General features: G+C 65.9%; 52 protein-coding genes and 1 pseudogene (1 of these 53 only partly in view). 6 read left to right on the top strand and 47 right to left on the bottom strand.

From position 1 onward, the window contains the following. Both AC3A6Y_RS32815 and AC3A6Y_RS32810 read left to right on the top strand, forming a co-directional pair. A protein-coding gene (locus AC3A6Y_RS32815) for an oxidoreductase (protein ID WP_487872401.1) crosses the window boundary here: on the top strand, window positions 1–215 show its 3' portion. 592 nt of this gene lie to the left of the window's left edge; only the last 215 of its 807 coding nucleotides appear in the window; its start codon lies beyond the left edge, outside the window; it ends in the stop codon at window positions 213–215. Window positions 216–261: 46 nt separating this feature from the next. Further along, window positions 262–723, top strand: a complete 462-nt coding sequence (locus tag AC3A6Y_RS32810; RefSeq protein ID WP_487872400.1) for a methyltransferase family protein — start codon at window positions 262–264, stop codon at window positions 721–723. A 473-nt stretch (window positions 724–1,196) separates the two neighbouring features. On the opposite strand, the gene AC3A6Y_RS32805 is transcribed toward AC3A6Y_RS32810, so the two are convergent. From AC3A6Y_RS32805 to AC3A6Y_RS32695, 23 genes are all read right to left on the bottom strand, one after another. Continuing rightward, window positions 1,197–2,351: an acyl-CoA dehydrogenase family protein gene (locus AC3A6Y_RS32805; protein ID WP_487872399.1), complete on the bottom strand. Its 1,155-nt coding sequence runs from the start codon at window positions 2,349–2,351 to the stop codon at window positions 1,197–1,199. 95 nt (window positions 2,352–2,446) lie between these two features. Continuing rightward, window positions 2,447–4,612 (bottom strand): 3-hydroxyacyl-CoA dehydrogenase NAD-binding domain-containing protein, encoded by a 2,166-nt coding sequence (locus AC3A6Y_RS32800; protein WP_487872398.1) that lies wholly within the window; start codon window positions 4,610–4,612, stop codon window positions 2,447–2,449. 23 nt (window positions 4,613–4,635) lie between these two features. Continuing rightward, window positions 4,636–5,847: an acetyl-CoA C-acetyltransferase gene (locus AC3A6Y_RS32795; protein WP_487872397.1), complete on the bottom strand. Its 1,212-nt coding sequence runs from the start codon at window positions 5,845–5,847 to the stop codon at window positions 4,636–4,638. Between the two features lie 4 nt (window positions 5,848–5,851). Beyond that, on the bottom strand, window positions 5,852–6,274 hold the full coding sequence (locus tag AC3A6Y_RS32790) for an AMP-binding enzyme (protein WP_487872396.1): 423 nt from the start codon (window positions 6,272–6,274) through the stop codon (window positions 5,852–5,854). Next, entirely contained in the window at window positions 6,175–6,774 is a 600-nt protein-coding gene (locus tag AC3A6Y_RS32785) for an SDR family NAD(P)-dependent oxidoreductase (protein ID WP_487872395.1), read from the bottom strand. Before AC3A6Y_RS32785 ends, AC3A6Y_RS32790 begins: the two co-directional genes overlap by 100 nt. A 223-nt stretch (window positions 6,775–6,997) precedes the next feature. Further along, window positions 6,998–9,124 carry a 3-hydroxyacyl-CoA dehydrogenase NAD-binding domain-containing protein gene (locus AC3A6Y_RS32780; RefSeq protein ID WP_487872394.1) on the bottom strand — a complete coding sequence of 709 codons (2,127 nt, stop codon included), beginning with the start codon at window positions 9,122–9,124 and terminating at the stop codon, window positions 6,998–7,000. 19 nt (window positions 9,125–9,143) lie between these two features. Then, window positions 9,144–10,352: an acetyl-CoA C-acetyltransferase gene (locus AC3A6Y_RS32775; RefSeq protein WP_487872393.1), complete on the bottom strand. Its 1,209-nt coding sequence runs from the start codon at window positions 10,350–10,352 to the stop codon at window positions 9,144–9,146. A 52-nt stretch (window positions 10,353–10,404) separates the two neighbouring features. Next, window positions 10,405–11,199 (bottom strand): enoyl-CoA hydratase/isomerase family protein, encoded by a 795-nt coding sequence (locus tag AC3A6Y_RS32770; RefSeq protein WP_487872392.1) that lies wholly within the window; start codon window positions 11,197–11,199, stop codon window positions 10,405–10,407. Window positions 11,200–11,371: 172 nt separating this feature from the next. Next, window positions 11,372–11,707 carry an acyl-CoA dehydrogenase family protein gene (locus tag AC3A6Y_RS32765; protein WP_487872416.1) on the bottom strand — a complete coding sequence of 112 codons (336 nt, stop codon included), beginning with the start codon at window positions 11,705–11,707 and terminating at the stop codon, window positions 11,372–11,374. A 238-nt stretch (window positions 11,708–11,945) separates the two neighbouring features. Next, on the bottom strand, window positions 11,946–14,747 hold the full coding sequence (locus AC3A6Y_RS32760; protein WP_487872391.1) for a winged helix-turn-helix domain-containing protein: 2,802 nt from the start codon (window positions 14,745–14,747) through the stop codon (window positions 11,946–11,948). Window positions 14,748–14,826: 79 nt separating this feature from the next. After that, window positions 14,827–16,011, bottom strand: a complete 1,185-nt coding sequence (locus tag AC3A6Y_RS32755; RefSeq protein WP_487872390.1) for a lipid-transfer protein — start codon at window positions 16,009–16,011, stop codon at window positions 14,827–14,829. Between the two features lie 10 nt (window positions 16,012–16,021). Further along, window positions 16,022–17,200 (bottom strand): ABC transporter substrate-binding protein, encoded by a 1,179-nt coding sequence (locus AC3A6Y_RS32750; RefSeq protein WP_487872389.1) that lies wholly within the window; start codon window positions 17,198–17,200, stop codon window positions 16,022–16,024. A gap of 32 nt (window positions 17,201–17,232) precedes the next feature. Beyond that, complete coding sequence (locus tag AC3A6Y_RS32745; protein ID WP_487872388.1) at window positions 17,233–18,411, bottom strand: ABC transporter substrate-binding protein; 1,179 nt, start codon at window positions 18,409–18,411, stop codon at window positions 17,233–17,235. Window positions 18,412–18,457: 46 nt separating this feature from the next. Beyond that, on the bottom strand, window positions 18,458–20,314 hold the full coding sequence (locus AC3A6Y_RS32740) for an AMP-dependent synthetase/ligase (protein ID WP_487872387.1): 1,857 nt from the start codon (window positions 20,312–20,314) through the stop codon (window positions 18,458–18,460). 14 nt (window positions 20,315–20,328) lie between these two features. After that, window positions 20,329–21,102: an ABC transporter ATP-binding protein gene (locus AC3A6Y_RS32735; protein WP_487872386.1), complete on the bottom strand. Its 774-nt coding sequence runs from the start codon at window positions 21,100–21,102 to the stop codon at window positions 20,329–20,331. After that, window positions 21,099–21,896, bottom strand: a complete 798-nt coding sequence (locus AC3A6Y_RS32730) for an ABC transporter ATP-binding protein (protein ID WP_487872385.1) — start codon at window positions 21,894–21,896, stop codon at window positions 21,099–21,101. Before AC3A6Y_RS32730 ends, AC3A6Y_RS32735 begins: the two co-directional genes overlap by 4 nt. After that, a complete protein-coding gene (locus tag AC3A6Y_RS32725; RefSeq protein ID WP_487872384.1) occupies window positions 21,893–22,969 on the bottom strand; it encodes a branched-chain amino acid ABC transporter permease in 1,077 nt (358 codons plus the stop codon). Before AC3A6Y_RS32725 ends, AC3A6Y_RS32730 begins: the two co-directional genes overlap by 4 nt. Window positions 22,970–22,994: 25 nt before the next feature. Beyond that, the gene (locus AC3A6Y_RS32720) at window positions 22,995–23,870 is read right to left on the bottom strand and encodes a branched-chain amino acid ABC transporter permease (RefSeq protein WP_487872383.1); all 876 of its coding nucleotides are present in this window, start codon (window positions 23,868–23,870) and stop codon (window positions 22,995–22,997) included. Window positions 23,871–24,132: 262 nt separating this feature from the next. Further along, window positions 24,133–24,948, bottom strand: a complete 816-nt coding sequence (locus AC3A6Y_RS32715) for an enoyl-CoA hydratase-related protein (protein WP_487872382.1) — start codon at window positions 24,946–24,948, stop codon at window positions 24,133–24,135. Further along, entirely contained in the window at window positions 24,945–25,502 is a 558-nt protein-coding gene (locus AC3A6Y_RS32710; protein WP_487872381.1) for a DUF2889 domain-containing protein, read from the bottom strand. The genes AC3A6Y_RS32715 and AC3A6Y_RS32710 overlap by 4 nt, the downstream gene beginning before the upstream one ends. Next, a complete protein-coding gene (locus AC3A6Y_RS32705) occupies window positions 25,499–26,671 on the bottom strand; it encodes a CaiB/BaiF CoA transferase family protein (protein WP_487872380.1) in 1,173 nt (390 codons plus the stop codon). The genes AC3A6Y_RS32710 and AC3A6Y_RS32705 overlap by 4 nt, the downstream gene beginning before the upstream one ends. Before the next feature lie 35 nt (window positions 26,672–26,706). After that, the gene (locus tag AC3A6Y_RS32700; RefSeq protein ID WP_487872379.1) at window positions 26,707–26,904 is read right to left on the bottom strand and encodes a hypothetical protein; all 198 of its coding nucleotides are present in this window, start codon (window positions 26,902–26,904) and stop codon (window positions 26,707–26,709) included. Window positions 26,905–26,910: 6 nt separating this feature from the next. Beyond that, a complete protein-coding gene (locus AC3A6Y_RS32695; RefSeq protein ID WP_487872378.1) occupies window positions 26,911–28,074 on the bottom strand; it encodes an acyl-CoA dehydrogenase family protein in 1,164 nt (387 codons plus the stop codon). Between the two features lie 141 nt (window positions 28,075–28,215). On the opposite strand from AC3A6Y_RS32695, the gene AC3A6Y_RS32690 reads away from it, so the two are divergent. After that, complete coding sequence (locus AC3A6Y_RS32690) at window positions 28,216–28,809, top strand: TetR/AcrR family transcriptional regulator (protein WP_487872377.1); 594 nt, start codon at window positions 28,216–28,218, stop codon at window positions 28,807–28,809. 34 nt (window positions 28,810–28,843) lie between these two features. Here the strand turns inward: AC3A6Y_RS32690 and AC3A6Y_RS32685 are convergent, their stop codons facing one another. The 11 genes and pseudogenes from AC3A6Y_RS32685 to AC3A6Y_RS32635 all read right to left on the bottom strand — a co-directional run bounded on the left by AC3A6Y_RS32685 (window position 28,844) and on the right by AC3A6Y_RS32635 (window position 38,501). Then, complete coding sequence (locus AC3A6Y_RS32685) at window positions 28,844–30,004, bottom strand: ABC transporter substrate-binding protein (RefSeq protein WP_487872376.1); 1,161 nt, start codon at window positions 30,002–30,004, stop codon at window positions 28,844–28,846. A 51-nt stretch (window positions 30,005–30,055) separates the two neighbouring features. Continuing rightward, the gene (locus AC3A6Y_RS32680) at window positions 30,056–31,102 is read right to left on the bottom strand and encodes a branched-chain amino acid ABC transporter permease (RefSeq protein ID WP_487872375.1); all 1,047 of its coding nucleotides are present in this window, start codon (window positions 31,100–31,102) and stop codon (window positions 30,056–30,058) included. Further along, entirely contained in the window at window positions 31,102–31,974 is an 873-nt protein-coding gene (locus AC3A6Y_RS32675; protein WP_487872374.1) for a branched-chain amino acid ABC transporter permease, read from the bottom strand. The genes AC3A6Y_RS32680 and AC3A6Y_RS32675 overlap by 1 nt, the downstream gene beginning before the upstream one ends. Beyond that, a complete protein-coding gene (locus AC3A6Y_RS32670) occupies window positions 31,971–32,576 on the bottom strand; it encodes a hypothetical protein (protein WP_487872415.1) in 606 nt (201 codons plus the stop codon). The genes AC3A6Y_RS32675 and AC3A6Y_RS32670 overlap by 4 nt, the downstream gene beginning before the upstream one ends. Beyond that, window positions 32,559–33,476: pseudogene (locus AC3A6Y_RS32665) on the bottom strand (AMP-binding protein); the annotation flags it as partial. The pseudogene AC3A6Y_RS32665 and the gene AC3A6Y_RS32670, both read right to left, overlap by 18 nt. Then, window positions 33,361–33,834 carry an AMP-binding protein gene (locus AC3A6Y_RS32660; RefSeq protein WP_487872373.1) on the bottom strand — a complete coding sequence of 158 codons (474 nt, stop codon included), beginning with the start codon at window positions 33,832–33,834 and terminating at the stop codon, window positions 33,361–33,363. The pseudogene AC3A6Y_RS32665 and the gene AC3A6Y_RS32660, both read right to left, overlap by 116 nt. After that, window positions 33,827–34,618 (bottom strand): ABC transporter ATP-binding protein, encoded by a 792-nt coding sequence (locus AC3A6Y_RS32655; protein ID WP_487872372.1) that lies wholly within the window; start codon window positions 34,616–34,618, stop codon window positions 33,827–33,829. Before AC3A6Y_RS32655 ends, AC3A6Y_RS32660 begins: the two co-directional genes overlap by 8 nt. After that, window positions 34,615–35,445, bottom strand: a complete 831-nt coding sequence (locus AC3A6Y_RS32650; RefSeq protein WP_487872371.1) for an ABC transporter ATP-binding protein — start codon at window positions 35,443–35,445, stop codon at window positions 34,615–34,617. The genes AC3A6Y_RS32655 and AC3A6Y_RS32650 overlap by 4 nt, the downstream gene beginning before the upstream one ends. Before the next feature lie 354 nt (window positions 35,446–35,799). Next, a complete protein-coding gene (locus AC3A6Y_RS32645; RefSeq protein WP_487872370.1) occupies window positions 35,800–36,264 on the bottom strand; it encodes an acyl-CoA thioesterase domain-containing protein in 465 nt (154 codons plus the stop codon). A 124-nt stretch (window positions 36,265–36,388) separates the two neighbouring features. Beyond that, the gene (locus tag AC3A6Y_RS32640; RefSeq protein ID WP_487872369.1) at window positions 36,389–37,141 is read right to left on the bottom strand and encodes an NAD(P)H-dependent oxidoreductase; all 753 of its coding nucleotides are present in this window, start codon (window positions 37,139–37,141) and stop codon (window positions 36,389–36,391) included. Window positions 37,142–37,220: 79 nt separating this feature from the next. Next, entirely contained in the window at window positions 37,221–38,501 is a 1,281-nt protein-coding gene (locus AC3A6Y_RS32635) for an NAD(P)/FAD-dependent oxidoreductase (protein ID WP_487872368.1), read from the bottom strand. Between the two features lie 171 nt (window positions 38,502–38,672). Here AC3A6Y_RS32635 and AC3A6Y_RS32630 point away from each other — a divergent pair, with 171 nt between their 5' ends. Further along, the gene (locus AC3A6Y_RS32630) at window positions 38,673–39,296 is read left to right on the top strand and encodes a TetR/AcrR family transcriptional regulator (protein ID WP_487872367.1); all 624 of its coding nucleotides are present in this window, start codon (window positions 38,673–38,675) and stop codon (window positions 39,294–39,296) included. A 113-nt stretch (window positions 39,297–39,409) separates the two neighbouring features. Here AC3A6Y_RS32630 and AC3A6Y_RS32625 read toward each other — a convergent pair whose 3' ends face one another. The 13 genes from AC3A6Y_RS32625 to AC3A6Y_RS32565 all read right to left on the bottom strand — a co-directional run bounded on the left by AC3A6Y_RS32625 (window position 39,410) and on the right by AC3A6Y_RS32565 (window position 54,141). Beyond that, window positions 39,410–40,624 carry a CoA transferase gene (locus AC3A6Y_RS32625; protein WP_487872366.1) on the bottom strand — a complete coding sequence of 405 codons (1,215 nt, stop codon included), beginning with the start codon at window positions 40,622–40,624 and terminating at the stop codon, window positions 39,410–39,412. Between the two features lie 11 nt (window positions 40,625–40,635). Next, entirely contained in the window at window positions 40,636–42,339 is a 1,704-nt protein-coding gene (locus tag AC3A6Y_RS32620) for an acyl-CoA dehydrogenase family protein (RefSeq protein ID WP_487872365.1), read from the bottom strand. 11 nt (window positions 42,340–42,350) lie between these two features. Continuing rightward, window positions 42,351–43,664, bottom strand: coding sequence for a phytoene desaturase family protein (locus AC3A6Y_RS32615; protein ID WP_487872364.1), 1,314 nt, complete (start codon window positions 43,662–43,664; stop codon window positions 42,351–42,353). A gap of 94 nt (window positions 43,665–43,758) precedes the next feature. Further along, window positions 43,759–45,273 carry a 3-hydroxyacyl-CoA dehydrogenase gene (locus AC3A6Y_RS32610; RefSeq protein ID WP_487872363.1) on the bottom strand — a complete coding sequence of 505 codons (1,515 nt, stop codon included), beginning with the start codon at window positions 45,271–45,273 and terminating at the stop codon, window positions 43,759–43,761. A gap of 2 nt (window positions 45,274–45,275) precedes the next feature. After that, window positions 45,276–46,067, bottom strand: a complete 792-nt coding sequence (locus AC3A6Y_RS32605) for an enoyl-CoA hydratase-related protein (protein WP_487872362.1) — start codon at window positions 46,065–46,067, stop codon at window positions 45,276–45,278. After that, complete coding sequence (locus tag AC3A6Y_RS32600) at window positions 46,064–46,873, bottom strand: enoyl-CoA hydratase/isomerase family protein (protein ID WP_487872361.1); 810 nt, start codon at window positions 46,871–46,873, stop codon at window positions 46,064–46,066. Before AC3A6Y_RS32600 ends, AC3A6Y_RS32605 begins: the two co-directional genes overlap by 4 nt. A gap of 255 nt (window positions 46,874–47,128) precedes the next feature. Continuing rightward, entirely contained in the window at window positions 47,129–48,331 is a 1,203-nt protein-coding gene (locus AC3A6Y_RS32595; protein WP_487872360.1) for an acetyl-CoA acetyltransferase, read from the bottom strand. Window positions 48,332–48,334: 3 nt separating this feature from the next. After that, complete coding sequence (locus AC3A6Y_RS32590; RefSeq protein ID WP_487872359.1) at window positions 48,335–49,810, bottom strand: hydroxymethylglutaryl-CoA synthase family protein; 1,476 nt, start codon at window positions 49,808–49,810, stop codon at window positions 48,335–48,337. A 2-nt stretch (window positions 49,811–49,812) separates the two neighbouring features. After that, complete coding sequence (locus tag AC3A6Y_RS32585) at window positions 49,813–50,751, bottom strand: alpha/beta hydrolase (protein WP_487872358.1); 939 nt, start codon at window positions 50,749–50,751, stop codon at window positions 49,813–49,815. Further along, window positions 50,748–51,467 carry an SDR family oxidoreductase gene (locus AC3A6Y_RS32580; protein ID WP_487872357.1) on the bottom strand — a complete coding sequence of 240 codons (720 nt, stop codon included), beginning with the start codon at window positions 51,465–51,467 and terminating at the stop codon, window positions 50,748–50,750. The genes AC3A6Y_RS32585 and AC3A6Y_RS32580 overlap by 4 nt, the downstream gene beginning before the upstream one ends. A gap of 5 nt (window positions 51,468–51,472) precedes the next feature. Continuing rightward, on the bottom strand, window positions 51,473–52,312 hold the full coding sequence (locus AC3A6Y_RS32575; RefSeq protein WP_487872356.1) for an enoyl-CoA hydratase/isomerase family protein: 840 nt from the start codon (window positions 52,310–52,312) through the stop codon (window positions 51,473–51,475). Between the two features lie 51 nt (window positions 52,313–52,363). Beyond that, window positions 52,364–52,849 (bottom strand): aromatic-ring-hydroxylating dioxygenase subunit beta, encoded by a 486-nt coding sequence (locus AC3A6Y_RS32570; RefSeq protein ID WP_487872355.1) that lies wholly within the window; start codon window positions 52,847–52,849, stop codon window positions 52,364–52,366. Window positions 52,850–52,851: 2 nt separating this feature from the next. Continuing rightward, on the bottom strand, window positions 52,852–54,141 hold the full coding sequence (locus AC3A6Y_RS32565) for an aromatic ring-hydroxylating oxygenase subunit alpha (RefSeq protein WP_487872354.1): 1,290 nt from the start codon (window positions 54,139–54,141) through the stop codon (window positions 52,852–52,854). 175 nt (window positions 54,142–54,316) lie between these two features. On the opposite strand from AC3A6Y_RS32565, the gene AC3A6Y_RS32560 reads away from it, so the two are divergent. Both AC3A6Y_RS32560 and AC3A6Y_RS32555 read left to right on the top strand, forming a co-directional pair. Then, the gene (locus tag AC3A6Y_RS32560; protein ID WP_487872353.1) at window positions 54,317–54,637 is read left to right on the top strand and encodes a 2Fe-2S iron-sulfur cluster-binding protein; all 321 of its coding nucleotides are present in this window, start codon (window positions 54,317–54,319) and stop codon (window positions 54,635–54,637) included. A 607-nt stretch (window positions 54,638–55,244) separates the two neighbouring features. Then, on the top strand, window positions 55,245–55,377 hold a 133-nt coding region (locus tag AC3A6Y_RS32555; protein ID WP_487872414.1), incomplete at its 3' end, for a leucine zipper domain-containing protein.

Here is a 55,377-nt window from a genome sequence, read left to right as displayed (position 1 = left end):
AAGAGCTTGCCATCGTCACCAAAGCCTTCCAGAACAACGTGCAAAAGGCGCCCACGCCTGAAGGCGTTGTGGCGACGATGGTCAGCGCGGCACGTGGTCCGTGGAAGATGCGCCACACGCCCAAGGGCGAAGCGTCCCTCCTGGCCAAGTTGCGCCGCTTCATGCCCGCTGGCCCGGTCGAAAAGGGCCTGCGCAAGACGTTCGGACTGGGCTGAAATCACAGCTGTGTTCACGGCCGGGTGCTAGACCTCATGGAGTGATATGAGCGTGCTTGAACTGAAGGTTCCTCCCCCGATCGTGGCGCTTGTCCTGGCGCTTCTTATGTGGCTGACACCAGCCCTCGCGGGCCTTGTGCAGATTCCCTATCCGGCCCGCGTGCTCTGCGCCGTCGTTTTGGTGTGCGTCGGCCAAGGCATCAGCATCGCCGGAATAATTGCGTTTCGGCGCGCCAAGACCACCGTGAACCCGGTCAAGGCAAGCTTGGCGTCCTCGTTGGTCGTCCAAGGCGTGTACCGCTACACGCGCAATCCCATGTATGTCGGGCTCTTGCTGACCCTGTTGGCGTGGGCAGTGTTTCTGGCGAATCCGTTCGCTGTCCTGTGGGTTGTCATGTACGTGCTCTACATCACCCGGTTCCAAATCATTCCGGAAGAACGTGTGCTGGCATCTCTATTTGGGGCAGAGTACGAGGCCTACAAAGGCAGGGCACGCAGATGGGTATGAGGCCTGACGGGTCTCTGCAAGCACTTCCCCTTAAGTCAACCGCCTGAATTTCTGCCCGCACTTCACCCGCCACCGCCGCCAGGCGGTCGTGCGCCAACTGGTCGAGCAGCGCAATGGTGGTGACATAGAGTGGAGTTCCTGGTTAAGCGACTGCAGACCGGTTGACCGCCGGGTTTCCGGCGGCCTGCTGTCAGTCCTGGCAAGCGAAGTTCGAAGCACCCTCGAGGCCGCCGCTGCTCTTGTAGCGCGGGATCTTCGGGTAGGCCACAGCAGCCGGGGCGGCCGGGCGGCGCCAGGCGAAAAATCGGCGTTCAGCGCGGAGGTGCGCGCAGTGGCCGCGCTGGCGCCAGGGCGAATCACTCGCGGTGAGCTCTGCAAGCGTGGCACGCCACGCCTGAGCACGGCCCTCGAATGACAGCGATGGGCGGCGGCCAAGTGCCGGCGCCGGCATACCGCGCAGGCTGCGATCGGCGCTACAGTCCACGCCCAATCAGATCCTTCATCAGCTCATTGGCCCCCCCGTAAATCGGCTCGATGCGGGCATCGACAAACATGCGACCGATGGGGTATTCCAGCATGTAGCCGTGCCCGCCGAAGATCTGCAGGCAGCGGTTCACCAGTTCGCATTGGCTCTCACTCGTCCACCACTTGGCCATCGAGGCCAACTCGGTGGTCATGGTGCCGTCAAGCATTCGTTCGACCGTGAAGTCGGCAAACAGCCGAGCAATCGTCGCCACTGTCTTGACTTCGGCCAGTTCGAAGCGGGTGTGCTGCATATCGATCAGGCACTTGTTGAACATCGGCCTGTCCTTGGCGTACTCGATCGTCACGCGACAGGCATGCTCCATCACGGCCGCACAGTTGACGCCCACGAGCGCGCGCTCGTAGGTCAGGTCCTGCATCATCTGGTAGAAGCCTTGGCCTTCGATTCCGCCGAGCACCGATTCAAGCGGCACCTCGCAGCCGTCAAAGGACAACTCGCAAGTGTCCGAACCGTGCAAGCCGATCTTGTGAAGCCGGCGGCCAACGCGAAATCCCGCAGTGGCAGTTTCGAACAACAGCAGCGATACGCCTTTGGCCTTCTGCTCGGGATCAGTCTTCACCGCCAGCACCAGCAAGTCAGCGATCGAACCATTGGTGATGAAAGTCTTCGAACCATCGACCACGTAGCGGCCACCCTTGCGGATGGCCCGGGTACGCAGGTTCTGCAGGTCGGTGCCGCCGCCGGGCTCGGTCATGCCCATCCCGGCGATCATCTCGCCGCTGGCCAACTTGGGCAAATAGTGACGCTTTTGCTCGTCAGTGCCGTAGCGCTCGATATAGTGCGCGGCGATCACGTGAATCTGCTTGCCCGCGCGCCAGCTCGTGTCGCCGGCCAGACACAGTTCATGCGCAATGACCGCCTCGTATGCGAACGTGCCACCGCTGCCGCCGTACTCCTCGGCGATGTCCGGGAGCACGATGCCCAGCTTGCCTGCCTCGCGCCACAGGGCACGGTCGGTAGCACCCTCGGCAAAGTAACGCTCCTGATTCGGTGTCACGTGCTCGGCGGTGAATCGCCGCGCCAAGTCACCCAGCGCTTCGATTTCTTCCGTGTACCAACGAGGGCGATAGTTCTCGATGATCATGCCGTGAATTCCTTTGCGGTCTTTCTTCGTTCAAAGGAACCATCGTAGGCAACGTCCGGCATTCCGGTATCGTCGCCTCCGACGAGTTCCCGATCTCAGGTTGCCGCCGCCATCGGTGGGTGATACGTCCGCCCTTCCGCCGCGCGGCGCAACAGGTCCGTGGGTGGCTCGTAACGCGGTCCAAAGCGGTCTGCGAAGTCGCGCGCCTGGTCGACGAAGCGCTGCAGCCCCTCGGTCTCGATGTATGACAGCACGCCACCCGTCCACGCCGGGTAGCCGATGCCGAGAATGGAGCCGATGTCGGCATCGGCCGGATCGCGCACCACGCCCTCATCGATGCAGCGGGCCCCTTCGAGAGCCTGGATGGTCAGGAAGCGGCGCTTGAGCTCCTCCACATCCGGCTGAGAAGCCTGCGGCGGGCACAGTTGCGCCAGGCCTGGCCAAAGGCGCTTCTTGCCGTCCGCCGGGTACTCGTAGAAACCCGCGCCGGCGGCCTTTCCCTTGCGCCCGAGCTCCGCGACCATCTTGCGCATCAGGTTCACCGACAGGGCTGGCTCGTGTGGCGGTTGCACCCCGTCGGCCACCCACTGGTCATAAACCTTCAGGGTGATGTCCAGCGACACCTCGTCAACCACCGCAAGGGGCCCCAGGGGCATACCCGCCTGGCGAGCAGCATTCTCGATCAGCGCCGGCAGCACGCCCTCCTGCAACATCGCCACGCCTTCCTTGACGAAGGTACCAAAGGTCCGGCTGGTGAGGAAGCCACGGCTGTCGTTCACGACAATCGGCGTCTTGCGCAGTTGCTCGGCCAGGTCCAGTGCGCGGGCCAACGTCGCCTGACTGGTTTTTTCCCCCAGAATGATTTCGAGCAGCGGCATGCGCTCAACCGGAGAAAAGAAGTGCACGCCGATGAAGTCGGCAGGTCGCTCAAACGCATCGGCAAGTCCCGTGATCGGCAGCGTCGACGTGTTACTGCCAAACACAGCGTCTGGGGACATCGCAGCGGCCGCCTTGCGCGTGACGTCAGCCTTGACGCCCCGCTGTTCGAACACCGCCTCAATCACGAACTCGCATCCGGCCAGCGCGGAGAAATCAGTGGTGGGCTGAATGCGCGCCAGCACGGCAGCGGTCTTCTCCGGCGTGGACCGGCCGCGCGAAATGGCTTTGTCCAGCACCTTCTGGGCGTACTGCTTACCACGCTCGGCCTGCTCCAGCGTTGCGTCCAGCAGCACCACGTCGATGCCTACGTTGGCAGCGTTGTAGGCAATTCCCGCTCCCATCATGCCCGCGCCCAGTACGCCCAGCCGAGTCACCTTGGCCTTGGGAACACCGGCCGGACGGTTGACCAGCTTGTCGCATCGCTGCTTGTTGATGAACATGGTGCGCATCAGATTGCGCGCGACGTCGCTGGCCAGCAGATGGCCAAAGTACTTTCGTTCGATGCCAAGTGCCTTGTCCATCGGCAGCTGCGCGCCTTCGTACACAGCGGACAGGATGGCCAGCGGTGCAGGCATGTTGCGCTGGGTCTGCGCGGCAGCCAGGGTTGTTGCGGCGGTGACGGTGCGGCTGACATGGGTCGCGGTCGGACCGGCGCCGCCCGGTACGCGGTAGCCCTTGTCGTCCCACGGTTGGGTGGCCTTGGGCGCGGCGAGCAGCCACTGCCGCGCAGCCAGCACCACGCGTGCAGGTTCGGCGAGCGCGTGCACCACACCCATCTTCAGCGCCTCGGCCGGCTTGAGTTGCTGCCCGGTCAGCAGCAACGGCAGCGATTTCTCGATACCGATCAGACGCGGCAGCCGCTGCGTGCCGCCGCCGCCGGGCAGCAAGCCCAGTCCCACCTCTGGAAGGCCCACCACCGCATGGGGTACATCGGCCAACACGCGGAAATGACATGCCAGAGCCAACTCCAACCCTCCGCCCAGTGCCAGTCCGTTGATTGCGGCGGCAAAGGGCTTGCCGCAGGTCTCCATCCGCCGCAACGCCAGACTCAGTGGCTCGGCCAGCCGGGCGCCTGCCGCTGCATCGATGCCATCTTCAAGCAAGGTGGCCATGAAGCCGATGTCGGCCGCGGCGACGAAACCTTCCGTCTTGGCCGATGTGAGTACCGCGCCACGGATGCCGGGCTCGGTCGCCACGCGCTCGACCGCAGCGGCCAGATCCTCCGTGAGACCCGGGGTGATGACATTCATCGAACGGTCAGGCAGATCAATGGCGATAAGAGCGATGCCGTCGCCATCGACAGTGAATTTCAGGTTCTGCATATGTCGGAGTCCTTCGTGATCGGTCAGACGCGTTCGATGACCGAGGCCGTGGCTTGGCCGGCAGCGGCACACAGGGTGATCAAACCGGTGCGCAGATTGCGCCGCTCGAGTTCGTCCAGCACAGTGCCCAGCAGCATGGCGCCGGTGGCTCCCAGCGGATGGCCGAGAGCGATGGCGCCGCCGTTGACGTTGACCCGCTCGGGGTCCAGTTCCATCGTGCGGATGTAACGCAACACCACAGCAGCAAAAGCTTCGTTGACCTCAAAGAGATCAATGTCGCCGGTCGTCAAACCGGCCAGCTTGAGCGCCTTCTGGCTGGCCGCAGCCGGGCCATCGAGCATCAAGAACGGTTCACTGCCCACGCTCGCATGGCTGACCAGCCGGGCCCTTGGCATGAGCCCCGCTTGGCGACCGAACTCAGCCGAACCGATCAGCACAGAGGAAGCCCCATCCACCACACCGCTGGACGTTGCAGCAGTGTGTCGGTGCTCCACGCGTTCGAGCTGAGGATAGCGCTGCAGTGCAACGACATCGAATCCGCCCTGCTCGCCCATGATGGTGAATGCGGGATTCAACTCGGCCAGCCCGGCTGCTGTGACGTCGGGACGGGGAAACTCGTCGCGCGCCAGCAGCACCCGACCGATGATGTCCTTGATGGGTACCAGCGCTCGGTCGAAGCGGCCTTCGGCCACCGCAACGGCGCAGCGGCGCTGACTCTCCAGCCCGTAGGCATCCAGCTGCTCGCGGCTGTAAGCGTCGAGCGTGGCCAGCAGGTCCGCAGAGACGCCGGTCGGTGCAAAGTAGGTATGCCACACGCCCTGCGGGTCGGTGACCCATGCGCCGCCGCCGGACAGTGGCACCACCCTCGACATCATCTCCACGCCGCCTGCCACGATGGCCTGCTTGTGGCCGGCGGCCACCTGTGACGCGGCCAAATTCACCGCTTCCAGACCCGATGCACAGTACCGGTCGATTTGCAGCCCGGGCACGTGTTGACCGTAGTCGGCCAGCAGCGCCGCAGTGCGCGCGATATCCGCGCCCTGCTCGCCGAAGGCATTGGTGCAACCTAGGATGACGTCGTCCACCAGGGCTGTGTCCAGTGCGTTCCGTTCGCGCAGCGCGGCGAGCACCTGGGCGGCCAGCTTGACCGGCGTGATTTCGTGCAGGGCGCCACTGGGGCGGCCTTTGCCACGCGGCGAACGCGCGTGGTCGTAGATGTAGGCAGAAGCTGTCATGGAATCAGGCGTTCGTGGTCGGATTGACGGAAAATTGCTCTTTGAGCCGACGGCGCAGCAGCTTGCCGGTGGCAGTGCGCGGCAGCGGCTGGAACTCCACACGACGCGGGCACTTGAAGTGGGCGATGCGAGAGCGACTGAACTCGATCAGTTCTGCCGCCAAAGCGGCACTCGCGACGAAACCGGGATGCAGTTCGACGACCGCCATCACGTCCTGGCCGAACTCGACATTTGGTACGCCGATGACAGCCACGTCGTATACCGAAGGGTGGGCGAGCAGTGCCTCTTCGGTTTCGCGCGGATAAATATTCACCCCGCCGGAGAGGATCAGGTCGGTGCGGCGGTCTTCGATGAAAAGAAAGCCGTCAGCATCGACGTAGCCGAAGTCGCCAGTGGAGTGGACACGGGTGGCGGGCAGATACAGCAAAACTGGACGCCTCGCCCGAGGTTTTCGTGGTGCAGTACCTCGGTAAAGGCGTTGACCGCCGACTTGGACGCGTCGTAGGCGCCCATGTAGAGCACTGGGATGTGCCCCGCCGACGATGAGAAGCTCACGAACTGACCACGTCCGAGCCGCAGCATGGCCGGTACAGTGGCCTGCGCCACATTCACCAGACCGCCATAGTTGATGGACATGATGCGATGAATCGTTTCATTGGCCTGCTCAGTGAGCAGGCCCAGTGGCATGATGGCCGCGGCGTTGACGACGCGATCGATTGGGCCGAACTCCGATTGCGCGAGCTCAACGGCGCCGTGCGCGACCGGGTTGGTGATGTCTGTTCGCAGGCTCAGCAACCGCTCCGACGCGCCGAGTTGCGCCAAGCCCTGCTCGTTGATGTCGACTGCAACGACCTTGTGTCCTGCCGCGAGCGCGCGCCGCGCCGCTAGCTGGCCGATGCCGCTACCAGCTCCGGTGATGAAGTGCACCTGTTGATTTTTCGAAAGAGAACTGGAGGGAGGCATGAGATTTCCGATCTGAGGGGTCCGGTCGACGCCGACAACGCGGAAAACGCCGGACCGTTGCTGTATTGCTGCTCGAATGGCTCACCCGCTTCTTCATTCTTCCGTCCTTGTTGGGTCGGACGTACTGAACCTTGGGTAAGAGTCGCAGGGGGCGAGCACTCCGTCCGCGCCCCAGCTGCAAGGGCGTTCACACGGGGTGGTAGCGTTCGCCCCTGGCTGCGCGCTCACGCAGATCGGAGGGCACCTCGAACCGCTCCCCATGACGACGCGCAATGATGTCGCAGGCTTCGACAAAGCGGGCAGCGCCCACGGTGTCGATCTGCCCCAGCACGCCACCGAGAACCGCCGGAAATCCCCAACCCAGCAATGAGCCTACATCCGCATCCCGAGTGCCCACAATGCCCTCGGCCAGGCAGCGCGCCGCCTCGAGCGATTGCGAATACATCAGGCGTTGGCGAACCTCTTCGAGCGTCGGCTGCTCCTTGGCAACAGGAAACTGATCCGACAGGCCCGGCCACAGGCTCTTCTTTCCATTGGCCGGGTAGTCGTAGAAGCCTTGATTCGCCTTGCGCCCGAGACGTCCAAGCTTCTCGACCATCGTGATCAAGACTTCGTCCTGGGGCTGCTCGCGGTACGCGTCCCCCTGGTCCTGACGCGCCTGCTTCATCGCCTTGTACAGCAGCTCGGAGGAAACTTCGTCAACAAGGGCCAACGGTGACATTGGCATGCCAGCCATGCGGCCGGCGTTCTCGATCAAGCTCGGATGGACCCCTTCTCCCAGCATCGTCATCGCCTCGTAGGGATACATGGCGAATGCCCGGTTGGCATAGAACGCCGGGCAGTCGTTCACCACAATAGGCGTCTTGCGGATGCGCTTTGCAAAGTCGAGCGCATGGGCGATCGTCTCCTCGCTGGTGCGCTTGCCCCGGATGACCTCCAGCAACGGCATCTTCTCGACCGGCGAGAAAAAATGCAGGCCGACGAACTGCTCCGGCCTTGACGAAAGCTCGGCCAGGCCGGTGATGGGTAGTGTGGATGTGTTGGAAGCAAAGATGGCGTCCGCCCGCATGGCCGCCTCGGCCTTGCGGGTCACCTCAGCCTTCACCGCGCGATCCTCAAACACTGCCTCAATGACTATCTCACAGTCTGCTAGCGCGGCATAGTCGGTGGTCGTGGAGACACGCGCCAGAATCGCGTCGCGCTTGTCTGCCGTCATGCGCCCCTTGGCCATCTGCACGTCCAGAATCTTCGCTCCATGGGCCTTGCCTTTCTCGGCGCCTTCCAGGCTCGTGTCCAGAAGCACCACATCCAGACCAGCGACTGCGCAAACGTGAGCCAGCCCCGCGCCCATCATGCCCGCGCCCAGCACGGCGATTTTTTGGTACTCGCGCACCGAAACGCCTTGCGGCCTTCCGGCAAGCCGGTTCGCATCACCCATGTCGTAGAACAGGGTGCGAATCATGTTCTTGGTCGGCGCGGAGATCGCCAGCCCGGCAAACTGCCGCTGCTCGATTTTCAGCCCGGTATCGAGGTCCACCTGACACCCGTCATAGACGCAGGCCAGAATCGCCTCCGGCGCCGGGTGCAGACCTTGCGTCTTGCCGAGCAGACTGCCGGCGATGCCGAAAAAGAGCAGCGTGGTGCCAGGCGACTGGGGGGTGCCGCCGGGAAACTTGAAGCCCTTCGCGTCCCAGGGTTTCACGACGGCGGACGCACCTTCGCTCAGCAGCCACGCTTTCGCACGCGCAAGCAACTGGTCCGCTAGAACGACTTCGTCGACGATCCCCGCATTCAGAGCGCCGGTGGGATCGGTCTTGCGTCCCTCTAGCAGGAATGGCAAGGCACTCTTGATGCCGATCATGCGCGGCAGGCGCTGGGTTCCGCCGGCAGCGGGCAGCAAGCCCAGCGAAACTTCGGGCACGCCAAGCTGAATCTTCGGATCATCGACGACGATCCGGCGATGGCAGGCTAGGCAAATCTCGAGCCCGCCGCCCAGCGCCGTGCCGTTGATCGCTGCGACAAAAGGCTTGCCAGATGTCTCGAGCGTGCGCAGCGTGCGACTGAAGGGGCCAGAGCTGGCCATCGATTCCTCGGCCGTGTGAATGCGGCGGATCAGGTCGAGGTCGCCGCCCGCCACGAACTCTGGCCGCGACGAGGTGATGATGACGCCCCTCACGGCCTCGTGGGCGATGGCCTTTCGCACCGCGTCGTCAAAGGCGGCGATGGACGCAAGGTTGAGCACATTCATGGGCCGGTCGGCCACGTTCCAGGTCAGGGTGACGATGCCGTCGGCATCCAGCGTGTAGTCGATCATGTGAATTCCTCTTCTTCCTTCAGATGCGTTCGATCACCATCACCGAACCCATGCCGCCGCCCACGCAGAGCGTGACCAGGCCGGTCGAGAGGTTACGGCGCTCCAGTTCGTCGAGCACCGTGCCCAGCAGCATGCCGCCCGTCGCGCCCAGCGGATGGCCCATCGCGATGGCGCCACCGTTGACGTTGACCTTGTCGTGCGGCACGCGCAGCGCCTGCATGAAGCGCAGCACCACCGCGGCAAAGGCCTCGTTGCACTCGAACAGGTCGATGTCGCTCGCGGCCATGCGGGCACGCCTGAGCGCCGCTTCGGCGGCCGGCGCGGGGCCGGTCAGCATGATGGTTGGCTCGCTGCCGATGGTGCCGAAGGACACCACGCGCGCCCGCGGCTTCAGCCCGAGCCGGTCGGCCATCTCGCGCGAGCCAATCAGCACCGCCGAGGCGCCGTCGACGATGCCCGAGGAATTGCCGGCGTGGTGCACATGTTCGATCGCACTCAACTCGGGGTAACGCTGCAACGCCATCGCGTCGAAGCCCATCTTCTCGCCCTGCACGGCGAAGGAAGCCTCCAGCTTGGCCAGCGTGTCCATCGTTGTGTCGACGCGGATGTACTCGTCGCGCGCGAGGATCTCGACGTCGTTCATGTCGCGCACGGGCACCACCGATTTCGCGAAGCGCCCCTCTGCCCAGGCGGCGGCGGCGCGACGCTGACTCTCGGCCGCGTAGCTGTCGACATCGTGGCGGCTGAAGCCGTATTTCGTGGCGATCAGGTCGGCCGACACGCCCTGCGGCACGATGCGGTTCGGTATGGTGATCTGCGGATCGGTGATCCACGGGCCGCCGCCCGCGAACATCGGCACGCGCGACATACTCTCCACACCGCCGCCGATGGCCAGTTCGGCCTGGCCCGACTTGACCAGCGCCGAGGCGAAGTTGCAGGCTTCCAGCCCTGAGCCGCAGAATCGGTTGAGCTGCACGCCCGGCACGGCATGGTCGTAGCCGGCCGCGAACACGGCGGCCTTGCCGATGTTCGACGCCTGCTCCAGCGCCGGCTCGGCGCAGCCGAGGATCACGTCGTTGACGAGCGCCGTGTCCAACCGGTTGCGGTCGCGGATCTGCTGGAGCACCTGAGCGGCAAGGCGAGCGGGTGCGACTTCGTTCAACGCGCCGCTGGCGCGCCCGCGGCCGCGCGGCGTGCGCACGGCGTCGAGAATGTAGGCTTCTGTCATCTGTTGTCCTTGGGGTTCTTGTCGTTGGCTGCGGGCTGCTTCGGTGCGCCGGTCAGCGGCCTTTGAATACAGGGCGACGGCGCTGCTGGAAGGCGGCAATACCCTCCTTCAGGTCGTCGGTGGCGAACACCTTCTGCAGCTGGCGTGCTTCATGGGCGAGCATCAAATCGAAATCGCCGCCTTGCAGCAGCACTTGCTTCGACAGGCGGAAAGCCTCGGTGGGCCCGCTCGCGATGCTCTGTGCCAGCTTCTGCGCCTCTTCTGCCACGGCGCCCTGGGGCACCGCGCGATTGACAAGTCGCAGCACAGCGGCCTCGGTGCCGTTCACGAAGCGGCCGGTGTAGATCAGCTCGCAGGCCAGTGCGAAGCCCGTGCGGCTCAGCAGGATGTGGTGGGCGCCCGTGTCGGGCACCATGCCAATGTGCCGGAATGGACTGCCGAAGAGCGCATCTTCTTCAGCCAGGACCATGTCGCAGCACAGCGCCAACCCGAAGCCGAAGCCCAGCGCCGGCCCCGCCACCGCGGCGATGGTGGGCACCGGCAAGGTCCGCAGCCGCTGGCACAGCGGGCCGACCACCTGGCCAATCATGGCCATCGGGTCGTCGGCAGCGGGGTCGATGGCGCCGATGTCCCAACCCGCCGAGAACACCGCACCGGCGCCGCGCAGCACCACGCAGCGCGCGCCGCCTTCGAGCGCAGCATCGAGCTGGGCGCCGAGCGCTTGCACGTTTTCGACGCGGAAGCTGTTCTTGGGTTGGGGAAGATCGATGCCGATTGTGGCGATCGCGTCCTGGAGTTGCAGTGTGATGCCGGCCCCTGCGATACCGTTGTGCGGTTGATGTCCCATGCCTGGAACTGTCGCCGCTCCGAACCCGCCCGGTATCGTCGCATCCGACGAATTCGGCCCGGTCATACCGGTTTGCATTCAATGCGAGAACAAGGCGCAAAGCCGAGGACAGTGCTGGCGCACGGCAAGGCGAAACAACGCAGTGATCGCTTCGAAGGCGAATCGGTATGTATCAGAGATTGCGCGAGATGAGCTCCTTCATGATCTCGTTGGTGCCGCCATAGATCCGCTGCGCGCGCACGTCCACGTACGCCCGCGCGATCGGCGCTTCCGCCATGAAGCCGTTTCCCCCATGCAGCTGCACGCTGACATCGACCACCTTGCACTGCAGGTCACTGCACCAGTCCTTGGCCATCGAGGCGGCCTCGGCGTCGAGTTCGCCCTGCAGCAGCTGCTGCAGGCAGCAGTCGACAAAGGTCCGGCCGATGCGGTTCTCGGTCTTCAGCTCGGCCAGCACAAAGCGGGTGTTCTGACGGCGCTCATGGGCCGGCCAATAGGATTCGCGCAGCTGGTGCTTGAGCAGCTTGCCGGCGCCGGTCGCCGCAGATGGTAGTCAAGCGGTAGGGATGTTCACGGCGTTCCTTGTGCTGCGCCAGGATGAGGGTCATGAAAGTCTTCGGATTCTTATGGGGCCGCGCAGCAGATGTCTTGGCGACACGGCGCCGAGTGTGCAATCGGCATGGCGCCTCGATATCGGCGCATCCGACAAGATTGCGCCAGCCTTCCCCCCCGCGAATCCGGGACGTTCAGGCGATCAGTCCGGCGCGCCGCGCGAACGCAATCGCTTCCATCCGGTTGCGCGCATCGAGCTTGACGTTGATGTTGCGCAGGTGCGTGCGCACCGTGGTCTCGGCGACGAAAAGACGCTCCGCGATCTGGTCGTTCGACAAGCCCTCGGCCGCCAGCCGCATGACCTGGATCTCCTTGCGGGTGAGCAGCTCGCTGTGCGCTGGCGCGCCCATGCGCTGGCCCGCTTCTGCGAAGGTCGCCTCGCTGCCCGCGACAGCAGCAGCCGGCTCTCGCAGCATCCGATCGATGAAGGCCAGCGGGGCATCGTCGGAGGCGGCGGCGGCCTCGTCCAGCAATGCATTGGGCTGTGTACGCAGGTCGCGCAGCATCGTCAGCACCAGCGGCCCCTCGTCGAGGAAGGCACGCACATACCCTTCGGCGGCCGCAAGGCGGACGGCCTTGGCCAGCACGCGCATCGCCTTGTTGCGCTGTTCGTCCCTGTAGAGCGCCTGGGCCAGCAGGAGCCGCAACGTGAGCGCCCGGCGCTCGCGCTGGGCGCGCTCGGCGGCGTCGAGTTCCTGGCGCAGCGGCGCGACCATCTCCGCGGCATGGCCGCCGGCAATCGACCAGCGCGCCTGCGCCACGTCGTAGGTCTCGACCACATTGGCGCGCAGCGAGAGCCGCGAGACGCGCGCCCACAGCAGCTTGTCGTTGCAGCGATCGAGCTCTGTCCTGGCGCGCGCGAGCCTGCCTTCCACCACCGCCATGCGCACGCGTTCGAGCCGCGCGCTCGCCACCACGCGCGACAGGCCGTCACGGTGGCCGATGTGCTCGAGTTCGGTGAGCAGCTGCTGCGCGCGGTCGACATCACCGTGATCGAGCACGATGCGAGCCATGATCACGTGCGCGCAGATCAACTGGTCCGGAATACCGACCCGGCAGATCAGCGGGATGTAGACCGCCAGCAGGCGCTCGGCCTGCTCGCACTGGTCGGCCTCGTACAAGGCCTCGGCCAGCAGCACGCCGACCATGGCGTTGCCGTTGGTCGCGCGCGAAGGATCGACCGTGCCCGCGCTCACCGCCAGCCGCAGGCGCGCGATGGCCTTGCGCAGGCGGCCCTGCGTCAGATCAACTGCACCCTCCGCCGCCTCGGACAGGGCGAAGTTGAAGCTGCTGCTGTGCTCGGGCTGGCGGCTGCGCGCCGCATCGGCCAGGCGAAGGGCCTCGTGGTAACGCCCGGCGATCATGGCCAGGTTGGCCAGCACCACTTCCAGAAAACCCCGGGCGAAGGTAGCCTCGACAGGCAAGACGACCAGCAACTCGGTGGTCAGCGGCATCGCCTCGTCGATGCGGTCGGTCAGCACCATCAGCAACGGCTTCATCGCGAGCCGGTGGGCGCGCATCTCCACATCGTCGTCGGTGCGCTGCTCCAGCCGCTCGAGCAGCGGAGCCGCAGCCCTCGGGCCGCGCGCCAGGCAGACAGCCCAGGCGTGCAACACCTGAAGCATCGGGCGGTTGGCCAACTGCCCGGCGTCGAGCAACGGATCGAGCCAACGCGACAGCAGCCTGACGCGGCCCTGGTCGAGCAGCGACTGGGCCTCGGCCTCGAGCAACGGGAAGGCCAACGCAAAATCTCCGGCCGCGAGCGCATGCTCGATCGCCGGCACCGGCCGCCCGACGCCCAGGAACCATTGGGCGGCCGCACTGTGCAGCGCCGGAATTTCCGGCGCGTGCTGGCGTGCCAGCTGGGCCCGGAGGAACTCCGCGAACATGCCGTGGTACCGGTACTCGCTGTGGTCGGCTTGCAGCGAGATGAGAAACAGGTGGGCCTGTTCAAGTGCGCGCAGCATGGCCGCACTGTCGTCGCGCTGGCACACGGCATCGCACAGAGACGGATTCAATTGCGCCAGGATGCTGGTGCGCAGCAGGAAGCCGCGTACATCGTCGGACTGCCGCGAGAGCACGTCGTCCACCAGGTAGTCGACCACCGCCGCATTCGACCCAGAGAAGCCGGCGATGAAGCGGCCGGGTTCATCGCGATGCTCCAGCGTCACGGACGCAAGCCACAGCGCCGCGGCCCATCCCTCGGTACTCCGGTGCAGGCGGCGGATGTCCTCCGGCTGCAAGGTAAGGCCGCGCTGCTGGCGAAGGAAGCCATCGACCTCGGCTTCGGAGAAACGCAGCTGCGTCGGCTCGACCTCGAGCAGTCGGCCTCGCGCGCGCAGCCGGCCCAGTCCGAGTTCGGGCACCCCGCGCGAGCCGACGACGAGCTGCGCGCAGCGCGGCAACTGGTCGATCAGTTCCTGCACCAGACCGAGCACCACCGGGCTTTGCAGCACCTCGAAGTCGTCGAGGAACAGCGCCAGCGGCGCAGGATGCGCCGCCACCGTGTCGATCAGGGCAAATGCAAGTTCGTCCGGGCCCTGCCCTTCGAGCGGCTGCAGCTTGCGCAGCGCGGGAATCAGCGGCTCCAGCGAGGCCGTGAGCGCCGCCAGGAAGCGGCCGACATCGTTGTCGGCGCGATCCAGCGTGAGCCAGGCCTGCTGCAGTCCGGTTTCCTCGAAACGCCGGCGCACCTGCAGCATCACGGTGGTTTTGCCGAAGCCCGCTGGTGCACGCAACAGCACCAGCCGTGCGGCGCCGGCATTGAAGATCCGTTCGCAGACTTCGGTGCGCTGCAGCTCGAAGGCGGTGGCAAGCGGCGGGCGGAGCTTGCCCGCGAGCGGAAACGTCCGCAGCGCGGGCTGCGGCGCCGCAACCGCAAGCACGGCACTCTGGCTGGGGGGATCGTCTGTGTGACCGGGGATGCCGGTGGGCATGGCAGGCTCCTCGAGGTTCGTCACGTCTGCGCCGCCGTAGCGGCAGGCCGGGGCAAAGGTTCCATCGCCGAGCACGGCCTCAGTCCCGTTGGTAGAGCGTCACCACGCAGGCGCCGCCGAGCCCCAGATTGTGCTGCAAGGCGACGCGCGCGCCCTCAACCTGCCGGGCGCCAGCTTGCCCGCGCAGTTGCCACACCAGCTCGGCGCATTGGGCCAGCCCGGTCGCCCCCAGCGGATGGCCCTTGGACAGCAGGCCGCCCGAAGGATTGGTCACCACGCGGCCTCCGTAGGTGTTGTCGCCGTCGACCACGAAGCGCTCGGCGCCGCCCTCGGGCGCGAAGCCCAGCGCCTCGTAGCTCAGCAGTTCGTTGGTGGTGAAACAGTCGTGCAGTTCGGCCACCGGCACGTCCGCGGGGCCGATGCCGGCCGCCTCGTACACCTGCTGCGCTGCCCGGCGCGTCATGTCGTAGCCGACCAGCTTGCGCATGTCGTTCTCGTCGAAGCTGCTGTTGCCGTCGGTGCTCATGGCCTGGGCCGCGATGCGGACGCGGGCGTCCAGCCCATGGCCGCGTGCGAAGTCTTCGGAGCACAGCACCGCAGCGGCGCCGCCACAGGTCGGCGGGCAGCACTGCAGCCGGGTCAATGGATAGAACACGGCCGGCGAAGCCAGCACCTCGTCGAGCGTCAGGGGCTGGCGGAAGATAGCATTGGGGTTGTGCTGCGCATGACGCCGCGCCTTGACCGCGATGCGGGCGAAGGTGTCGGCGCGTGTGCCGTACAACTGCATGTGCATGCGCCCGGCACCACCGAATAGCTGCGCGGCAATGGGCGCCTCGGCGTCCGAGCCCTGGATCTGCTGCATGGTGTCGAGCAAGCGCTGCGACGGATCGGGACGGTCCTGGAAGTGCACGCCCAGCGCACCGCGCGCCATCTGTTCGAAACCCAGTGCCAGCACGCACTCGGCCGCGCCGCTGGCCACCGCTTGGCGCGCCAGGAACAGCGCGGTGGAGCCGGTGGCGCAGTTGTTGTTGACGTTGATCACCGGCACGCTGGTAAGCCCCACGTGATAGACCGCCGCCTGCCCGCTGCAGGAGTCGCCATAGACGTAGCCGGCGTAGACCTGGTTCACCGACTGGTAGTCGACCCGCGCATCGTCCAGCGCGGCCTTGGCGGCGCGCGCGCCGAGCATCGGGTAGCTCTCGCTGGCACCTGGCTTGGCGAAGGGCACCATGCCCACGCCAGCAACGATCACCTTCCGGTTCATGGAGATCTCCTCATTGCATCTGGTCGTAGTCCAGCACGACCTTCCAGCGGCCGCCCTGCAGTTGCGAAAGGCGCGACCGGTCCGAGCCCAGGTGCCGCGTGGGCGAGAAGTGCATGGGCGGGTTGCCGAACATGTCGCCCGGCACGTCGCCGAGGCTGTCCATCGCCTTGCCGAAATGATCGGCGTCGAGATCGGCACCGGCCTTGCGCAGGCCCTTGGCCAGCAGTTCGATCATGGTGAAGCCATAGACCGAGAAGACGGTCGGCGCTTCCCTGAACTGCGCCTGGTAGCGTGCCGCCCAGGCGGCGATGGCCGGCGATGCGTCGTCGAGGTAAGGCTGTTGGGCAGTGGTCACCGCGTAGAGACCGTCCATGTCCTTGCCGCCCAGTTTCGGGATCAGGTCCGAATAGGCGGTCGAGGCCGCCACGAAGGTCGGTGCGTACTGCAGCTTGCGCGCCTCGGCGATCGCGCCCACGGTCTCGCGGATCACGGTGCCGAGCACCACGAAGTCGCAGTCGGCCGCCTTCAGTCGTGCGACCTGCGACGAAAAATCGGTAGCGCCACGCTTGTAGCTGGTGCGCTCGCCGAGCACCGCACCGATCGACTGCAACCCGGCCTCGGCGCCCTGCACCACCTCGCGCCCGTAGTCGTCGTCCTGGTACAGGGTGCAGGCCTTGCGCGCCTTGCTGCGCTGGTAGATCCCCGGCACAACGCCGCGGATCTGGTCCACCGACGACGGCAGCATCGCGTACTTGAGCCTGCTCAGCGGCTCGTACATGTCGCGCGACAGCGCCATCGGGAACAGGCTGAAGACGCCCTTGGGCGCCTGCACCTGCATGGCCGCCAGCGCGTGCGGCGTGCCGAAGGTGCCGACGAGCGCAAACACCTTGTCCTGGTTCACCAGCTTTTGCGCCGCCAGCACGGTGCGCTTGGGGTCGTAGCCGTTGTCCTCGACCAGCAGGCGCAGCTTGCGCCCGTGGGCTCCGCCCTGCGCGTTGAACTCGGCCACACCCATGAGCAGGCCGTTGCGCACGTCCTTGCCGTAGCCCGCGACAGGGCCCGAGAGATCCAGAACGCTGCCCAGGGTGATCTCGTCCTTGCCGATGCCCTGGGTCTGGGCCGACGCAGCGGCGCCCGCAAGACCCAATACAGCGGCGGCGCCGAAGCGCGCGATCCGGTTGATGTGCATGGAATGCTCCTGTGTTCGTCAGGTGAGAGAAATCACTTCGCCTGGTCGTAGTCGATCACGACTTTCCAGCGGCCGTCCTGGATCTGCGACAGGCGCGCCTTGTTGGAACCCAGGTGCCTGTCGGGCGCAAAGCTCAGCTCGGGCATGCCGAACATGTCCGACGGCGTCTTGAGCGCCTCGACGGCCTGGGCCAGCGTCTCGGTGGTGAGCTGCGCGCCGGCCTTGTCCATCGCCTGCACCAGCCGGTCGAGAATCACGTAGCCGTAGATCGAGTAGGCCGAAGGCGCTTCGTTGAAGCGGGCGCGATAGCTGGCCATCCAGGGCTTGAGCGCTTCGGGCGCCGTGTCCTCGTAGGGATGCTGCACCGTCATCGTGGAGTAGAAGCCGTCCATCGCCTTACCGCCCAGCTTGTGGATCAGGTCGGTGTAGGTGCCGAAGGCGCCCAGGAAGGTCGGGCTGAAGTCGAGTTTGCGCGCCTCGTTGATCGTGCCCACGGTCTCGCGGATCAGCGTGCCTGTGACCACGAAGTCGCAGCCCGCCGCCTTCAGGCGCGCCACCTGCGAAGAGAAGTCGGTCGCGCCGCGCTTGAAGCTGGTCTTCTCGGCCAGCGCCGCATCGACCGTCTTGAGCCCGGCCTCGACGCCGCGCAGAATCTCCAGGCCGTACTCGTCGTCCTGGTAGATGATGCAGGGCTTGCCCGCTTTCTTCTCCTTGAACAGCCGTGCCGAGGCCGGCGCGATCTGGTCATAGTACGAAGACAGAAAGGCGAACTTGAGCTTGCTGACGGGCTCGTACATGTCGCGCGACAGCGCTGCCGGGAAGAAGTTCATCACGTTCTTCGCGTTCTGCACCGGCAACGCCGCGTTGTTGACGCCGGTGCCCAGCGAGCCGGCCATCACGAAGATCTTTTCCTGGTTGACCAGCTTCTGCGTCGCGAGCACGGCCTTCTTCGGGTCGTAGCCGCTGTCTTCGACCAGCAGCTTGATCTTGCGTCCGTGCACGCCGCCCTTGTCGTTGGCCTCGGCGACGCGCTGCAGCATGCCGTTGCGCAGATCCTTGCCGTAGCCGGCGAGCGGGCCCGACAGGTCCTGCAGCGTGCCGAGCACGATCTCGTCCTTGCCGATGCCCTGGGTCTGGGCCGCCGCGGCTGCGGCAGCAGCGAGGGCGGACACTGCCAGCAGGCAGCGCGCGTGGGAAATGGTCTTCTTCATGGTGCGTGTCTCCTTCGGATGGTTGCAATCGGCGGCGTCGGTGGTGTCAGCGGTACATGGCTTCGATCTGCCCGGCGTACTTCTTCTGCACGAAGCTGCGCTTGAGCTTCATCGTCGGCGTGAGCTCCTCGTCCTCGGCGCTCAGCTGGGTCTCGAGCAGGAAGAACCTCTTGATCTGCTCCACGCGCGCGAACTTCTTGTTGACCTTCTCGATCTCTGCCTGGATGAGGGCCAGTATCTCGGGGGCGCGAGCCAGGCTCGCGTAGTTGGAGAATGGCACGTCGTGGTCCTGCGCGAATTTCTCGACGTTCTCCAGCTCGATCATCACGATTGCGCTGAGATAGGCGCGGCGGTCGCCGATCACCACCGCATCGGTCACATAGGGCGAAAACTTGAGTTCGTTCTCCCATTCGCTGGGCGTGATGTTCTTGCCGCCGGCCGTGATGATGATGTCCTTCATGCGGTCCGTGATCCGGAAGAATCCGTCGCTGTCCGCTGCGCCGACGTCGCCGGTGTGCAGCCAACCTTCGGCATCGATGGTCTCGGCGGTCTTCTCGGGCTGGTTCAGATAGCCCATGAAGACGTTGGGTCCGCGCACAAGCAGCTCGCCCGTGGTAGGGTCGAGGCGTACCTCGTTGTAGGCGCTGGCGGTGCCGATGGTGCCCAGGCGGATCCGGCCCGGCGGCATCGAAGTCGAGATGCCGCCCGACTCGGTCTGCCCCCAGGCCTCGAGCATCGGCAGGCCCAATGCCAGATACCAGCGGATCAGATCGGGCGAGATCGGCGCCGCGCCGGTGACCAGGAAGCGGCAGCGCTGGATGCCGATGAAACGACGCACGTTGTTCAACGCTGCCAACCCGGCCAGGTGGTACTTGAGCTTGAGCCAGCCGCCCACCGGCTGACCGGCGAGCACCCGCTCAGCGACTGCGTGGCCCACCGACAACGCCCAGGCATACAGCGCCTGCTGCAGAGGGCCGGCTTCCTTCACGGCGATGGTCACGGCCGAATAGAACTTCTCCCACAGCCGCGGAACCCCGCCGAAGACCGTGGGCGCGATCTCGCGCACGTTCTCCGGCACGGTGTCGGGGTTCTCGACGAAGTTCATCCGCGTGCCGGTGTAGATCGAGGCGTACAGGCCCACCACGCGCTCGGCCACATGGCACAGCGGCAGGAAGCACATGCGTTCATCGCGCTCGTCCTGCGGCAGGACGACGTTCAGCCCTTGCACCACGACCAGCAGGCCCCGGTGGGAATGCATCGCGCCCTTGGGCTTTCCGGTGGTGCCGGAGGTGTAAATGAGGATGGCCAGCTCGTCCGGGCCGCGCAGCTCGCGCAGCCGATCGAACTCGCCGGGATGGGCCTGGTCGTAGGCGGCGCCTTCGCGGCGCAGCGCATCGAGGGTGGTCACCATCGCGTCGCTGTACCGGGACAGGCCGGTCGGGTCGATCAGCACGATCTTGCGCAGGCGTGGCAAGCGCGCCCGTGCCTCCAGCGCCTTGTCGAGCTGTTCCTCGTCCTCCACCACCAGCACCACGGTGTCCGAGTCCTCGCAGAGGAACTGCACCTGCCCCGCCGAGTCGGTCGGATAGATGCCGTTGGAAACGCCGGCGGCGCTCAGCACCGCCATGTCGAACCAGACCCATTCAACACGCGTGTTCGACAGGATCGATGCGCAGTCACCCGGCTGCAGGCCGGCGGCCGCGAGGCCCATGGCAAGCTCGCGCACGATCACGCCGACATCACGCGCGCTCCAGGCCTGCCACAGCCCGAAGGCCTTCTGGCGCATCATCACGGCGTCGCCGCGCGCGGCGACCGCGTTCCAGAACATGCGCGGCACGGTGTCGCCCGGCATCACGATGTCGTGGTGCGGCGCCAGGTGATCGAGGTTCCAGAGTCTGGGCATGTGCATCGTTCTTGTCATCGCCATGTCTTCTTCTTTTTCCAGCGGCGTTCGCCGCGTGCGCCCTCTTCCTTCATGCCCAGGTAGAACTCCTTGATGTCGTCCTTCTCGCGCAGGCGCTCACAGGTGTCTTCCATGACGATGCGGCCGTTCTCCAGCACATAGCCGTAGTCCGAGGCGTTGAGCGCCATGTTGGCGTTCTGCTCGACTAGCAGGATGGTGGTGCCGCGCTCGCGGTTGATGCGCACCACGATCTCGAAGATTTCCTTGGTGAGCTTGGGACTCAGGCCCAGGCTGGGCTCGTCGAGCAGGATCATCTCGGGGCCGGCCATGATGGCGCGCGAGATCGCGAGCATCTGCTGCTGGCCGCCCGACAGCAGGCCGGCGTCCTGCGCGGCCCGCTCCTTCAGGATCGGGAAGTAGCCGAACACGGTCTCGATGTCGCGCGCCACGCCGTCACGGTCGTGACGGGTGTAGGCGCCCATCAATAGGTTGTCCTTCACCGATAGCAAGGGAAAGACTTCGCGGCCCTCCGGCACGTGGCTCAGGCCTTGCTGCACGATGTGCGCGGGGTCCTTCGCAGTGATGTTCCCGCCCTTGAACTCGATGCTGCCCTTGCGCGGATCGATGATCCCCGAGATGGTCTTGAGGATCGTCGTCTTGCCCGCGCCATTGGAGCCCAGCACGGTGGCGATCTGCCCGGCACGCACCTTGAGGCTCACGCCGCGGATGGCCTTGATGGGGCCGTAGGCGCTCTCGACGTTGAGCAGTTGGAGGACGACGTCGCTCATGCCTTCCTCCGCAAGCTGCTCACATCGTCGACTGTCCCGAGATAGGCTTCGACAACGCCGGGGTCCGCCTGTACCTCGGACGGCGTACCGACGGCGAGCACAGTCCCCTGGTTCATCGCCAGCACGCGGTCCGACACCTTCGACACCAACCCCATGTCGTGCTCCACCATCAGGATGGTCACGCCGAGGTCGCGCCGGATGTCCTCGATCCAGAATGCCATGTCGCCCGTCTCCTCCACGTTCAGGCCGGACGAGGGCTCGTCCAGCAACAGCAGCTTGGGTTCGGTGCACAGCGCGCGCGCCAGCTCCACGACCTTGCGCACGCCGTAGGGCAGGCCCGCCACCAGCGCATCGCGGTAGTGCTGCAGCTCGAGCAGGTCGATCACCTCCTCCACCTTGCGGCGCGTGCGGCGCTCGGCCTCACGCACCGCGGGCGTGAAAAGCATCTCGGCCCACACGCTGGTGCTGCGCCGGATGTGGCGCCCGATCAGCAGGTTTTGCAGCACCGTCGCATGCTCGAAGAGCTCGATGTTCTGGAAGGTGCGCGCAATGCCGAGCGCGGCCACGCCGTGCGGCGGCACCGCGTCGAGCCGCTGGCCATCGAAGCTGAGCGCGCCGCCGGTCGGGGTGTAGATGCGGCTGATCAGGTTGAACACCGTGGTCTTGCCGGCACCGTTGGGTCCGATGAGCGTGAATACCTCGCCCGCGCGGACGTCGAAGCTGACCTTGTTGACCGCCAGCACACCGCCGAATCGCACGCTGAGATCGCGCACCGAAAGCAAGGGGGCGCTCATTTCAACCGCTCCGACTTCTGGAAGGACTTCTGCCGCTTGAACATGCCGCGCCGATAGAAGGGATACAGCTGCAGCCAGGTCCGCACCTTGAGCCACCGACCGTACAGGCCCATCGGCTCGAGCATCACGAAGGCGATCAGCACTGCGCCGTAGACCACGCTCTGCAGGCCGGTGGCCTGCCCGATCGCCGCCGGTAGGTGGTCCTTGCCCAACGAGATCAGCTGAGGCATGCCGATCAGGAAGATCGCGCCGAAGAAGACGCCGTGGATCGATCCCAGCCCGCCGATCACCACCATCAGCACCAGGTCGATCGACTGCACCAGGCTGAACTGCTCGGGCGAGATGAACTGCATCTTGTGGCCGTAGAGCGCTCCGCCCAGACCGGCGAGCGCGGCCGAGATCGCGAACGAGAGCGACTTGTAGCGCGCCAGCTGGATGCCCATGCTCTGTGCCGACACTTCCGAGTCGCGGATCGCCACGAAGGCCCGTCCGGTGGGCGCACGCAAGAGGTTGAGCACCACCAGCGTGCTGCCGACCACGCACACCAGGCACAGGAAATAGAAGCTCTCGGTGCTGTCGAGCGCATAGCCAAGCATCCGCGGCGCCGGCACGGACTTGCCCGCATTCCCGCCAGTCACGCTTTCCCAGCGCGCCAGCGCTTCCTCCACGATGAAACCGAAGGACAGGGTCGCGATAGCCAGGTACATGCCCTTGACGCGCAGGGCTGGCAAGCCGACCACCACGCCGGCTGCCGCGGCCAGCGCCATCGCGCAGGCCAGGCTCGCCGCCAGCGGCCAGCCCCGCGCCGCCAGATAAGCCTCGGCGTAGGCGCCGATGCCCATGAATGCGGCATGGCCGATCGAGAACTGCCCGGTGAAGCCGGCCAGCAGCATCAGGCCGACGGCAACGATGGCATAGATGAACACGAAGCTGAGCTGGGCCAGCCAGTACTCCGGCAGCAGCCAGGGTGCGGCGGCCAGCGCCAGCACGAGCAGTGAATACCAGAACCGGTCGCCGCCGTGGCGGGCGAGCGCGATGTCCTGGTCGTAACGGGTCTTGAATATGAAGCGCATGGGTGGCCTTGGTTTTTTTGCGGTCCTAGACCTTCTTGCGCGCGCGATCGCCGAACAGCCCGGTCGGCTTGATCGCCAGCATCAGCAGCACCACGACGTAGGGCATCACGTCCTTGAAGCCCTCGGGCAGGAAGAAGCCCGAGAGCGACTCCACCACGCCGATGATCAAACCGCCCACGATGGCGCCCGGCAGGCTGCCGAAGCCGCCGACGATGGCCGCCGGAAAGGCCTTGAGTCCGATGAAGCCCATGTTGGCGTGCACGAAGGTGATGGGCGCGAGCAGCAGCCCGGCCACCGTCGCGGCGGCAGCGGCCAGCGCCCACACCAGGCCGTTGAGGCGCTGCACCGGGATGCCCATGTAGTAGGCCGCCAGCTGGTTCTGCGACGCGGCCTGCATCGCGATGCCGACGCGCGTGTAGCGGAACAGCAGCCACAGGCTGGCGCACAGCGCGGCGGTTGCACCGATGATCACCGTCTGCTCGCCGCCGACCACCACTGCCCCCAGGTCGAGCGTGCTGCCCTTGTAGGGCACGGCCAGCGCATGCGTGTCGGTGCCGATGCCCGGCACCATGGTGACGCCGCCGCGGGCGATGTAGCCCAGGCCGAAGGTGAGCATCACGATGGAGAACTGCGGCTGGCCGAGCACCGGGCGGATCACCGCACGCTCGATCAGCATGCCGGCAAGCGCCATCGCTGCGACGGCCGCGAGCGCGGCCAGCCAGAAGGGCCAGCCCAGCACGCTCATGCCGGCCAAGCCGGCGAAGGCCCCGAGCATCATCAGGTCGCCCTGGGCGAAGTTGACGGTCTCGGTCGCCTTGTAGATGAGCACGAAGCCCAGGGCAATGAGGCCGTAGACACAGCCCTGTGCGATGCCCGCGACGATGATCTGCAGTACCAGCAAGCTGTGTCTCCATCGGGGCCCCGTCGTCGGCTCCAGGGGAGCGTGCGGGGCCTGTTGTTCGAATGCCGCGCCCTTCGTTCAGGCGCACCATGGACATTAAGGAGAGGCCTTGCGCGAGGTATCGTCGTATCCGACGATCCCCGCGGCATCGCGTTGGGGGCTTTCCCGCATGCGGTGTCGCAATGAAAAAAGCCCGGTGCGACTGCACTGGGCTTCGGGTCCGCTTCGGGGCATGTGAAGGCCTCGTGCCGCTCCGCGGCTTCTACGCATTTCTGCGTCCTGCAAACACAGGCGCACGCCGCTCGGCGAATGCGCGCACGCCTTCCGCAAAAGAGTCGCCATCGATCAGAGCCTGCTGGCGCTCGCATTCGAGGATCAATTGCTGCTCCAGGCTGTTGCGGACGGCGGCCGACGCGAGTGCGCGTGCCTCCAGGATCGCATGCGATGGCAGACGCGCCAGGCGCAGCGCCAATGCCCGGGCCGCCCCCTGCAGGATCTCGTCATCCATACACGCCCAGATCAAGCCCCACTCCGCAGCCCGTTGCGCATCGAGCTTCTCGCCGGTCAGCGCCAGGCCCAGCGCACGTGCGGGGCTGACGGCGCGCGGCACCAGCCAGCTGGAGCCCATGTCCGGCACCAGCCCGAGCGAAGGCATGAACGGCAGGTAGAAATAGGCGGAGCGCGCAGCGAGCACCATGTCGCCGGACAAGGCCAGCCCTACGCCGCCGCCGGCTGCCACCCCGTTGATCGCGCAGACGACGGGCACCGGCAGTGCGCGCATCGCCAGCATGATCGGGCTGGCCTGCTCGCGCAGCAGTTGGCCGACGTAGTCGCTCAACGTCCCGCTGGCCGGATCAGCAACGCGACGGCCGAATTCCTCCAGATCCGCCCCGACGCAAAAGCCACGGCCGTTGGCGGTCAGCAGCAAGGCGCGAATGTTCGGGTCTTCTCGCACGCGGCGCAGTCCGCCGAGCAGCCCCTGAAGCAGTGGCTGCGTCAGTGGATTGAGCCGAGCGCCTTCATTCAGGGTCATCGTGGCGATGCCGTCCTGGACATCGAAAAGCACAGCGTCATTCATGGCGAAGGTGTCTTTTGGAAATGGGGGAAATAGGTCCGGACGACTTCGCCGTCCAACCGGAGGGCATGGCAACCGCCCAGCGGCGTTTGGCGTTGCTCGCTGGCGCGCGCGTCTTGCTCGGCAAAACTGCCATCGGCCCAGAACAGCTGGAAAGCGGTGCTCGCCATCAGGGGCAGGAGTTCCGTGATGTGGGTACAGCCCGCGATGCCGCGGAACAAGCGCTTTACCTTTTGGGTGAAGCCCGGCTCGATGCGCAGGCCGATCAACTGGCGATAGCCAGATTCCACGCCCGAGCACGTGAGATAGGGTGTGTGTTCGCTGAAGGCGCTGGCATCCACGATCTCGCGCTGCGTGTTGAGCACCAGGCGCACCCGCATCTGGTGAATGGGCTCCTGGGCCGGGACCACCCGGCTCACCAGCTGCAGCGGCATGGGCTTGGTATCGATCAGCGTGGCCTCCAGTTCGAGGAGACCATCTTCGCGCCGGAAACCCTCGCAGTAGATGCGGCGCGAATGCAGCGGCGTTCGTGCGCAGGGCCGTGGTGCAAGGCTCATGCGACAGCTCCGGCCAGATGAATGACGCCGGCCTCGTGCAGCGCGCGGATGTCCTTGGGTGCAAAGCCTGCGTGGGCGAGCAGTTCCCCGGTGTGCGCTCCCAGCGTGGGTGCGGGCTGCGGAAGCCCCGAAGGCGTTCGATCGAATCGCGGCGCCGGCGCGGGCTGGCTGACGCCCTGGGGGGCGACGAAGGTTCCGCGCGCCCGGTTGTGCGGGTGCAGGGGCGCCTCGGCCATCGACAACACCGGCGCGAAGCACGCGTCGGTGCCTTCCAGCAGCGCGCACCATTCATCACGCGTGCGCTGGCGCATCACGGCATCGAGCTTGCGGCGCAACGCAGGCCATTCCCCTTGCGCCCATTGCTGCCGGAACTGCGGATCGTCGATGCCGCACAGCGCTAGCAGTTGGCTGTAGAACTGCGGCTCGATGGCGCCGATCGACACGTAGCGGCCATCCGCGCACTCATAGGTGCCGTAGAAATGTGCCGCACCGTCCAGGAAATTGATTTCCCGCCGGTCTTGCCAAAAGCCTTTGGTCATGAGCCCATACTGCGCAGCCATCAGCAGCGCCGCGCCGTCGGTCATGGCGGCATCGACCACCTGTCCCTTGCCCGAGCGTTGCGCCTCGGCCAGCGCAGCCAGCACGCCCACGACCAGCAGCATGCCGCCGCCGCCATAGTCGCCCACGAGGTTCAGCGGCGGCACGGGGGCGCGATCGGCCTGGCCCATGGCATGCAGCGCGCCCGACAAAGAGATGTAGTTGATGTCGTGGCCGGCCGCATGCGCCAGCGGCCCCGTCTGCCCCCAACCTGTCATGCGGCCGTAGATCAGTCGCGGATTGCGCGCGTGGCACACCGTGGGGGCCAGGCCCAGCTTTTCCGCCACGCCGGGGCGAAATCCTTCCACCAGAATGTCCGCGCGCTCCATCAGCCGGAGCACCGCTTCGACGCCGCGCGGGTCCTTCATGTTCACCGACACCGAGCGCCGGCCGCGGTCGACGATGCTGTCGTTGCGCATCAGGTCTTCCAGTCCGCCCCTGGAAGGAGGCCCGGGCAGGCGATCGACCCGCACGACCGTGGCACCCAGGTCGGCCAGCATCATGCAGGCGAACGGCCCCGGGCCGATGCCGGCCAGTTCAATGACGGTAATGTGAGAAAGGGGACCGGGCATGCACTAGCTTTCGGAGGGAGGGTTGGCAAACAGCTTCACGCATCGGCCTGGCGCTCGTGCCACAGCGTTGCCGGGTAGTAGCCGGTCCAGTCGGCTGCGATGCGCGCATCCTGGACGGTATCGCCCACGAACCGGGCCACCGAAGGAGCGTCGAAGTCCAGGAACTGCGTGGCTGCCAGGTAGCGATCACCCGGTTCGGGCCATCCGTAGGGAGTGAATTCCGTCTCGCTCATCGCGGCTCACATGCGCTTGGCGACTTCTTCGAGCATCACTTCGGTGGCGCCGCCGCCGATGGTCAGGATGCGGGCGTCGCGCGCCATGCGTTCGACAGGCGTGCCGATGATGAAGCCGGTGCCGCCGTGCAACTGCAGACAGGTGTGCACAACTTCCTGCAGGGTCTCGGCCGCGAAGGCCTTGAGCATGGACACCTCGCGCACCGTGTCCTTGCCCTCGGCGATCATCTGGGCGCACTGGTAGGTGAGCGCACGCGCCGCCGCCGCCTTGGACGCGACCCAGGAAAGCTTGTTTCGCACCACCTGCTGGTCCCACAGCGTCTTGCCGAATGCCTGGCGCTGGCGCATGTAGTCGACCGTCAGTTCGATGGCCCGGGTGCAGGTGCCCGAGGCCAGTGCCCCCACCACCAGGCGTTCGTTCTGAAACGTGCTCATGATGTAGTAGAAGCCCTTGCCTTCCTCGCCCAGCAGCGCATCGGGCGCGAGCTTCATGTCGTCGAAGAACAGCTCCGCAGTGTCGGACGAACGCCAGCCATGCTTGTCGAACTGGCGCGCGACCTTCAGGCCCGGGTTCCCTTTCTCGACGATGAACAGCGAGATGCCGCGGCTGCCCTTCGCATCGGAATCGGTGCGAGCCGCCACGATGAAGATGTCTCCATATACGCCGTTGGTGATGAAGGTCTTGGAACCGTTGAGAACCCAGCCGCCGTCAGGCATGCGCTGCGCGCGCGTCTTGAGGCCGGCGACGTCCGAGCCTGCGTTCGGCTCCGTGACGCATACGGCGCCGACCTTCTCGCCCGCGCAGGCCGCGGGCAGGTACTTCAGCTTCTGCTCGTGCGTGCCGCGATGCGCGATGTGGCCGATGGACATGTCGCTGTGCACCGTGAGGGCCGACGCCACACCACCGTAGCCCGAACGTGCCAGTTCCTCCCCGAGGACGACGGAAGCCAACGGGCCCATGCCGCCACCGCCGTACTCGACGGGGTGGCGCATCCCGAGGAATCCGAGCTGGCCCAGACCGCGGAACAGCTCGCGCGGGATCTCGCCTGAAGCTTCCCAGGCATCGGCGCAGGGAACGATGCGTTCGCGAACAAAACGGCGCACCTGTTCGCGCACCATGCGCAGGTCTTCGTCGAGGAGGTCAGGTTCCAGAAATTCGAATTCGGTCATAGGGATGGATGCGTGAGGGATTCAGTTCGAAGAACGGGCATGCCGAACAATTTAATAGACCGGCGCGTCGGTTTATTTTAATGACGTAGCTGACTCTGTGCAAGCAGCGCTTGCTACACTTCCCGCCCCAAGGAGGACCGCATGCCCCGCGTACGTTCAGACGACTATGAATCCAAGAGCCAGGCCATCATGGACTGCGCTGCCGCCCTTTTTGCCAAGGAGGGTTACCCCGCGGCCAAGATGCAGGATGTGGCCAAGGCATGCGGAGCGACCAAGTCGATGCTCTACCACTACTTCCCGGCGAAGGACGATCTGCTGTTTGCGATGCTGCAGGAGCATCTGCAGCGGCTGATCGCAGCGCTGGAGGAAGCGCTGAGCGGCAAGGGCAAGCCGGGCGAGCGCATGCAACGGCTGGTCCAGGCCTACATGCAGAAGTCGGTGCAGTCGCGCCGCCGTCACATGGTCGCGATGAGCGATGTGAAGTTTCTTCCCAAGGCAAAGCAGGCGCCGCTCATTGTGCTGCAGCGCCAGCTGGCCGATCTCATTGCGGGCCTGTTGCGGGAGTTGAACCCCCATCTGGCCGACAACCTCTACAAGCCCTACACCATGATGCTGGTGGGCATGCTCAACTGGACCGACTTCTGGTATACGTCCACCGGTCCGGTGAAACCCCAGGAACTGTGCGACCGCATGGCACGCCTGTTTCTCAACGGCTTCCTGGCAGAGAAGGGTTGAGATGACGGGGGCGCTCGCCGCGCCCTGCCGGTTCTCACTGCACCAGCTTATAGGTCGAGGTGGCCGGATCGGCCTTGAGCAGGAACAGCTTGGGCGCGGCCAGATGGTTTGTCGCCGAGAAGCTGATCGGCGTCATGGCACCCGTTTCCAGCTTGCTGATCTTTGCAAGTTCAGCATTGGTGCAGTCCCAGGTCAGCCCCTTGCCGCATCGCTCCATCGCCGTGAACAGCGCACGCGCCGCCGCGTAGCCGGTGAAAGAGTAGCGGTTCACGCGCGTGCGCTCCTCCGCGGAAAGATGCCGGTCCAGCTTCTCCATGAAGCCCTTTGCCTCCGGAGAACTCTCCAGGTAGACGTAGTCCACCGTGTATACGTTTTCACCGGCCGACCCCATCATCTTGGCGCTGGCGGGCACGCGCGAAACGTAGGTCACGCCCACCGGTATCTTGTGACCGATGCGCTCGAGCTCCTTGACCATGGTGACGTTCTCGCCAAGCACACCGCCCGCCATCAACGCTTCGGCGCCGGCCTGCTTGACCTTGAGGATCTCCGACGAGAAGTCCGACTGGCCCTTCTTGAAGATCTGGCTGGAAACCACCTCCAGCTTCTTCTCCTTGGCCGCACGCTCGAACCCGTCGCGCACGTTCTCGCCGTAATCGTCGTCCTGCGAGATCAGTGCCCATTTCTTGCCGGGGTAGCGCTCCGCCATCTGGACCACCAGGCCGTAGACCGCTTCGCGCATGTCGTAGCCCACGGCGAACACGTTCTTGATGGTCGGCTTGTAGAGCCCTTCGTAGGTGGTGATGGGTGCCATGGCGGGAACGCCGGCCTGCTTGAAGAGTGACATCGCGGCCTGGGCCTGGGCCGTGCCAGAGATCGAGGTGAACGCGAAAACCTTGTCGCTGTTCAGGAGCTTGCGAACGCCCTGGATCGTGCGCGAAGGCACATAGCCGTCGTCCTCGGAGACCAGGCGCAGCTTGCGACCATGGATGCCGCCGTTGGCATTGGCCTCGGCGACTGCGACCTTCACGCCCAGATTGTGTGCGACGCCCAACATGGCGGGCGGACCGGTCAGCGGCAGGATGTCGCCGATGATGATCTCGTTGTCCGTCATGCCCTGCTGCTGCGCCAAGGCAGGCGCGGCGACGCCGGCGGCCAGCAGGCTGGCGGCAGCAAGCCGCAAGAGTTTGTGCTTCATGGATGTCTCCTGATAGTTGTGGCAATCAGCCGTTGAGAAAACTCGCACGATTCAGTAGCGCAGCGGCCAGAACACCCACGCATGGCGCAGGTCGTGCCACATGCCGCGCAGGCCGCGCGGATCGAAGCGCAGGAAGGCGACGATGGCCAGGCCATAGAGAATGGTCTTGATCTCGTGCGCACTGGTCGTCATCAGCTCAGCCAGGCGACCGCCGAGGCTGGCCATCAGCGCCGAGAACACCTCGGGCATGCTGACGATGAAAATGGCGCCCAGCACCGCTCCGAGCACGGAGCCGATGCCGCCGACGATGATCACCGCCAGCGCTTCGATGCTCAGCAGGAAGGGGTAGCCCTCCACCGAGACGATGCTCATGTACATGCCCATCAGCGCCCCGGCCACGCCTGTGAGCGCCGCGCTGACGAGAAAGGCCAGCAGCTTGTGGCGCACCAGGTTGATGCCCATGGTGCGCGCAGCGATGTCGTTGTCGCGAATGGCCACCAAGGCCCGGCCTACATAGGAGCGCCGCAGGTTCAACACCACCATGACCGCCAGCACGCACATCGCCATGCAAAACCAGTAGAAGGCTCTGTCGCTGGACAGGTCCATGCCGAGCATCACCGGCCGCTCTACCGCGATCCCGCTGCCAGCTCCGGTGAACTTGCCGCCCGCCAGGATGCCGGCGCTCACGATGTGCGCAAACGCCAGCGTCGTGATGGCAAGGTAGAGCCCATGCAGTCGCAGCGAGGGAATGCCCACGATCAACCCGAAGGCTGCCGGCACGACCGCCGACATCACAAGCGCCAGTTCGGGCGGCAGGCCCAGCCGCGTGACGCCGATCGCATAGGCGTAGCCGCCGAGCATGAGAAAGCCGACGTGGCCCAGCGAGATCAGCCCGGTGAAACCGGTGAGCACCATCAAGCCCAGTGCGCCCACGATCGTGAACAGGATCACCGTCATGTGCGACAGCACGTAGTGGCTTATGACGAATGGCGCCCCGATCAGCGCGACCAGCAAGACCGCCACCCAGATTTTCACCGCAGGCGAATCCGTCAGGACCACCAGGTCGCTGTACTTTTGTTTGAAGAAGCCGCTGCGCATCAGACCCTCTCAATTCTTTTTTCGCCGAACAGACCGAAGGGCCGAACCATCAGGACCACAAGGATCAGGACGAAGCCGGCGATCTCCTTGAGCGTGCTGGGCAGGTAGCCGCCCACGAGGTTTTCCAGCACGCCGATCACCAGGCCGCTGACTCCCGAGCCCAGGATGGCATCGAAGCCACCGAGCACCGTGGCGGGAAACGCCTTCAGTCCAAGTTCGAAGATGGTGGGCGCCAGGCCGTAGATGACCGCGAAGAACGCGCCCGCAAGCCCGGCAAGCCCGGACGCTGCCGCCCACGCCACCGCCTGCACGCGGGCCGTGGACACGCCCATGAGGCGCGCCGTCTTCTCGTCCGCCGCCACCGCGCGCATGGCCACTCCGAAGCGGCTGCGGCTCAGGAAGAACCAGAGGCCCGCCAGCGCCAGCAGCAACACGGCGATTACTGCGATCTGGCTCACGCGCATGCCGATCCCGCCCAGATGCACGATGGTGTCAGCGCCCGCCACCGCGAACTTCTGCGGCGAGGCACCCCAGATCAGGGTCACCAGGGAACGCAGCATCACGGAGAGTCCCACAGTCACCAGCACGACGGACAGCACCGACTCGCCGAGCATGGGGCGCATGACGAGCCGCTCGCATATCAGGCCCAGAAGAGCGCCCACCACCACCGCCACGAGTACCGTCAGCACGGCGCCGGTGCCCAGTGTGACGGCGATCGACCAGGAGGTGTAGGCGGTGAGCATGCCCATTTCGCCCTGTGCGAAGTTGACGATGCCGGTGGCCTTGTAGATCACCGCGAAACCCATGGCGACCAGACCGTAGATGGCGCCGATCGCCAAGCCCGAGACGATCAGTTCGATGAAATAGCTCATGACGCCTGCCCGTAGATCTGTTCGAGCTCGCGCGCGAACTTCTTGTTGATGAGGCCGCGGCGGACCTTCTGCGTGGCCGTGATTTCGCCGTCGTCGTGGTCCAGCTCTTTTTCGAGGAGCACGAACCTGCGGATGTTTTCCACCCGTGCAAAACGCGAGTTCACCTCGTCGACCACCCCCTGAATGAGGGCCATGACCTCTGGCAGGAGCGTCACCGACTTGAACGTGGTGTATTGCAGGTCACGCTCGGCGGCCCACCTGCCCACGCTGTCGAAGTCGATCTGGATCAGTCCCCCCAGGAACTTGCGGCCCTCCCCCACCACGATGGCCTCGCGGATGTACGGGCTGTCCTTCAATGCGTTCTCGATCTCCGAGGGCGCGATGTTCTTGCCGCCGCTGGTGATGATGATGGCCTTCTTGCGGTCCACCACGGCGACCTCGTCCTCTCCGCGCAGTTCCACGATGTCGCCCGAGGCGAGCCATCCATCGGCCTGCAGGATCTCGCTTGTGCCCTTGTCGTCGAACAGGTAGCCCTTGAACACACCGGGCGAGCGCAGGAACACCTCGCCGTCGGCGCCGAGCTTCCATTCGGTGCCCGGCATCGCGGGGCCGCAGCTGCCATTCAGGAAGGGGCGTCCCGGCACCTGCACGAACCCCAGTCCGCACGACTCCGTGAGCCCGTAGCCTTGGCCAACCGGTACGCCGATGATGTCGAAGAAGCGCAGGGTCTCGGGCGACACCGACGCCCCGCCGCACATGCGGGTATGGGTACGGTTTAATCCCATGTGGCGCTGCATGTTGCGAAACAGCGCGACGTACCAGAAGCCGAATTCCAGCCGATCACCCAGCGCCGTGAGCCGCCCCTTGACCGCACGACGATCGGACAGCACCCGCCCTCGCTGCATGCCAACGCGGTAGACCCAACGAGACAGACGGGTGCTGTCCTTCATCTTGAACTCGAAGCCCTGCTGCAGCTTCTCCCAGATGCGCGGCACGCCAAGAAAGAAGGTCGGAGCGATCTCGCGGATGTTGGTGGCCACCGTGTCCACGGACTCGGCAAAGTTCACGCAACCGCCCGAGATCAGGTGCTGCACCGTGGAGTAGGCGCGCTCCGCCACGTGACACAACGGCAGGTAGCACACCGACTCGAACGGCTGGTCGTGCATCTGCCGCGCCGCGCGGTAGGCGTAGGTGCCATAGATGAAGTTGCGGTGCGTGAGCATCGCGCCCTTGGGCGGCCCGGTGGTCCCCGAGGTGTAGACCAAGATGTTGACGTCGTCCGGCACCAGAGCGTCGATGCTGGCATCCAGGCGCTTTTCCGCCACGGCGTCCTCGGCGGCGAGTTGGTCACCCAGCGCCATCAGGTGGGCGAAGCTGTGCGGCCGGCTAGGCTCGTAGCGGCGCAGGCCCTTCATGTCGACGCAAAAGAGATGCTTCAGATGCGGCAAGCCGGCTTCGCTGGCCATCGCGTCGAGCACTTTGTCGGTTTGTTCCTGGTCGCCGGTGATCGCCACCTTCGCCTGACAGTGGCCTGCGATGTACAGCACCTCGGCCCCGGGGATTGGTGGGATAGATACCCACCACCTGCACACCGATCATCTGGGCGCCCAGGTCGGCGTAGAACCACTCCGGAAGTCCTTCGGCCGCGATGATGATGCGGTCGCCGCGGCGCAGGCCGAGCTTCATCAGGCCCATCGCCGTGCGGCGCGCGTCGCGGTAGTAGTCGGCCCAGGTGCGCGTGCGCCAGATGCCGTTGACCTTCTCGCGCAGCGCCACCTGCGCGCCGCGCTCCAGGGCTCGCGCGCGCAGCAAGGCCGGCAGCGTGCCTTCGCCGCAAATCAATTGCTCGTGCTCAAACATGGCTGCCCTCCTCGCCGAGGTAGGCCGCCAGGACGGCCGGATTCGCGGCCACTTCGGCCGGCGTTCCCTGTGCGATCAGGCAACCGAAATCCAGCACGTACACACGGTCCGACAGGTCCATCACCACTTGCATGTCATGTTCGATCATCAGCACCGCGACGCCGAATTCATCGCGGATGTCCAGGGTGAAGCGAGCAATGTCTTCTTTCTCTTCACGGTTCATGCCCGCCACGATTTCGTCGAGCAGCAACAGGCTGGGCTCGCAGGCCAGCGCGCGGCCCAACTCGACGCGCTTTTGCTGGCCATAGGCCAACTGGCTCACCGGCTTGTCGCGCAGCTCTTCGATCTCCAGAAACTCGATGATCTGTTCGACCTTTTCGCGCGCGGCGATCTCCTCGCGCCGGGGGCGGCCCCAGAATGCGAGCGACTCCAGCACGGAATAGTTGAAGTGGATGTGGCGCCCGACCAGCAGGTTTTCGATCACGCTGCCTTGACGGAATAGCGCCAGGTTCTGAAAAGTGCGGCCGATGCCCAGGCGGGCGAACTCGGAAGACTTGAGCTTCGCCGTGTCCTGCCCCTTGAAGAGGATCTGCCCCTCGCTGGGCGGCAAGACGCCGCTGACGAGGTTGAAGGTGGTGGTCTTGCCGGCGCCATTGGGGCCGATCAGACTCACGATCTCGCCCGGCATCACCTTCAGGCGGACTGCGTTCACGGCCTTGACGCCGCCGAATCGCTTGGAGATGCCGACGGCTTCCAGGACCGGGATTTGCGCGGATGTGCTCATGACAGCCACCTCTTGCGGCGCTTGTAGTGCTTGACGTCTTTCATGCTGGTGCGTCCGGGCCGCGAGCTCAGGCCAAGGTAGAACTCGCGCACGTCGGCGTTGCGGCGTAGTTGCTCGCTGGTGCCATCCAGCACGATGCGACCGTTCTCCATGATGTAGGCGTAGTCGGCGATGGCCAGGGCCCGGTTGGCGTTTTGCTCGACCAGCAGGATCGTCAGGCCGGTGGTGTCACGCAGCTTCTGGATACTGTGGAAGATCTCGCTGACGATCAGCGGCGCCAGACCCAGCGAAGGCTCGTCGAGTGCCAGCACGCGCGGCCGACTCATGAGCGCACGTCCGATGGCCACCATCTGCTGTTCACCACCGGACAGGTAACCCGCGACCGTGCCGCGCAGATCGGCCAGCCGGGGAAACAAAGCGAACACTTCGTCGCGTCCACGCGCGAGGCTGGCTGCAGCCTGCAGGTGCGCCCCTGCGACCAGGTTCTCTTCCACCGTCAGCGTGGCGAACAGGCGGCGCCCCTCCGGCACTTGCACCATGCCTTGCTGCACGATGGCCGGCGCCAGCGCCTTTTCGATGGCCTGGCCGTTCAGCAGGATCGAGCCCTTCTCGACCTCGCCGTCTTCGGCATCCAGCACGCCTGACACAGCCTTGAGGACCGTGGACTTGCCCGCGCCGTTGGAGCCCAGCAAGGCCACGATCTGCCCTGGGCGAACTTCCAGCGACACGTCACGTACGGCTTCGATCGCGCCGCCGTAGACCACCTGGATGTTGTGGATGGCAAGCGCGGGCTTCGGTGAATCGCCTGAGGGTTGAGTGATGACCATACGTCGAGAAATTTGTAGCCGGCGCCGCCGACTTCGAGCAAAGGAAAACGGTCTTTTATAGACCGTCCCGTCGGACTGACAATGAACGAATTATGGGAGGCTTCGGCAGCCCTGAGGCTGGGGATTACCCTCGAAGGGACTGTGTTTGCGCGACCGCAATCGCTGCTGCGCTGCTCGGCCTGCCACGCGAGGGCGCCCGCTCGATCAGTCCGCGTTCGTCGGCAGGCAGTCCTGAGTGGCCGTTGCCACATGTCGGCCATGGAGGTCGTGGTAGTGGGCAATGCACAGTCCGCGTCAAAATTGAGCTACCAATCGGACAGATAGGCAAAGCATGCGGCCTGCACGCGCGGCGCATCAGGAAGGCTGTACGGACCCGACCCGCATCCAGTAGCGGAATCGATGGTCTGCCGTAGCTGCGTCCAGTTGGCGTTCTGCGTCCGGAATGCGGAAATCGATGCAGACGTTGACATCGCGCCCATACCCGCCCATCAGCGCAAGTCGGTCGCGCAGCGCCGATGACACCTGCCCCAGGCGAGACAGGCGCTCGGGAACTTCGTCGGTAGGCGCCAGGCTCGGTCGCGCGTGCGCCGGCCCGTCCAGCGGCAACACGCAACTCTCCTGCGCCTGGAGCACCGTGCGCTCACCCTGCGACCCGCGCACTCCCATCGAGTGAAAGCGCTTGCCACGCTGCAGGGGTGACATCGTGTAGTCGACCGGCTTGTCCGGCATCGCGCCCTGCAGGAACGGGAACTGCATCGCCGTGGGTTCGCGCTCATGTGGCGCTTTCAGCAGCGCCGCATGAAACGCCTGCCCCAGCAACCGACCTCCATAGGAGCGGCCGTTCTGGTTTGCGTCGCTGTGGCGGCTGCGCCAGGGCTGCGGCGCGGCAGGTCCAACGCCATCCGCTGCGCCAGCGTGATGGCGCTGTCCGCAGCCGCGTCGTTCATTCCGCGGCCGGCTGGGGCCGGCGGTGGCCGTTCGTGCGCGGCGCGATGCCCGGCTTCAGGCGCCAGTCCGCGCCGAATTCATCGAGCCGGTGCAACGGCATGGGCACTTCTTGGCCGATGCCACGCAGTCGCTGGGAGAACGCATCGATGTAACCGGCGCGCGTGTCGGGTGTGGTGTAGTGGATGGACCACGACGCATGAGGCGCCAGTACTTCGAAGCCCGCGTAGGCCAGCGTGCCATGGAGCAGGTGCCACAGATTCACGTCCAGATGGGCCAGCAGGCCATCGGGCTCGACCATGCCGGGCAGGCACGCGGTGCTGGTGCACACGAGGGCACGACGCCCCTTCATGCCGCCAGCGTCGAAGCGACGGCCCTTGCCGTACACCACGCCATTGACGAACACGCGGTCGAACCAGCCCTTCATGATGGCAGGCACCGAGAACCACCAGAGCGGGAACTGCAAAATCAACAGGTCGCACGCGAGCAGCTTTTCGATCTCCGCCTGGATGTCCGGTGCGAAGGCCTGATGTTCGTGGGCATGCTTCTGCTCACGGTCGTACTGCAGCGCATCAGGGAAACGCCGCTCGCGGAAGTCTTTGGCAGTGGCGACCGGATTGAAGCCCATGGCATAGAGGTCGGACACCACGACTTGGTGTCCCTCCTCCTGCAGCACCTGTATCGAACGGTCCAACAGTCCGCGATTGAAGGATCTCGGTTCCGGGTGGGCGTAGACGATCAGTATGTTCATAGACAAGGGGCTTGCACCGTCCTCTTGATTCGTGGTTGCAGTGAGTCATTGGAAAGTGGTCCCACCGGGCTGCCCGGGCTTACCCGAGCTGCGCGGCAGTGGCGGGCGCCGCCGGCAAGACCGGCAGAAAGTTCTTCAAGGAGACGGATTCGTCGCCCAGCACGGAGGCATCCACCACCACACCTGCGGCGACCAGCCGCTTGGCGAGCATAAAATCGGCCGGCCGGTTCACTGCATCGGCAGCGATCACGACCCCCTTTGACAGATAGAAGGCGATGAATCGCTGCGAGGCGGGATCGCCTCGCAGCACGCAAGCTTCGTGGCCCTGCGACAAGCCGACCATCTGCAACTTGAGGTCGTACTGATCGGACCAGAACCACGGCACTGCGTGATTGGGCTTGGGCTTTCCGCACAACGCCGAGGCCGCGGCCCTGGCCTGCTCCAATGCGTTCGGTACGGACTCCAGGCGAATGTGCCGGTTGTAGAGCGCACTGTGGTGCGCGGTGCAGTCGCCCGCCGCAAAGATGTCGGGGTCGGAGGTTTGCGAGAACTCGTCGACCACGATCCCGCCGTCGATTTCGAGTCCGGCCGCCTGCGCCAGTCCCACGTTGGGGAGCATGCCGATGCCGGCCACCACGATGTCGGCGCCAATGCGCTCGCCCGAAGTACACACCAGCACGGCGATCGCGCCATCGTTCGCCAGTTCCACGCGTTCGACGGACAGCCCGGTGCGCAACTGCACACCCGCCTTGCGATGCACGGCTTCGTAGAAGGCCGCCACCTGCGCACCGGTCACGCGTGCAAGCACACGCGGCAGTGCCTCGATCACCGTGACCTCGGCGCCGAACTTTCGAGCCGACGCCGCCAGCTCGAGCCCGACATAGCCGCCTCCCACAACGGCCAGGCGCGCGCCTTCCTTCAATCCGGCGCGAATCGTATCGGCATCCGTGAGCGTTCGAAGGTAGTGCAGGTTGCGTGGCTTCGCACTTGCGTCCAGTCCAGGCAACACGAGCGTGCGCGGGCGCCCGCCCATGCACAACGCCAACTTCGTGTAAGGCATGACCCGGCCGTCCTGGAGATGGACACGATGACCCGCCCGGTCGATCTGGACCAGCTGCGCGCCCGAATGCACTTGAACCCTGGCCGCCTCGTAGGCCGACGCAGGCCGCAGTGCAAGCGACTCAAAGCTCGCGGCGCCATGCAGGTATGCTTTGGACAGCGGGGGTCGCTGGTACGGCAGCATGGCCTCGTCGCCGATCAAATCGATGCGACCGAGCCAGCCTTGCTGCCGCGCAGCCACCGCCAGCTCGGCACCGGCATGACCGGCACCCACGATCAGAAGAATTTCGTTTTCACGCATGCTGCACCCAAAAAATTTCGGCCATCGTCACCCCGAAAACATCTCGCTCATAGACCGTCACGTCGGTCTAATAATATGCTAGCAGCGAAGTATTGACAAGCTGGGCGCGCATCTGGACGCACCGTTCGCGGGCAGCGCCGCCACTGCATTCACACATCACAGGACCAAGCCATGACACGGGTACGCGCAGACGATTACGACGACAAGCGACAGTCGATCCTGGACCAGGCCGCGGCGCTGTTCGCCCGCAAGGGTTTCGAGGGATCCACCATGATCGAGGTCGCTCAGGCCTGCGGCGCCTCGAAGTCGCACCTCTACCACTACTTCGCACGCAAGGAAGACTTGCTCTTCGAGATCGTGCGCGTGCACATCACGGCGCAACTGGACGAGCTCGAGACTGTTGTGACCCAGTCGCTGCCGGCCGAGGAACGCTTCAACCGCTATGTCGAGACCTTCGTTGCGCGCGGAGCCAACTCGCGCAGCGAACACCTCGTGCTGATGAACGACATCAAGTTCCTGCCTGATGCGCAGCGGCGTGAAGTGCGCAAGCTAGAGAACCGCATCGTGGACCTGCTCGTGGGCGTTTTGCACGAGATCAACCCGGAGCTGATGCCCGCGCGCTCGCCACGCGGTCCCTATGCGATGCTGCTGTTCGGCATGATCATCTGGACCTTCACCTGGTATGAGAAGAGCGGCGCGATACCGCCGAGCGAACTGGCCGCGCGCATCTCGCAGTTGTTCGTGTACGGCTTCAAGGGACAGCGCTTCGTGCCGCCCGCTCAGGCCAAGCGCTGAATGCCCTGATCAATTGCCCTCTTCGTCGGCCTCGCCGACCCAGAACACGCAGTCGCTGGCCGGCGCACGCGCGGTGCGAAAGCTGTTCACCGGTTGCGCGAGGGCGTCGGAAATCACCCGCCGACCACGCCTCTGTCATGCAGACGACCGAACTCGGCGATGTCCACGCCAAGCACCGAGCACAGCACCTGCTCCGTGTCCGCCCCAAGCCGCGGCGCCGGCTGGACTGCACGCCGAGGCACGGCAGAGAAATCGAGCGGCAGCCCCGGCGCGATCAGGGAGCCCACGCCGTGCTGCGCGATCTCGCCGAACATCGGGTTGGCCAATGAACAGGATTCGTCCCCGCTCACGAGCTGGGTCACGGTTTGGTACTTGCCCCAGCAGACGCCGTGGCGATCGAGCTGTGCGGCCACGTCTGCGAACGGCCTGGCACCCATCCAGCGTCCGACCACGGCCGCGATCTCTTCGCGCGCGAGAAAGCGGTTGCCCTCGCGCGCAAGATCGAGCCCGGTGCGCTGCGCGATCGCGGCCATCTCATCCCCCATCGCCAGCGCGTCGCAGAGCGAACGCCATTGCTTTCCTGTGAGGCCGACCACCATCACACGCACGCCGTCCGAGGTCGGGAAGTCATGGCCGAACGCACCGAACAGATGGTTGCCGTGGCGGCCACGTTCTTGCCCCAGTTGCGCCTCCGCCAGAAAGCCCAGGCTGCCCACGGCAGCGAGCGCGACGTCTTCGAGCGCCAACTTCACATGTTGGCCCACGCCTTGGCGCCGCCGATGCCGCTCCGCCGCCAGCAACCCTGCCGCAGCCATCTGGCCGGTGACGAGGTCCCACGCCGGCAGCACATGGTTGACGGCCGTTTCGGCCCCGCCGCTGCCGGTGAGGTACGGCAGGCCCATACGGGGGTTGATCGTGTAATCCACGGCCGAGCCGCCATGGCGGTCGCCCTGCACCGTCAGCTGGATCAAGTCGCTGCGCCGCTCGCGAAGGCTCTCGTGGTCCAGCCAGCCTCGCGGCGGGAAGTTGGTGAGCAGCATCCCCGCATCCTCGCCCGGTGCAGCGATGAGTGCCATGGCGAACTCGCGGCCCTCGGGCGAGCCGAGGTCGAGGGTGACGGACTTCTTGCCCTTGTTGAGCCCGGCCCAGAACAAGCTGGTGCCGTCCTCGGTGACCGGCCAGCGCCGGTAGTCCAGGCCGCCGCCCAGCGCGTCGATACGGATCACCTCGGCGCCCATCTGGGCCAGCGTCATGCCGCCGAGCGGCGCCGCCACGAAGGCGGCGGCCTCGATCACGCGCATGCCCTCCAGCAGGCCAGCGTAGTCCATCGCGTCGCTCCTCAATGCGTGGGAGCCACCGCTCGGGCGGGCGTGGCGTCGGCCAGCGCCTGCTCCAGCAGGCTGCGCGCAATGACCTTGAGTGCCAAGGTCTCTTCCGCGCCCTCGAAGATCGACAGCACGCGCGCGTCGACGAAGTAGCGGCTTACCGGACTCTCTTCCGCATAGCCATTGCCGCCATGCAATTGCAGTGCCTCGCGGGTCACCCATTCGGCCGAGCGGCACGCCAGCAGCTTGACGAGGCTGGCCTCCATGCGGCCGCCGCCTTCATCGAGTGTCCGCGCCACGGCATAGGCCAGCCGCTGGCACGCGGCATAGCGTGCCCCCATGCGCGCCAGCTTGGCGAGCGTCAGCGGACAGTCGAGCAACGGCGCGCCGAAGACCTTGCGATCCTCGGTGTAGCGCAAGGCGGCACGGATGGCAGCGCGCATGACGCCCGAAGCCCGCCCCGCGGTCTGCATGCGCCCGCCCATCATGCCGGCCATCGTGAAATAGAAGCCCTTGCCCAGACCCGCCGCGCCGCCGATCACATGGCTGTCAGGCACGAACAGGTTGTCGAACGACAGCTCGAACGAATGCATCCCGCGATAGCCAATGGTCGCGATGGCCTTGCCCGTCAGGCTCCCGCCACCTTGCGCTTCACTTTGGCGATGGGCGAAAGCATGGTCGTCGTCCGACGGCTTTTCCACCAGCATCAGGCTCAGCCCGCGATGGCCGGCCGAGCGATCGGGGTCGGTGCGCACCACCACCATCAGCAGCCCTGCCTTGCCGGCGAAGGTGCACCAGGTCTTGGCACCGTCCAGGCGCCACCCGCCTTCGACACGCGTGCCGCGCAGCATCAGGCCGGCGACGTCCGAGCCGTAGTCGGGCTCGGTGATCGCAATCGCGCACAGCGGATCACCTGCCGCGATGCGCGGCAGCCAATGGGATTTCTGTTCTTCGGTGCCGCCGGCCATCAATGCGCGGCTCAGGATCTCGGGTCGCGTGATCAGGCTGCCGGCACCCGCCAGCGACGCTTCGGACAGGGCCTCGGTGACCAGCACCATCAGCAGCGTGTCGTCGCGGTCGTTCGGCGCGTGGCCGCCAAAGCGCTCGGGCACCGACAGGCCAAACACACCCATCTCCCGCAGCGGCTGCAGCAGGCTCTCGGGCACCGTGAGGTCGTGGCGGTGCAGTGCTTCCGCCTGCGGCGCCACCACATCGGCGGCAAAGCGGCGGAAGGCATCCTGTGCCATCGCATGTGCCTCGTCGAGCACCACGCCCCCGACCTCGCCATCGGCATCGGCCAACGCCCGGCCGGTTGCCTGCAGCGCGGCCGCACTGCCGGCCGAACGGCGCAAGGCCGCCCACGCGGCATCCGATGCAAAGGCCTGGACCGGCGCGATGTCCAGGCCGAGTTCGAGAAAGAGCATTTCCGTGCGCGCGAGCACCGAACCAATGGCGTCGACGCCGAAGACCAGCGCCAGGCCGGTTTCGAGCGCGTTCGCACCGCTGCCGACGCCCTGGACGGCCGTCTGCGCCGCGAGCAGATCGGCACTGGCCCAGGCCAGTTCATAGCTGGCAACCTGCTGCGCATCGAAACGACGCGCACTGAAGACGCCGTCTTGGGCGCAGGATTGTGCCAGCGCCTGCGTGGCCTGCTCGAACAGCGGGCGCAAGCGCGCCAGCAGCGACGCGCAGGCCTGGATGTCTTGGTTCTCGGCCATGGCGTGGCGTCTCAAGCCGCGGCCAGCGCATCGAGCGCCAGCTTGGCCACGGAACGGCCCGTGTCCGCACAGGCCTGCGTGCCGCCATCGCCGTAGGGCTTGACCGCATCGCCCACATGCCAGAAGTTTGGCAGTGGCGTGGTCTGCGGCAGGTCGTAGCCGCCACAGGAACGCTGGGCTGGCCAGCCGTCGCGCATGACGCGCACCGACAGCATCTTCGCGTTCGCGAAGCCGGGGAAAAGGTCGCGCAGGTCCTGCAGCGAGGCCTCGACCTCGGCGTCGTTGTCGAAGTCGCCCAGCGCGGGGTGCGGCACGGCATAGGCGACGTACTGGTGCCAGCCTGCGGGCGCCAGCTCGGGGCAGGTCGCGGTCAGCTCGCCGATGTTGCACAGGCGGCGCGTGCGCCCGAAGGTGACCAGGCCCGGCGCATCGTAGAGGCGCTCGCGCGTCGCGAAGTTGATGACGATGTTGGCGGCCGGCTTCGGCCCGGTGGTCGCCAACGCGATGTACTCACCGCCGAAGGCCTCTGCGCCCGGCAGCAGAGCCGTGGCATGCGGCCCGATGTTGCTGATCACCGCGCGCGCATTGACGCGCAGCGTCACGCCGTCCTTGGCCAGGTCGACGCCCGTCGCTCGGCCGTTCTCGATGTTCAGTGCCGCCACCGGTGCGTCGAGCCAGACCTCGCCGCCACGGCGGCGGATCGCATCGGTCAGGTCGTTCCACAGCCCGACCGTGCCCCGCGGGCAGAAGCCGAAGCGCTTGAACGCGCCCTTGACCGCAAAGTAGGTCAGGAAGGCCCGCGCAGGCAGTTCGTCCGAGTTGGCCGCGAAGATGGCCGCGCACAGATTGCGGAAGATCGCATGCACCGTCTCGTTCTTGGTGTACTGCGACAACCACTCCTTGGTGGTGAGCTTGGCCTCGGGCAGGTCGCCGCCGCGTGCGTCCGCGAACTTGGCGCCGATCTTCGCCGCCTGCTTGGTGAAGCCGCCCAGCAGCATGCCCCAGCCGCCCTTGGCGACGTTGATGATCTTGCCGTCGATCAGGAAGACGGTCGCGGGGTTGGGCTCGCGCAGGTCGAGTTCGACGTCGAGCAAGGCGAAGGTCTCCTCGAAGATGGACCCCTTCTCGATCGCGATGGCGCCGATGTTGACGGTGAAGCCGTCGATCTGCTCGCTCGAGGCGCGGCCGCCGACGCGGCCCAGGCTCTCGGCCACCAGCACCTTCTTGCCTGCGGCCACGAGGCGCGCGGCCACGCTGAGGCCTCCGGCGCCCGCACCGATCACGATGGCGTCGTAGCTGACGGGGTGAAGCACGGTTTCGCTCATGATGACTTTTCTCCTGTGGATGAATTCGTTGGGTTGGGCGTGGCGGCGCGGTGCGATGCGCGCGAGTGAGCGGTGCCGGCCTGCGGCACGGCGGTCATCGGCGTGCGGCCTCGGCCGAGCACAGGGACATGCCCAACGCCACACGCCGCTCGAGCCAGGGACTGGGCCGGTAGCGTGGATCGCCAGTCACCGCCTGCATGCGTCGCAAGATCGCGAGCACCTGCGCACCGCCGATGCGGTCTCCCCAGGACAGCGGACCTTGCGGATAGCCAAGCCCCAGCTTGACCGCGTCTTCGATGTCCTCCACCGACGCGATGCCACGCTGTGCGATCTGTGCCGCGATGTTGACGACGGTCGCCAGCACGCGTTGCACGATGAAGCCGGGACTGTCGTTGATCACCGTGACGCCCACCCCGTCGTGGGCGCACAGCGCATGCGCGGCGTCGCGCATGGCCGGCGCGGTGGCCACGGTGAGCATGAGGGTGCGATGGTGTTCCAGGCCGGGCAGCGGGTCGATCGCGACGCATCGCGCAGCATCGAGCCCGAGCGCCACGGCCTCGCCGGTGGCATCGCCACCCCAGGGCTGGACGATCAGAAGTGCCTCGGGCGTCGGGCGTTCGACCCATCGAGCGCCGGCGGCCTCCACCAGCGCCTTCAATGCGTCGCGCTGCGCGGCCTCCGGCGTCACCCAGACCTCAAGGCCGGCCGGCAGCGCCGGCACCGGAGGCGTCGGCTGAACCTGTCGCGCATCACCCTCGTAGGCATACCAGCCCTGCCCTGTCTTGCGACCGAACAACCCGGCCGCCACCCGCGGCGGTACGAGCGACGAAGGGCGAAAGCGCGGCTCCTGCTGGAACTGCTCGTAGATCGAACTCATCACCTTGCTCGACACGTCCAGCCCCGTGAGGTCGAGCAGCTCGAAAGGCCCCATGCGGAAGCCTGCCGCCTCGCGCAGCACAAGGTCGATCTGGTCCACGCTGGCCGACTGCTCCTCGAGCAGGCGAAGCCCCTCCGTGTACAGGCCGCGGCCCGCGTGGTTCACGAGGAATCCCGGTTGGTCCGCCGCAACCACCGCGCGATGGCCCGCACCCGCGACCAGGTCGCGCAAGGTGGTCACCACCGCCGGCGCGGTACGCACCGCGGCGATCACCTCGGCCACCTTCATGAGCGGCACCGGATTGAAAAAATGCAGTCCCGCCACCCGCTGCGGATGTGCGCACACGGCCGCGATCTCGGCCACGACGAGCGACGAGGTGTTGCTCGCCAGGATCGCCTGGGGCGAAACGACTGCTTCGAGGCTACGAAACAGCGCGCGCTTGGCCTCCAGGTCTTCCACGATGGCTTCGATCAGAACGTCGCAATCCGCCATGTCCTGCATCGTCGCGGCGGCATGGATCTGACCGCGGATGCGCTCGAATTCATCTGCATTGATGCGGCCCTTCTCGACACCGCGACCGATCATGCCGACGACGAATTCCACCGCCTTGCCTGCGGCGCCTTCGAAGCTGTCGAAGCAATGCACCCGGTGCCCGGCCTGGGCGAAGAGCTGAACAATGCCGCGACCCATGGTCCCGGCGCCGATGACGGCGAACTTGAGTTTGTCTGTCATGGTCATTTGCCGGTGAATTCCGGGCGTCGCTTGTCGAGGAAGGCACGCATGCCCTCCGTCTTGTCGGGGGTGTCGAAGAGCAGCAGGAACTCGCGGTTCTCCAGCGCGAGGGCCGCGTCAAGCGGCAGGTCGGGGCCCTGGCGCAGCATGCGACGCGTAGCGGCGACCGCCTTGGGCGGCATGCGCGCGGCCTTGCGGGCCAACGCGGTTGCGCGCTCCAGTGCCTGGCCCTCTTCGGCCAGTTCAGCCACCAGGCCGAGCTGGAAGGCGCGATCGGCCGTCAGTTGCTCGCCGGTCAGCAAAAGCATCGCGGCCACAGGCCGGCCCACGGCACGCAGCAGGCGCTGGGTGCCGCCGGCGCCGGGCATGATGCCAACCGCCAGCTCCGGCTGGCCGAAGCGCGCGGTCGGGTCCGCCACGATGAAGTCGCACATCATGGCCAACTCGCAGCCCGCACCGAGTGCGAAACCGGCGACCGCTGCGACGGTCGGCTTGCCGCACTGCGCCACCGGCGCCCAGTACTGGCCCAGGTCGATGCCGGCCACCTGCTGCGCGCCCTTGTCGACCAGCAGGTTCAGGTCGGCGCCGGCGGCGAACACGGTGCCGCCGGTGATGACGATGGCGCGGATCGCGTCTTCGTGGTCCAACGCCATGACCGCCTCGGCAATCGCGCGGCGCATGGCAATGTCGAGCGCATTGCGCTTCTCCGGCCGGTTCAGCACGACGATGCCGACGGCGCCGTCGCGCTCGACCCGCACGCCCTCCGGTGCCCGCCCGATGGCGGCGCCCGTCATGCCTTCACTCCCGGCATCGCGATGAAATCGGCGGCCCGCTTGTTCCTGAAGGCGTCGTAGCCCTCGCGGAATTCGTCGCCGGTCAGGCTTACCGCCTGGTCGTCTTCCTCTCGCTGCAACTCGAAGTCCAGCGACGAGGACACGCGCGTGAGCCGGTCCTTCATCCGCGCGAAGGCGCCCATCGGAAGCCGCGCCAGGTCGCTCGCCAGCGCCACCGCGCATGACATCACCTGGTCGTCGGCTACCAAGGCGTCGGCCAGGCCGATGCGCAGTGCTTCCTCGCCGCGCACAGGCTCTCCCGCCGTGAGGACGCGCCTGGCTTCACGCACGCCGACCCGGTGCGGCAGCGTGAGCATCTGCCCCCAGTCGGGCACAAGCCCGAGCTGGAGAAAGGGGAACAGGATGCGGGTGCCCGCTCCCACCACGATGTGATCACCAAGCAGTGCGAGGCCGACCGCCGCCCCGGCGCCGATACCTTCGACGGCGCTGACCACCGGAATGCGCAAGGCCGCGACCATGCGACACAACACCGCGACATGCTGCATGCGTGCCCGCGCGCCGGCCTCGTCCAGTCCCAGCATGCTCGGCACGTCGCCGCCGGCCGAGAACACGCCCGCTGTTCCACCGAACACCAGCGCCCGCACGCCGGCATCGTCGCGGATGCCGGCGATCGCGGCGGTGAGCGCCTGCCGCACGTCGTGGTCGATCGCATTTCGCTTGTCGGGTCGGTTGATCAGGAGGCGCGCCACGTGGGGGGCCGGCCGGTCCAGCAACACCACCGGGTTCGGATTCGGAGGGACAGTCATATGCCTTGGCGTTTCATTCAAATGAAGGGATCAGTGCGCCCGTTCAGGCGACCTGGCGACCGCGGCCGGCCCAGTGCGACTCGCGCAGCTTGTTCTTCTGGATCTTTCCTGCGCCGGACAACGGAAGTTCCGTGCGCACTTCAACGCTGCGTGGGCACTTGTATCCGGCGATGAGCGATGCGCTGCGGGTTCTGCTGCAATTCGCGGTGGATGAATTGGGTGAGGCCGACAGTCATGATCTGCTCGCGGACAAGGTCAGGCGCCTTCCAGGCCGACGAGGGAAACAGAGCAGACGTTCTGCGAAGGCTGGCCGCCGAGGTTGTGCGTCAAGCCCACGGAGGGATTGCTCAGCTGACGCGGACCCGCCCTGCCCCGCAGCTGCAGGTACATCTCATAGAGCATGCGGATGCCGCTGGCGCCGATCGGATGACCGAAGCACTTGAGTCCGCCGTCGATCTGGCACGGGATCTTTCCGTCGGCATCGAACATGCCGTCGAGCACGTCCTTCACGCCGCCGCCCACATCCGACAGGCCCAGGTCTTCCATCGTCACCAGCTCGGTGATCGAGAAGCAGTCGTGCACCTCGGTCATGCTGATCTGCTCGCGCGGCCGGGTGATGCCGGCCTCGGCATAGGCGCGCTGAGCCGCGATTCGCGCGGTGTGCACGTAGCTGCCGTCCCATTCGTTGGATTGCAGCTCCCAGCCGTTGGAGGTCACGATCTGCAGCGCCTTGAAGGTCACGAGGTCGCGCTTGCCCAGGCTGCGTGCTATGTCGGGCCGCGTGACGATCACCGCCGCTGCGCCATCGGACACGCCGGCGCAGTCGAACAGGCCCAGCGGCTCGGCGATGATCGGTGCCTTCAGCACCGTCTCTTCACTCACAGCCTTCTGGAAGTGCGCCTTCGGGTTCTTCGCGCCGTTGGCGTGGCTCTTGATCGAGACATGCGCAATTGCCCGCTTGAGCAGCGCCGCATCGACGCCATGCTTGCTGCGGTAGGCTGAAGCCAGCTGCGCGAAGTTGGCCGGCGCCACCGCATTGGGATACCACTGCGGAATGTAGGTGCCGACCGTGGCCACCGGCAGGCCGCCGTAGCCGGTGTCCTTGAGCTTCTCCACGCCCAGAGCGATCGCGATGTCGCAGGCGCCGGCGGCCACCGCGTACACCGCGGCGCGGATCGCCTCGGAACCACCGGCGCAGAAGTTCTCCACGCGCGTCACGCCGACGTTGGGCAGGCGCAGCGCAATGCCCATCGGTGTGCCGCCGCGGCCGGTGCCGACGTCGTCCATGTGGGTCGAGAACCATGCGGCGTCGAGCTGCTCGGGCGCGATGCCGGCGTCGGCCATGGCCTCGTTGTAGGCCTCGACCATGAGGTCCTCGGGGCTCGCGTCCCAGCGCTCGCCGAATTTGCTGCACCCCATCCCGAGGATGGCGACCTTGTCCTTGATACCTGCGGCCATGATTTACTCCGATCCTTTTTCCGTTGCGGCGGCGCGCACCGGGGTGGCTTTCCAGAAATAGCGGGTGTAGCCGCGGCGGTCGTCGATGTCCTTGATGCGGAACGTCATCTCGACCGCGCTGCCGGCGTCGATCTCGCCGTCGCCGGTGTCGGTGAACTCCATGAGCACGCGGCCGCCGCCCTCGAAGTCGACCTGGCCGTAACGGTGCGGCGGCGAACGGTGGAACGACAGAAACTCCGCCGACCAGCTCAGCACGGTGCCGCGGCGTTCGGCGAGCTTGTGCGGCTTCTGCGTGTCCTGCAGCGGCTTGCCCTGGTCGTACGAGATGCGTGATGGCGGGAAGTGCACGCTGCCGGTCACCTCGCAGCGCCCTGCGACCAAGCCCATGATCGCGCTGCGATGGCGGTAGGCAGTGGACAGCGCGGTCTTGCGGTCCTGCTCGCCGCGCATGCCGCGCTCGAGGTCAAGTTGTTCCTTGAAGGACAGGAAGCGGGTGTAAGCCGTTTCTTCGACACCCCGACGGACCCATTCGCTCACGCCCTGGGCCGGACGGAAGTTGCGGACCTCGTCGGTGACGCGGAACACCATCGCCTGCGCCCCGCTGCCGAACTGGGCCAGCAGGATGTGCTGGCCGGGTACCGCACGCTCCAGCACATGGGCCAGCAGCAGCATGCCGTGCGGCAGGCCGGTGTCGCCCACGCGCGAGGCCAGCGAATCGACCACTGCCTCCGCTCGCACGCCGCAGGTCTTGGCCAGTTGCTGGTCCATCTTCTGGAAGGTGGTCGGGAAAATGAAGTGGTCGATCTGCGCAGCTTCGACCTTGGCCTCCTCCAGTGCAGCTTTCACGGCCCTCGGCACGAGCTTGGAGATGCCCTCGTCGCGCACCCAGCGTTCTTCCCAGGCGTAGTCAATGTCCTCCCCCGCAGCACGGAAGTGATCGACGAAATCGACCGTGACCGTGCCGGCGCCAAGGTATTCGGCCAGCACCTTGTCGCAGCCCAGTTGGAGCGCGGCGGCGCCGTCGCCGAAGTCCAGTTCCTGCGAACTGGCCGCACGTGTCTTGCGGTTGTCGGATGCCAGCACCAGCACGTCGCCGCCACCGTTGCGCACCTGCGCCACAGCCTGCGCGAGCGCCGACAGGCCCGCGCGCTGCGAGCCCGTGACATCGGCCGCCTGCACGTCGTCGCGCAGCGTGAGTGCTTCGCACACCACGCCGGCATTCAGCCGTTCGGCAAAGGGCAGAGTGCCAGATGCCAGCAGCACGCTGGAGATGCGCGAGCGATCGTCCGCCGAGCCAAGGCAGTCGCGCGCTGCGGCCACCGCCATCGTGATGCTGTCTTCGTCCCAGTTGGCAAAGGCTCGGGTGCCCTTGGCAGCGTTGACGAACTGGGGGGCGTACCAGGCATTGGCCTCGGCCGCCGCGCGGCGCAGCAGCCGCAGGCGAGGCACATAGCCGCCGTATCCGACGATTCCGAACATGGTCAGGACTTTCTCGTGATGGAAGGGGTTGGAAAAAGGCTTCGGACGAAGGCGCCGATGGCGCGCCGGGCGTCGTGCGCCTCGGGCAGGTCGTCGGGGAATTGCTGGAAGACGTGGATCATTCGGTCCCACACCTCCAGACGCACATCGACGCCGGCCGCCTTCGCCTTCGCGGCGAAGTCGACCGAGTCACTGAGCACCGTCTCGCAGTCGCCGACCTGGATCAGCAGTGGTGGCAGGCCGAGCAGTTCAGCGAACAGCGGCGATACCCACGGATGCCGGGGATCGCCCTCGGCGCCGAGGGCGTTGCGTGCCATCGAGAGGATCATCGGACGCTGATGGATCGGGTCGCTCTGCGCGCGCGAGACATAGCTCTCGCCCGAGGCCGTCATGTCGGTCCAGGCGGACATCAGCACCGCGCCCGCAGGCAGCGCACAACCCGCGTCGCGCAGCTTGATCAAGGCGGCCAGCACGAGGCTGCCGCCCGCCGAATCGCCTGCGAAGACGATGTCGGCAGGCCGTGTGCCTTGCGTGATCAGCCAGTCGTAGGCGGCGCAGGCATCGTCGAGCGCCGCCGGATGGCGGTGCTCGGGGGCGAGGCGGTAGTCCAGGCCCAGCACGCGACAACCTGCCGCTTCGGAAATGCCCGCCATCAACTCGCGGTGCGAATGCACCGACCCCACCTGGAAGCCGCCGCCATGAAAGTAGAGCACCACGCGCTGCGGGTCCGCCTCTGGTGCGGCGATCCACTCGGCGTTCAGGCCGTCGATGGTCACAGGCTGCACCGCAGCCTCCACGGGCTGGCCGCCGAAGAGCGCGTCCCAATCGACGCGCATCTGCGCCACCGTGGTGTTGCGGTTCCAGCTTCGGTAGACCGACAGCACGCGGCGGATGACGCCGTCGAGCTGTTCGTCGGAAGCGGCAATCTTGCGCTCGCTCATTGGCCGCACCCCATGCCGCCGGAGACCCCCAAGGTCTCGCCGGTGATGAATGCCGCAGCGTCGGAGGCCAGGAAAGCGACCGCAGCGGCCACTTCTTCGGGCGTGCCCAGCCGGCCGGCCAGCGTGGCGCCCTTCATGGCGTCCAGCAGCTTGTCGCCGCCAGCGGCCACGGCTTCGCGCAGCAACGGTGTGTCGATCGGCCCCGGCGCGATTACGTTGGCCGTGATGCCCTTGCGGCCGTTTTCGCGCGCAATGGAGCGCGTGAAGGCGATCACGCCGCCTTTGGCTGCGGCATACACCGCCGCGCCGCGCGAACCCATGCGGCCGGCCTCGGAGGCGATATTGATGATGCGGCCGAAGCCCGCCGCCTGCATCGCGGGCAATGCCGCGTGCGTGGTAGCGAACACCGATTCGAGATTGACCGCCAGCAGCCGGCGCCAGTCGGCGATCTGGGTCTGCGTGAAATAGGCATGTTGGTCGATGCCTGCGTTGTTCACCAGGATCTGGTGCGGTCCGGTCTCCAGCACCGCGCGCTGCGCGCGCTCGAGGTCGGCCACGTCGAGCTCCACCGCGGCGGCGCCGATCTCAACAGCCAGCGCCCGCGCGCTCGCGATGTCGAGGTCTGCGATGGTCACGCGCGCGCCATCGGCGGCCAGCCGGCGAGCGATGGCGGCACCGATGCCCTTGGCACCGCCGGTCAGGAACACGCTGCGCATCGCGCTCAATGCCCGGTAAAGCGCGGCGCGCGCTTCTCGATTACTGCCGCCAAGCCCTCCAGCGCATCCTTCATGCCGGCCAGTTGGGCCTGGGTGCGGTTCTCTTCGGGCATGGCAGCCTCGGCGCCGAGGCCGATTCCGTTCCACAGCAGCCGCTTCGTGGCCGCGAGCGCCGCGGGCGCACCGGCCGCAAGCTGACGCGCCAGCGACAGCGCTTCGTCGGCCAGCGCGGCATCGGGCACCACGCGCGAGATCAACCCCATGCGCAGCGCCTCGGCGGCATCGATCACCGGGTTGAACAGCACGATGTCCATGGCCTTGCGAAAACCCACCAACTGCGTGAGCGTCACCGAGACGCCGGCATCGGGCACCATCGCCACGCGCGTCGCGCCGGCCAGGAAGCGGCTCGACTCGCCCGCCACGACCACGTCGGACGAACACACCAGTCCCATGCCGCCGCCGCCGGCCGCAAAGCCCTGCACCGCACAGACGACGGGCGCGTTGAGCCGCATCAGCAGCGACACCACCAGCTGCAAATATGAGGTCGCCATGCGAATGAAGTCGGGCAGCGCCTCGCCCTTCGACAGGAAGGTGTGGACATCACCACCAGCACAGAAGTTCTTACCCTCGCCTGTGAGCAGCACGGCGCGCACGCGGCCGTCGCCGTGCACCTGCATCAGCACCTCATGCAACGCCTTGAGCACCTCCATGTTGAGTCCGTTCGAGGCTTCAGGCCGGTTCAGCCGCACGTGAGCCACGCCGTCGGCATGCAGTTCCAGGCGAACCAATCCTTCGGCGACCAGCACCTCGATCGAGGCACTCTCACTTCGCTTGTCTCCAGTCATGTTTTTCTCCTGCCTCGCGGCGTGGGCTGTAGGGTCTCGGGCTCAGGGGATCTAGATCAGGAAGGCCATCGAATACAGGGCCCGCTCGTTGTTGGTCAGCACCACTTTCTTGCCGGCCATGCGCAACACCCCGTCCTCGCGGCGAAGCCTGTATTCATTGCGTGAACCCCAGATCGTGTCGCCGCGCGCATGCGCTTCGAACACGATCGCGTTGGCGGTGACCACCAGATCTGTTCCGTTGTTTTCGAGAACCTCCACGTTGGAGACCACCCGGCGCAATGGTGAGCGCGGCGACTGGCTGTAGCGCTTGCCGGTATGGAACTGGCGCACCCGCAGCGCGATGCGCGAGCGGTTGTCATAGATGATGGACATCTCCTGCTCCGGGTCGCCGGACTCGCCGTTGGCGGGTATCCAGTAAACGCCGTCGTCAGTCCACAAGGCCTCCCAGGCGTCGTATTCGTGGTTGTCCTGAAGGCGCGCTTCGCGGTAGATGAACTGCGACACCTCGTGGTGAAGCAGCAGGTCTTCGACGTTCATGCTCACGCCGCCTCCATGAGCGAGCGGTAATGCCGCCAGATGCCGCGCGTTGGCGTCTCGTCGGTGGCGTCCCCGATCAGGTAGCCGTTCTCGTCCGTGCGTTCGCGGTGCTTGCCGCGACCCAGATACAACCATTCGGGACTCTTCGCCTGGACACCGAGCTGGGTGCGCTCGTACATCTCCGCGTCGTCCGCCAACAGGAAACCGGCTGGGCCGACAGACCCCATCGTCTGCTGACGCAGACGACGATTCAGATCGGGCGCGCCCTTGAACTGCAACGCCGTGACATGCTGCACTGATTCGTTGAACGCCAGTGGCTGGATCACGAAGATCTGAATCTCTGCGATGAAGAGATTCGGATAGATCATGATGTGCGGCGTGCCGTCGATCATGATCTTGCGAGCCTGCTCCACGCCGTAGGCCGCCTCCATGCGCTGTGTGTACTCGGGCAGGCGGTCTGCAGTGGTATTGAACCAGCTCATCGGTATATCTCTTTTTCGGAACTCCGGCCGCAGGTCGTTCTCGGAATGTCCCTGGCCAAAGTAGCGCGACACCGCCGTCGAGTCGCTGCTGTAGAGCGAGCCGATGCCGCTTTTGGCGACTTCGAAGATCGAGGCATGCACGAACGACGGGTGATAGCCGTCGGTCTCGTTCTCGACCAGGAATTTCCAGTTCGACTTGACCTTGTGCTTCAGGAAGCCGGCCGTGACTTCCACCTCGCCCTCGGGCGAGGTCAGGCACAGCGCATCGATGGCCGCCATGGCCGCACCGAGATGCTCCTCCAACGAAGGCCCTTCTTCCGCCATCGAGCCGAAGACGAAGCCCTTGTAGGAAGCGACGCGCGCCACCTTACCGAGCCCGAGCTCCGAGCGATCGAGGCCCTCGTAGCCCGATGGAAACGGATAGCCGCGCAGCGCACCATCGTTGGTGAACGTCCAGCCGTGGTACGGGCATGTGAACGAGCGCGCCGACCCTTTCTCGGTCATGCACACCCGGTTGCCGCGGTGCGGACAGCGATTGTGCAAAAGATGGATCCGGCCTTCCCGGTTTCGCGTCATGAGGATCGGCTCGGGGCCGATCGACTTCATCACGTAGTCGTTGGGCTGGGGCACTTCGCTCTCATGGCCGACGTAGACCCAGGTGCGAAACCAGATCTTGCGCAGCTCTTCTTCGAAGATCGCCGGGTCGGTGTAGAGCGAGCCGTGCACCTCGTTCTCTCGGACCAGATCGCCCCACACACGAGGCTCGGGATTGGCGCGGGCGATGGGAATCACCGGGGCACAGGTACTCATGTTGTCACCTTCACGAAGAGTGTTTCTGCAAGGCGCAAAAGCATTGCGATGCGCTGCTGTTGGATCGATAATAGTCCGACGGGACGGTCTATGTCAAGACGACGGAACGATCCATTTGGCCGTCGCCGACCCGCTCTTGCGGACCCGATCAACCTCTACGAGATGCAAAAAACCCATGCTCCAAGTGACATTCATCGAGCACGATGGCACCACGCACCTGGTGTCCGCCCCTCTCGAACGCACACTGATGCAGATTGCCCTGGACAACGCTGTGCCCGGCATCCTGGGCGACTGCGGGGGGGCTTGCAGTTGCGCCACCTGCCATGCCTATGTCGACGCGCGCTGGACCGAAAAACTGCCTGCGGTATCGGAGACGGAGGCCTTCATGCTCGAGGGCGTGCCTGAGCCACGCGCGAACAGTCGGCTGTGCTGCCAGATCAAGATGCAAGCCGCGCTGGATGGCATCGTCGTTCAGTTGCCGGAAGTGCAGGTCTGAGGTGACGCGCCCCCAGCGCCACCGGATGCTTGATCCCGCGATCTCATCGATTGCGGAATGCGCATTGCCATAGGTCTGCGATGAGGCACAGACCGAGTTGCCTGTATAGCGCCTCTCGCACCTGCGGTGCTTGCATCTCCGTGGCGAACGTGCGCCGCGCATGCGTGCCCAAAATCGTCGGCCTCGAACCTTCTGCCGGTCGAACGGGCATCAGCATTCCAGGAGATTCGGGACCTGTCCATAGCCGATCCGGCGGGTACGCATGACCTCTGAAGCGACACGGCTCTGTTCACGAGCGGGAGATCAACCCACGACGTCGGTCAGCACCTGGCCGCGCGGGCTCTCGAAGATCGTGGGTCTTGCCGGCAATGGCCAGCGTGCCGGCCTGCGCCGCGCAGGTATTCGCCGGGCGTCACCTCGTCGACCGACAGCGGCACACGGTTATCAGCTGCTCCGTACCGCGTCGCCGTGCGAGCTCGCGCTCCAGCGCTGCCTCGCCATTGAACTCCACCAGGCGCTAGATGTGATGTTTCAATAGGTTGTTCACCCGGATGGGTCTGGGAAACTGGAGTTACCACGCTTCAGGATCGCAGAGGAATTCCACCGGATGAACAGCCATAAGAATGCCAGATTGACATTGGAAGGTCGCAAGTTGCTTGTCGAACGCATCGCAGGAATGGGGCTGATGCTTGCCGCCGAGGCGGCAGGCATCAGCCCGCGCACTGCGCGCAAGTGGCTCA

It is taken from the genome of Variovorax sp. Soil_C_17, from assembly GCF_057657265.1.
The sequence above is the reverse complement of the archived record's forward strand: the minus strand, read 5'-3'. Positions and strand labels throughout refer to the sequence as shown.

What these genes read in the sequence shown, in the direction of transcription:
- AC3A6Y_RS32810 (WP_487872400.1), top strand. Translation starts at nt 262, where the DNA reads ATGAGCGTGCTTGAACTGAAGGTTCCTCCCCCGATCGTGGCGCTTGTC.
- AC3A6Y_RS32805 (WP_487872399.1), bottom strand. Translation starts at nt 2,351, where the DNA reads ATGATCATCGAGAACTATCGCCCTCGTTGGTACACGGAAGAAATCGAA.
- AC3A6Y_RS32800 (WP_487872398.1), bottom strand. Translation starts at nt 4,612, where the DNA reads ATGCAGAACCTGAAATTCACTGTCGATGGCGACGGCATCGCTCTTATC.
- AC3A6Y_RS32795 (WP_487872397.1), bottom strand. Translation starts at nt 5,847, where the DNA reads ATGACAGCTTCTGCCTACATCTACGACCACGCGCGTTCGCCGCGTGGC.
- AC3A6Y_RS32780 (WP_487872394.1), bottom strand. Translation starts at nt 9,124, where the DNA reads ATGATCGACTACACGCTGGATGCCGACGGCATCGTCACCCTGACCTGG.
- AC3A6Y_RS32775 (WP_487872393.1), bottom strand. Translation starts at nt 10,352, where the DNA reads ATGACAGAAGCCTACATTCTCGACGCCGTGCGCACGCCGCGCGGCCGC.
- AC3A6Y_RS32770 (WP_487872392.1), bottom strand. Translation starts at nt 11,199, where the DNA reads ATGGGACATCAACCGCACAACGGTATCGCAGGGGCCGGCATCACACTG.
- AC3A6Y_RS32760 (WP_487872391.1), bottom strand. Translation starts at nt 14,747, where the DNA reads ATGCCCACCGGCATCCCCGGTCACACAGACGATCCCCCCAGCCAGAGT.
- AC3A6Y_RS32755 (WP_487872390.1), bottom strand. Translation starts at nt 16,011, where the DNA reads ATGAACCGGAAGGTGATCGTTGCTGGCGTGGGCATGGTGCCCTTCGCC.
- AC3A6Y_RS32750 (WP_487872389.1), bottom strand. Translation starts at nt 17,200, where the DNA reads ATGCACATCAACCGGATCGCGCGCTTCGGCGCCGCCGCTGTATTGGGT.
- AC3A6Y_RS32745 (WP_487872388.1), bottom strand. Translation starts at nt 18,411, where the DNA reads ATGAAGAAGACCATTTCCCACGCGCGCTGCCTGCTGGCAGTGTCCGCC.
- AC3A6Y_RS32740 (WP_487872387.1), bottom strand. Translation starts at nt 20,314, where the DNA reads ATGCCCAGACTCTGGAACCTCGATCACCTGGCGCCGCACCACGACATC.
- AC3A6Y_RS32735 (WP_487872386.1), bottom strand. Translation starts at nt 21,102, where the DNA reads ATGAGCGACGTCGTCCTCCAACTGCTCAACGTCGAGAGCGCCTACGGC.
- AC3A6Y_RS32730 (WP_487872385.1), bottom strand. Translation starts at nt 21,896, where the DNA reads ATGAGCGCCCCCTTGCTTTCGGTGCGCGATCTCAGCGTGCGATTCGGC.
- AC3A6Y_RS32725 (WP_487872384.1), bottom strand. Translation starts at nt 22,969, where the DNA reads ATGCGCTTCATATTCAAGACCCGTTACGACCAGGACATCGCGCTCGCC.
- AC3A6Y_RS32715 (WP_487872382.1), bottom strand. Translation starts at nt 24,948, where the DNA reads ATGAATGACGCTGTGCTTTTCGATGTCCAGGACGGCATCGCCACGATG.
- AC3A6Y_RS32710 (WP_487872381.1), bottom strand. Translation starts at nt 25,502, where the DNA reads ATGAGCCTTGCACCACGGCCCTGCGCACGAACGCCGCTGCATTCGCGC.
- AC3A6Y_RS32705 (WP_487872380.1), bottom strand. Translation starts at nt 26,671, where the DNA reads ATGCCCGGTCCCCTTTCTCACATTACCGTCATTGAACTGGCCGGCATC.
- AC3A6Y_RS32700 (WP_487872379.1), bottom strand. Translation starts at nt 26,904, where the DNA reads ATGAGCGAGACGGAATTCACTCCCTACGGATGGCCCGAACCGGGTGAT.
- AC3A6Y_RS32695 (WP_487872378.1), bottom strand. Translation starts at nt 28,074, where the DNA reads ATGACCGAATTCGAATTTCTGGAACCTGACCTCCTCGACGAAGACCTG.
- AC3A6Y_RS32690 (WP_487872377.1), top strand. Translation starts at nt 28,216, where the DNA reads ATGCCCCGCGTACGTTCAGACGACTATGAATCCAAGAGCCAGGCCATC.
- AC3A6Y_RS32685 (WP_487872376.1), bottom strand. Translation starts at nt 30,004, where the DNA reads ATGAAGCACAAACTCTTGCGGCTTGCTGCCGCCAGCCTGCTGGCCGCC.
- AC3A6Y_RS32680 (WP_487872375.1), bottom strand. Translation starts at nt 31,102, where the DNA reads ATGCGCAGCGGCTTCTTCAAACAAAAGTACAGCGACCTGGTGGTCCTG.
- AC3A6Y_RS32675 (WP_487872374.1), bottom strand. Translation starts at nt 31,974, where the DNA reads ATGAGCTATTTCATCGAACTGATCGTCTCGGGCTTGGCGATCGGCGCC.
- AC3A6Y_RS32670 (WP_487872415.1), bottom strand. Translation starts at nt 32,576, where the DNA reads ATGCCGGGCACCGAATGGAAGCTCGGCGCCGACGGCGAGGTGTTCCTG.
- AC3A6Y_RS32660 (WP_487872373.1), bottom strand. Translation starts at nt 33,834, where the DNA reads ATGTTTGAGCACGAGCAATTGATTTGCGGCGAAGGCACGCTGCCGGCC.
- AC3A6Y_RS32655 (WP_487872372.1), bottom strand. Translation starts at nt 34,618, where the DNA reads ATGAGCACATCCGCGCAAATCCCGGTCCTGGAAGCCGTCGGCATCTCC.
- AC3A6Y_RS32650 (WP_487872371.1), bottom strand. Translation starts at nt 35,445, where the DNA reads ATGGTCATCACTCAACCCTCAGGCGATTCACCGAAGCCCGCGCTTGCC.
- AC3A6Y_RS32640 (WP_487872369.1), bottom strand. Translation starts at nt 37,141, where the DNA reads ATGAACATACTGATCGTCTACGCCCACCCGGAACCGAGATCCTTCAAT.
- AC3A6Y_RS32635 (WP_487872368.1), bottom strand. Translation starts at nt 38,501, where the DNA reads ATGCGTGAAAACGAAATTCTTCTGATCGTGGGTGCCGGTCATGCCGGT.
- AC3A6Y_RS32630 (WP_487872367.1), top strand. Translation starts at nt 38,673, where the DNA reads ATGACACGGGTACGCGCAGACGATTACGACGACAAGCGACAGTCGATC.
- AC3A6Y_RS32625 (WP_487872366.1), bottom strand. Translation starts at nt 40,624, where the DNA reads ATGGACTACGCTGGCCTGCTGGAGGGCATGCGCGTGATCGAGGCCGCC.
- AC3A6Y_RS32620 (WP_487872365.1), bottom strand. Translation starts at nt 42,339, where the DNA reads ATGGCCGAGAACCAAGACATCCAGGCCTGCGCGTCGCTGCTGGCGCGC.
- AC3A6Y_RS32615 (WP_487872364.1), bottom strand. Translation starts at nt 43,664, where the DNA reads ATGAGCGAAACCGTGCTTCACCCCGTCAGCTACGACGCCATCGTGATC.
- AC3A6Y_RS32610 (WP_487872363.1), bottom strand. Translation starts at nt 45,273, where the DNA reads ATGACAGACAAACTCAAGTTCGCCGTCATCGGCGCCGGGACCATGGGT.
- AC3A6Y_RS32605 (WP_487872362.1), bottom strand. Translation starts at nt 46,067, where the DNA reads ATGACGGGCGCCGCCATCGGGCGGGCACCGGAGGGCGTGCGGGTCGAG.
- AC3A6Y_RS32600 (WP_487872361.1), bottom strand. Translation starts at nt 46,873, where the DNA reads ATGACTGTCCCTCCGAATCCGAACCCGGTGGTGTTGCTGGACCGGCCG.
- AC3A6Y_RS32595 (WP_487872360.1), bottom strand. Translation starts at nt 48,331, where the DNA reads ATGGCCGCAGGTATCAAGGACAAGGTCGCCATCCTCGGGATGGGGTGC.
- AC3A6Y_RS32590 (WP_487872359.1), bottom strand. Translation starts at nt 49,810, where the DNA reads ATGTTCGGAATCGTCGGATACGGCGGCTATGTGCCTCGCCTGCGGCTG.
- AC3A6Y_RS32585 (WP_487872358.1), bottom strand. Translation starts at nt 50,751, where the DNA reads ATGAGCGAGCGCAAGATTGCCGCTTCCGACGAACAGCTCGACGGCGTC.
- AC3A6Y_RS32580 (WP_487872357.1), bottom strand. Translation starts at nt 51,467, where the DNA reads ATGCGCAGCGTGTTCCTGACCGGCGGTGCCAAGGGCATCGGTGCCGCC.
- AC3A6Y_RS32575 (WP_487872356.1), bottom strand. Translation starts at nt 52,312, where the DNA reads ATGACTGGAGACAAGCGAAGTGAGAGTGCCTCGATCGAGGTGCTGGTC.
- AC3A6Y_RS32570 (WP_487872355.1), bottom strand. Translation starts at nt 52,849, where the DNA reads ATGAACGTCGAAGACCTGCTGCTTCACCACGAGGTGTCGCAGTTCATC.
- AC3A6Y_RS32565 (WP_487872354.1), bottom strand. Translation starts at nt 54,141, where the DNA reads ATGAGTACCTGTGCCCCGGTGATTCCCATCGCCCGCGCCAATCCCGAG.
- AC3A6Y_RS32560 (WP_487872353.1), top strand. Translation starts at nt 54,317, where the DNA reads ATGCTCCAAGTGACATTCATCGAGCACGATGGCACCACGCACCTGGTG.